We start from the raw sequence: 56671 nt of genomic DNA on the forward strand, positions 1-56671 counted from the left end.
CCCCGGAGGTGATAGGTGCCGCTCGTGGGCGTGTCGAGGCACCCGAGCATATTCATGAACGTCGACTTCCCCGAGCCGGAGGGCCCCATGACGGCCACGTAGTCGCCTTCTTCGATCGAGAGCGTGACGCCATCGAGCGCCCACACTTCCTGGCTCCCCATCATGTATCGCTTCTTCAGCCCGTTCACTTCGATGAGGGCCCGGTCCGACGCGTTGGTCGGGGCCCCGTTGGCGGCGAGTGCTTCCATGGCGGTCGCGGATGTGCTATGAGCAAAACGGGTGCGCGGACGTCGTGTGTCCAGTCTCGGTCGCCCTCGGCTGTAAGGTTGGCCCCCCGGCGGGGCCATGCACCGGCCCTCGCCGGGCTCCTCCTACTGGGTCATGGCGATGGTTTCGCCCGACGGGCCGCCCTCGTCGCCGGTTTGGATCTTCATCCCGGGCTCCAGCTCGCGGCTGACGGCACTGTACGGCCCGGTGATGACCGTCTCGCCCCCCTCCAGGCCGGCCGTAATTTCCATGTACGTGTCGTCGGCGATGCCGGTGTTCACCTCCACCATCCGGGCCGAGTCGCCCGCCGCCACGAACACGACGCGGCGCAGGTCCTCCACCGCCCCGTCGCCCTGTGCGGCCGCGCCGGACGCGTCGCCGGAACGCGTCTTGGCGAAGTCGCGCACGGTGACGGCCTGGATGGGCACGGCCACCGCCTCCTCCGCGGTCTCGGTGTAGATGTCGACCGCCCCACTCATGCCGGGGCGAATCACCGGCGAGCGTGCGCCCTCGCGTGGGACCTCGGGGCGCGCAATGGCGCCCTCATCGCCGCTCGTAAGCCCGGTGTTGGGGTTGTCGAGCACCCGGATCGTGACGGGGAAATTGGTCACCTCGTTCTGGCTTCCCTCGTTCTGGATGCGGGCCGAGTTGGCGATCTCCGTGACGGCCCCCTGGAAGGAACGGTCGGGGTGCGCGTCGAACTCGATCGTGGCGGAGTCCCGTGACGCAACGTTCACCACGTCGCCCTCGTTGACGTCCACCTCCAGCTCCATCTGCCCGAGCCGCGACACGCGCATCATTTCGGTTCCGGCCCGCTGCTGGGTCCCCACCACGCGCTCGCCCTCCTCCACTTCGAGCCGCGTGAGCGTGCCCGACATGGGGGCGTAGATGCGGGTCTTCTGGAGCTGCTCGCGGGCGTCCTGCAGGTCGGCCCGCGCGCTCTCGACCCGGAAGCGCGCCGCCCGCAGCTGCGCCACGGCCTGCTCGTACGTGGACTTGGCGTCCTCAAAGTCGCTCGCCGAGACGACCTCCTTCTCGTACAACTTCTTCTGTCGGTCGTAGGTGCGGCGGGCCTGCACCGAGTCGGCCTTGCGCTGGGCGAGGGTGGCCTTCGCCTCCGAGACGCCCGCCTCGGCCCGCTCCACGGCGGCCCGGTAATCGTCGGCCTTGAGGCGGGCGAGCAGGTCGCCCTGCTGCACCACGTCGCCCTCCTTCACGGGGAGCTCCACGATCTCCCCCGACACGTCGGGGCTGATCTCGACCTCCACCTCGGGCTGGGCGCGGCCGAAGGCCGTCACCACCTCGGTGATGGTGCGGCGCTCGGCCCGCTCCGACTCGACCTGCAGGCCGCGCTCACCGCCGCCAAACCACCCCAGTTGCCACCCGAGGCCCCCAGCAACGAGGAGGACGAGCAGCAGGCCGCCGCCCGCGTACAACATGCGATTCGAGGTGCTCTTCGAGGAGGCCATGGCTGAGAAAATCTCTGTTCTGTAGAGAGGCACGAAAAGGACGGTGGGGCTCTACGGCTCGGCCGGCGCGCCCAGGAGGGGCGCAGACGGGGAGAGCCGTCCCACATTGTAGTCGATCCGCTTCTGCTGGAAGAAGAGCTCGTATCGGGCCCGCACCTGCTGGCTGGCCGCATCGACGTAGTCGCGAATCGCATTCTGCAGCTCCACGATGTCGGCGGACCCGAGCTCGTAGCGCTCCTGGGCGGCCGTGCGGGCCCGCTCGGCGGCCCGGAGGCGCTTGTTCGCCGCCTCCAGCTGCTGCACCGCATTCCGGTAGTCGAGGTACGACTGCCGCACCTGCAGGGCAATCTCCTGGCGCTGGTCCTGGAGCGCATACTCGGCGTCCTGCGCCTGCACCTGGGCCTGCTCCACCTGGTTGCTGCGCTGGAGCCGGTCGAAGAGGGGAATGCTGATGGACAGCGAGAGGCCGCCGCCCCGGTTTACGTCGAGCTGGTTGGCGAAGTCGTCGCTCGCATTTCCCGCCACCCCCCTGCTCGACCAGTCCGTCCCGTAGCTTCCGCTCAGCGACAGGGTGGGGTAGTAGGCCGACCGCGCAGACCGGACGCCCTGTTCGGCCGCCCGCCGCTCGGCCTCCGCCACGCGCAGGTCCAGGCGCTTCCGGAACGCCTCGTCGATCAGGGCGGGCAGCTCCTGCCGGCTGGAGTCCAGGGTTGCCCCCTCCAAATCGGGCACGCGGAAGTCGTAGGCCTCCCGGGGGTTGAGCTGGAGGGTCTGGATGAGCCGGGTCTGGGTGACCTCCCGCTCCCGCTTCCCCTGCAGGAGCTGCTGCTCGGCATCGGCCAGGTCGGCCTCGGCGGTGAACAGGTCCGACTCGGGCCGGGAGCCCGCCTCCACGAACTGCTCAATCTGCCGGAGGCGCTGGCGCTGGGCCGCCACCTGCTCCCGCCGCACCCGCACGATCTCGCGGCTCTCGACCAGCGCAATGAACCGGTCCATCACGTCGAACACGACCTCCCGCCGCGTGCGCTTCAGGTTGGTCTGGTCCGCCCCCGCCTGCTCGCGGGCCCCCCGGAGGGAGGAAATGTTCTCGAACCCGTTGAAGAGCGTGATGCTCGACCGGCCGCTCAGGTTGAAAAAGTCCGTCGACTGCGTGGTGAAATCGCCCGTCACCTGACTAAAGTTGCGCCCGACGCGCCGCGTGACGTCCGAATCGATACTCAGATTGGGCGCAAAGTCCATCCACTCGGACCGCACCTGCACGTTGGACTGCCGGGCCTGGGCCTGGGCCCGCTTGATGTTGGTGTTCTGGTCGAGGGCGGTGCGCACCGCCTCGTCGAACGTGACCTGCGTGGTGTCTTGCGGCGGCTGCATCTGCGCGGTCGCCGGGGCGACCCCGAACGCGAGGAGGACGGCGAGGAGGCTCAGCCCAGCCGAGACGGGACGGAAGAGGGGAAGTCGTCGCATAGAAAATGTCGAGAATGAGGTAAGAACACGAAGGGTCGGCGCCGACCGCTACTCGTACCGGAGGGACTCGATGGGGTCGAGGCGGGCGGCCTTGTAGGCCGGGTAGCCGCCGAAGACGATGGCCAGCAGGGTGACGCCCCCCACGGCAATGGCCGCCCACATCCACGGGAAGGAGGGACTGATGTCCCAGTAGAGGGCCGCCAGGTTGCCGCCCAGCCCCCCCAGCACAATGCCGATCAGGCCCCCAATCTGGCACAGGATGATCGCCTCCAGCAGAAACTGGCCCAGGATGTTGCGCCACTTCGCCCCCACCGCCTTGCGGATGCCAATCTCTTTCGTTCGTTCGGTCACGGAGACGAGCATGATGTTCATGATGCCCACCCCGGCGGCCAGCAGGGAGATGAGCCCCACGAGCGCCCCGCCCGTCGTGAGCGTGCTCGTGAACTGGCCGAAGGTGCTGCGGAGAAAGTCGCTCGACTCGATGTTGAACGTGCTGGGGGCGCCGGGCGCCACCTGCCGAATGACCCGCAACTGGCTTCGCACCTCGTCTTCCGCGGCCGTCAGTTGGCGGGGCGAGGCGGCCCGGATGCGCGTGTCGTCCATGTTGCGGCCGCCGCTTCCGTACGCCCCCGCAAGGTGCGTGAGGGGGGCGTACACCCGCGTGTTCGGGCTCCGAAACAGCCCCGCCTTCTCGGCCAGGACCCCCACCACCTCCAGCCGCACCCGCCCGATTCGCACCTGCTGGCCGAGTGGGCTGACGGCCGGGAAGAGCACGTCGGCCACCTCCGACCCAAGAAGGGCCACCGGGCGCCCCCCCTGCACGTCCTGCTCCACGAAGGGGCGCCCCGCCCGCATCTCGTAGCCGAAGTTGGACAGGAACGCCTCGTCGGTGCCGTAGAGCGACACGTTCGGGTTCGTCTCCTGCCGGTCCGACTGGGCCTTGACCCCGCCGTCGTACCGCTCGCTCACGCTGACCGTCAGGTCGGTGCCCACCCGTTCCTTGAGGCGCAGCACCTGGTCGTGCGTGATGGGCGGATGGTAGCGCCCGGGCCCGTCGCCGCCCCCGTAGTCGTACCGCTCCACCGAGAACGTAGACGCCCCGAAGCCCTGGATCGAGCTCTTGAAGTACTGGTCGATCACGTCCACGGCCGTCACGGCGGCGATGACCGCGAAGACCCCGATGACGATGCCGAGCAGGGTGAGGGCGGAGCGCAATTTGTTGGCCCGGAGCGCCTGAAGGGCCTCCCGGATGGTCTCGAGTCCGCTCATGGAAACAGTGATCTCATTCGGAAAGTGCAGGGGCCCTGCCCAGCCGGCCCGCCCCCTGCAGCGCCGCAAGGGGGCCCGCACGGCACGGGCCGCTACTCGTATCGGAGCGCGTCGATGGGGTCGGCCGTGGCGGCCTGCCAGGCCGGCGCGATGCCGAACAGGATGCCCACCCCGACGCAGATGGCGAAGGCCAGGCCCACCGTCTGGGCCGGCAGGGAGGCGTTGAGCCCCAACGCGCTCACCCCCATCGTCCCGAGGGCGGAAAGCCCGAGCCCGAGCACGCCCCCGATCAGGCACACAATGACGGCCTCGACGAGAAACTGGAACAGAATGGTGCGCCGCTTCGCTCCCACCGCCTTGCGGATGCCGATTTCTTTCGTGCGCTCCCGCACCGACACGAACATGATGTTCATTACCCCGATGCCCCCGACCACCAGCGCGAGCCCGGTCAGGAACAGTCCCACCCCGTAGATGGCGATGCGCACGCTCGCGAAGCTGTCCATGACCTGCTGCTGGTCGTTGATCGCAAAATTGTTCTCCTCCCCCGGCCCCACCCCGCGGGCCGTCCGCACGATGCCGGTCAGTTCCTCCTCGGCCCGGCTCATCAGGGCCGAGTTCCCGACCTTCGCCATGACGGTCACTCCCTCTCGGCGACTGACCCCGAAGACCTTGTCGTAGGTGCGAAACGGCATGAGAATGCGCTCGTCCGGCGAGCCGGGCCCCCCGAACATGCTTTCTCCCTTCTTTGTCTGCACCCCCACCACCGTGCAGGGGACCCCTCCCATCTTGACGTCTTTCCCGAGCGGGGTGATGGCCGGAAAGAGCTCCTCGGCAATGGTGGCCCCGATTACGCAGACCTGCCGGCCCGCCCGTTCCTCGGCTTGGGTGTAGAACCGCCCCTGGCTGAGTTCGACGTTTCGGATGCGCCCGTACTGGGGCGGCGACCCCATAACCTCAGCCTCCACCTCTCGCCCCCGGTAGGTCGTCTGTTGATCCGTGTCGATCATCGGCGCCGCGGCCTCGGCAAAGCGCGAGCGCTCCTGGATGGTCTCGGCCAGGGCCGGCTGAATGGCGGGGCGATTGCGCAGCCGCCACCATTCGCGATCGGCGTTTTGCCCCCACGGAAACTGGTCCACGTACAGCACGTCCGTGCCGAGCTGCGAGAGGGCCTTCTCAAACTCCTGGTCGAGCCCGTTGATGACGGTCGCCATCAGCGTTACCGCCGCGATGCCGATGATGACGCCGAGCGTGGTGAGCGTCGACCGCATCTTGTTGGCCCAGATGGCCTGCCCGGCAATGCGGACCCCCTCCACGACTTCGAAGACAAAACGGCGCATGGGCTCTCGCAAGCGTTCAACAAGCACGAAACGGCATTTCCTCCTCTTTCTCGTCGGCTTTCTCCTCGGCCGCGCCCCCACCGGAAGGGGAGGAACGCCGCCTGGCGCACCGGTCGCGGGCTGCTCTCGTTATGGTGCCCCCTCTCCAACACCAACGCCCCCCGCGTGATGCCCCCCTATCGACGAATCGCCCGGTTCGCCCGACGAATCGAAGCCACCGACCGACGAGCCGCAGGCGCCCCCCGACCGGCCCGGACCGTCTGCCGGAACTGCTCGCGGCCGACCGCAAACTGCGCGTGCACGATCGGGCCGTCCCGGTCGATGGTTACGTCGTTGAGCACCCCCCGCAGGCCGTCGGTCTCCGCGTCGTCCCCGGACAGCCGGAGCGCCGCCATCACGCCCTTGGACACGTCCACGACGTTGGCGGCACTGGTCTCGTCCTGCATCGTGAGGTACGCCTCCCCCTCCATCGACTCGGCGCTCAGGGTGATCGAGACGGCCTGCTCGCGCACCTGACGCCGCAGTCGCTCGAACCGACTGTCGTCCGGGGCCTCGAAGGACGAGGGGGCGTCGATCCCCAGCGTGCGGTCGGCCCAGGCCCCAAGCATTCGCTGGAGCCCGGCCTCGTTGGGATCAGACGCCCGCTCTGTCGTGTCGCCCCGTCCCGCCGTGGAGTCGCGGAGTGCAGTCTGCAGGACGTCGCGTCCCACGAGCCACGCCGTGCTGCCGTGGCCCACCCGCTCTATGAGCGTCATATACGACTCGTTGCCCCGGAGGCCGGTCGCCGCGTTCCGGTGTCGGTCCACCATGGCCTCAACGCGCCCGGCGTCCGGGGCCGCGGCGATCACCCCGTCGCGCACAAACCCCATCGTGAGGGTGTCGGGGGCGGAGGCCTCGTCCGTCTGGGCCCCCGAGACGAGGTGGTAGACGGGGACCTCCCGGTAGGTCGTTGCGCGGCCCGCCTCCGGCACGCGGTCCAGGTACCGGTCCATCTGAGACGGCGTCAGGTCCGCAAACACCACCGCACTGAACGACTGGCCGCGGCCGCCGGCCCCGTATACTGCCTTCAGGTCCGTCTCCGGCGCCATGCCCGTCGCGTCCAGGAACGTACCTAGGCGGGTGCCTTCTGCCTGCTGGAGCTGCTCCTGCAGGTCCATCTCCGTCCACCCCCCAAGCTGCCCGGTCGCCGCTTCCAGGTCGACCATGCCGGCGAAGCGGGGCGCCTCCGGCAGGAGGGCCGTTGCCTGCCGCGTCTGCGTGGGAATGCGGTCGGTGAGGCTCATGTAGGGCTCGCAGCCGGCGAGTCCCACGGCGGCGACGAGCAGGAGAAGCCCCCAGAGCGGTGGGCGGCGGGCAGTCATGGCGGCCGGGATTATTCAGGAGACAAGAGCGGCACGCAGGGCAGCGTCGTGCCGTGCGCCTCTCCCATATGCTTTTTGCCCGTCCGTGATGCCGGTCCTGCGACGAACCGGCCGTGTGGTGCGACGAATGCCCGAGCGGCGGCGATCGGTGGGGCCGCTCCTCGCATTCCGCCTCCGCCCCCCGGCCAGCTCCCTCCTGCATTCGGGCCGCCCGTTCCTCCACGATGCGGGACGGGCGGCCCACGACGAGACTACGTCATGGTGATGTGCTTCCGGAGGCGGTCCTCCGAAATGGAAAGTTGGCCTTCGTCATTCACTTTCTCGTACAGCGTTTCGGAGCACACCCGGGTGCTCATCTCCTCGCACCAGCAGGCAAACTCGTACCCGACGGCCCCGTGGTCGTCCCCGAACGCCTCAAACTTGGCCGTCCGCAGGCTCTCCTCCGGCGACGTGCCGACGCCCCAGACGATGCCGGTCGTTCCGTCGAACGTGACCCAGTAGGCCGGCGTGGCGACGCGCTCAAACTCGTCGAGCTTCGCCCCGAAGGCCGCGCCTCCTCGTTCGACCTCTCTGAATTCCGCGTCGGAGGAATCCCAGACCAGGTCCTTGGGGGCCACTCGTCCGTCCGTCTTTTCGACGTATCCGTTGGGGAGGCGCTCGGAGTGCGTGGCGTGGGAATCGGGCATGGCGTGTGCGGTTGACCTGAGCGGAACGGTGTGCGGTGCGAGCGGGCATCACAGAATTGTACCCCGCTTAGGGCTGCACCGCCGGCCTTCGCTGGTGATTCGCCCCGAACGGCCCGTCCGCCTGCAGGCGCCCCTTTCCCACTACTTCGTTACGAGCCCACTACTTCGTTACGAGAACCGTGGCCCCTCGGGGGCCTCAGCCGCCCGCCAGGAACTCCTGCTCCAGATCCCGAAGCTCACCGAGCACCGTCTCGCGGTCGCCCGAATTGTCCAGGTCCACCGTGCGGAGGTTCGTCGAGGCCGTGTGCACGTCGAGGGCCGTTCCGTTCTCCGCCGTTACGATGAGCCCGAGCCGCAGTGCCGACGTGGCGTCGGCGGGGGCCTGCGCCTGCCGCACCCGCATCTCGCGGAGGGCGTCGTCGAGGGCCCGGAAGAGCCGCCGCGCCTCGGTTCCGTGCACCGAGGTCGGCAGGGCGGTATCCGTCAGGTCAAGTGGGGATCGGTCCGCCCCTTCCACGGGGTGGGAAGACCGGCGGCCGACCACGGCAAGATACGCGTTCATGGGGGTGTAGACGATAGGCGGGTTCTGGCGAATGGCGATGGTCGTTCTCTTCTAGCCCGTGGCGTCGAGCAGCGCGTCGATGTTGTCGCTATAGCCGCGACTCGTCTTCAGGGGCGTGCCGTTCGCCATGCGGAGTTGGTAGGTGCCGTGGTCGAGGGGACGCAGTTCGTCGATGTGCTCCACGTTTACGATGTAGGAGCGATGCACGCGCAGGAACTGATCGGGATCGAGCTGCTCCTCGAGCTTCTTCATCGTCTTCCGGACCAGGTGGGCGTCGTCCCCGTCGTGCAGGGCGACGTAATCGCCCTCGGACTCGATCCACTGCACGTCCTCGACGTCCACGAAATAGATGCGGTCCCGGCTCCGAATCGTGAAGCGCTCGATGCCGCCCGTCTCCCCCCCATCCGCATACTCCCGAAGCACCCCCCGGAGCTGCTCATTCAGCGTGTCCGCCTCCACCTGGCGGAGCTGTTGGCGCGCCCGCTCCATCGCCTCCTCGAAGCGGTCCTCCTCGATCGGCTTGAGCAGGTAGTCCAGCGCGTGGGCCTCGAAGGCGTCGAGCGCGTACTGGTCGTAGGCCGTTACGAAAATGGTGAGCGGCATCGCCTCCACCCCCACCTCGCGCACGACCTCCAGCCCGCTCATTTCGGGCATCTGCACGTCGAGAAACACGAGGTCGGGCGCCTGCGCCTCGATCTGACGCACCGCCTCGTCCCCGTCGGGCGCCTCCCCGAGGATGGTCACGTCGTCGAGGGGCTCCACAAGCTGCCGCACCCCGGTTCGGGCAAGCGGCTCGTCGTCAACGATGAGGGCACGAATGGGCATGGGGCTGTGTGTTGTGGCGTCTGAGCAGTGCGGGCGTGGAGGGGCGCGTGCACGGGCAGGATAGACAGGTAGATGTAGACAGGCAGATGCGCGTCGTCCGCTCCCGCGCGTGCTCGGTGCGGGCCCGGGGCTACGCGCTTGGGGCCGGGGCCGCAGGGGCCTTCCGCTGCTTTTCGGACGGGAACAGCGTGTCCCGCGGGCTGCACGGAATCCGGATTGTCACGCGCGCCCCGCCGTCCGGGGCGGGGCCGAGCTCGAGGGCGTGCGCTTCGCCGTAGAGCGTGTCGAGCCGGCGTTTCGTCGTGGAGAGGCCCACCCCCTCGCTCTCGTCCAGAAGGACCTCCGGGGGGTCCGAGAAGCCCGGCCCGCTGTCGGCCACCGTCAGCTCGACGCCCTTCTGGCCGTGCGTGGTGGCCGGGCGGGCCGTGACGCGCACCGTCCCCGGCTCGGCGTGGGGCGCGATGCCGTGGCGGACGGCGTTCTCCACCAGGGGCTGGAGCAACAGGTAGGGCACCGCCACCTCACTCACGGCCGGATCGACGTCAATTTCGGTCCGCAGTCGGTCCTCGAAGCGGATTTCTTCGATCTCCAGGTAGCGCTCCACCAGGTCGATCTCCTCCCGCAGCGGGACCGTCTGCACGTCCACCCCCTGGAAGGTGGCGCGCAGCATGTCGCTCAGCAGGCGAAGCGTGCGGCCCGCCTTCGCCGTCTCGCCCCCGCGCACCAGGACGGTGATCGCGTTGAGGGTATTGAACAGGAAGTGCGGGTTCACCTGCATGCGCAGCGCCTGCAGCTGTGCCTGCGCCAGCTCGGCCTGGAGCGCCTGGGTCCGGGCCTCCTGCTCCCGCGACCGTGCGAAGTGCTCGTACGCAAAGCACAGCGCCGCCACGATGAAGTAGGTAAAATAGTCGGCGATCAGGCGCCGCACGAGAAAGACGGCAAGCCGCCACCCGCCGATGCCGTAGGGGTCGATCGCCCGAAAGTCGAACGACGTCGTGAAGTTGGGGTAGATGCCCTCGCGGGTCAGCGTGGCGACGGCAAAGATGCCCCGCTCGATGGCCACGTGAACCATGGCGACCGGCGCCCCAATCACGAGCATCCAGCCCACGCCGTGCTTCAGGCCGGCCCGCACGTCGGCCCAGCGGAAGAGCGCGAGCACCCCGGGCACGAGTAGGGCCCAGAGGTGCAGGCGCGTCCAGAGCCCAACGGCGAACGTGACGAACGCAAACGGCACGCGCCCCCACAGTTGTGGGCCGGGGGTCGTCCGGAACCACTCGACGAGCCAGGGCCCGGCCCCTTCGATGAGGAGGAGGGCCCCCAGAAGCGCCACGGTGCCGTACTGCAGGTAGCGCCGCGTGAACCGGCGAAGGGCGGACAGCTCCGAGGCGGCCGGCGCGGCCATGGCGGATCCCGGCGGGTGAGCAACGTCTGGAGATGGGCCTGTGCTCCGGGAGCGACCTCGCCCGCGGTTCAGCCCTACAGATGGGAAGATGGAAGGGCCCCTGATGCATGCAGGCCAAGAAGCGGAGGGGGAGGGATTCGAACCCCCGGGGCCTCGCGGCCCGCCGGTTTTCAAGACCGGTGCATTCGACCAGGCTCTGCCACCCCTCCGGGGACACGTGTTTGCACTTGTGCTTTCACATGGGCCTCGGGGGACGGTTTCAATCGGGGCTTGAATTGGGCGTGGGGACACGGATGCCGCGTGGAGCGCGGCCGTCTGGGCCCTTCACGACAGGGCCTTGGCTACTCGAGGCGAAGGAGCCACGCCCCCGACGGCAGCATCTCCGCCCGCTCCCTGAGGACCTGCTGGGCCGCCTCCGTCTCCTCAAACGGCCCGATCACCACCCGGTGTCGCCGTACGCCCCGATCATCCTCCGTCGAGCGCACGTCCACGCGCAACGCCCCCGAAAACTGCTCGCGGTACCGACGGGCCACGAGTGCCGCCTGCCCCGCCTCGCTCATGGAGGCGACGACGATCCCCCATCGCTCCTGCGCGGACGTGTCGGCCGGGGGAGCGGTCGGCTCGGGGGGCGTCGTCGTCGAATCCGTGGGGCTCGGGCCCGCCCCCGAGGCGCTCGTGTCCGCCCCGGCGGGCCGGGCCACCCGGACCGTCACCGTTCGGGTGTCGTCTCCGTCCGGGTTGGACACCCGGAGCCGTGCGGTGTACGTGCCCGGGGTGTCGTAGGTGTGGGTGGGAGACGCCGCCTCCGCGCTTGCGCCGTCCCCAAACCGCCACTCGTACGCAATCGGATTGCCCCCCGTGGCCGCCGCACTAAACTGCACCGCCGCCCCCGCGGCCGCCGGCTCCGGTGCGGCGCGGGCCGTCGCAATGTGAGGGGGCTCCGGGGGCGGCTCGGCCACGACGGCCGTGGACGCCTCCGCCGTTCCGGCCCGGTTGCGGGCGGAGACGGAGACGACGTACCGCCCGGGCCGGTCGTAGGCATGCGTCGCCGTCCGCCCGGTCGCGGTCGCGCCGTCGCCGAAGTCCCACTGGTAGTCCAGGGGCCGGTCGGCCGCCTCCTCGTTGACAGTCGCCGCGAACGTCACCGACGTGCCAGTGTCCAGCGTATCCGGCCCCTCCAGTCGGATGATCCGCGGCGGGGTCGGGGCCGTGAGGTGTACCTTCAGCCCGAGTCCGAGAAGCTGACCGGTCATGTCGAACCGGGTCCCGGAGTCGGATCCGTCCACGGCCCCACTCGGAACGGTCAGGTTGACACGCGACTCCACGTAGAGCGAGGCCGCCCGCCCCAGCCGGATGTCCACCCCGCCGCCCACGGAGGGGCCGGCCCCGATGCGCGTTGGGGGACGGTCCCCCCCCAGCGTGGCGTGCAGCCCCAGGTCTATGTACGGGGCGACGGCCCCGCCCCCAATCGTGTAGCGCCCCAGTACGCGCGGGGTGTAGCGGTACGAGTCCGAGATGCCTTCGATCTCGGGGTATACCTCCACAGGGTAGTTGCCCCCTTGTACCCCGATCCCCAGGGCCCAGTGCGGCGAAAACTGGTACCCCACCTCCCCAACGAAGACGAACGGAGGGCCCGCCCCTCGCGTGAACTTCCCGCCCCCAAACGGATGCGTCGGGCGCCACGACGACAGGTCGCTCGTAAAATCGGAGAGCCCGCCCCCGAGCCTGCCGTAGAACACGTCGTCCGCCCGCTGGGATTGGGCGTGTGCGGACGGTAGGAGGACGCCAACCAACAGCCCCACAAGGAGCACCGCCCCCCCTGCCGACAGCACGAGTGGGCGCACAGAACGAAGAGCAACCATGAAGCCAGTTTGGAAGTCAGTAGGCTGCAAGCAGGGGCCACCGGATGTCCCTCACGATCCACATCGTCGTCCCACATCGTCGTTTGCGCGCCGCCCCGCACAGATCACCCCGAGTGGCCTGACACTGAGGCGTGAACAATCAGAGCAAAGATCTTGCCTCTCCGTTCGACAACCGCTACCGGCCGACCGTCCGCCGCTACAGGCCCTCCCGACCAGGTCCACACCTGCACTCTCGTGGGGGCGTAGCACAGGGACCGATGACATTGATCATATATCTTCCGTTTGACCAACGAATCACTCAAAACGAGCATTCCTGACTGTTACCCCAATATTATCTACGCATTGCCAAATTATAAATCACATTGAATAATAACATTATTCTTCGTCGTAATACATCAAAATAGTCCAATCGTCACAAACGCGTCCTTCGTCTCTCCTTCCTTGGGGAAGGCGTATTGCACTCACTCGACCTCGCCTTGCCCATGCTACGGTATTCTGTACTGCTTCTGGGCGTTCTGCTCGGTGCGCTTTGCTTCTCTCCCACCAGCAGCGCGCAGGACCCCGCTACCGTCCGCGGTGTCGTCACCGACTCCACCGGCGCGCCCCTTCCGGGGGCGAACGTACGCGTCCAGGGAACCCAGACCGGCGTCTCCGCCGACGCGGACGGGGCCTACGAACTTGCCGCCGTCCGGCCTGGCCGCCAGACAATCGTCTTTTCGTTCGTCGGCTTCGAGAAGGTGTCCCGCACCCTCGAACTCTCTGCCGGCGACACCCGGACGCTCGACATCACGCTGGGCGCCGGGACGGTTGACCTGGAAAACGTCGTGGTAACGGCCCTCGGGGTGGACCGCGAGGAGCGCTCGCTCGGCTATTCCGTGGAGCGGGTGTCGGGAAGCGACGTAGCCGAGGCGCCGGAGCCCAACGTCATGAACAACCTGTCCGGGAAGGTCTCGGGTCTGAACGTCACGGGCGGATCCGGCGGCCTGGCCAGCACCCCACGCGTTACCATCCGCGGGGAATCCTCCCTGGCCGGCTCCAACCGCCCCCTCATTGTTGTCGATGGCATTCCAATCGACAACACGCCCAATACGCAGGGCTCCGACGCGCAGACCACGCAGGTGGACTTCGGCAACGGCCTCAGCCAAATCAATGCCCAGAACATCTCGGAGATGAGCGTGCTGAAGGGCCCGAGCGCCGCGGCCCTGTACGGCTCGCGGGCGGCGGACGGGGTCATCCTTATCGAGACGAAGGACGGCTCGGAGACGGACGGCATTGGGGCGACGGTTCGCACCAGTGTGACGGCCAGCCGCCCCCTCCGGCTGCCGGACTACCAGAACGAGTACGGCTACGGAAATGGAGGCGAATTCGCCTACGTCGACGGCACGAACGCCCCCGGATGGAACTGGGGCGTCCGCATGGACGAAGGGGTCGAACGACCGCAGTGGCAGGGCCCCCGCAACGAGGCAGGCGAACTGGTCCCGACCGAGGTGACCTCCGCCCCCAATAAGGTCCGCAACTTCTTCAACACCGGCACCAACGTCAGCACGGACGTGGCCGTGCGGGGCGGGGGCGAGAACAGCTCGTTCCGGGCCTCCCTCTCTCGAAGCGACCGGACCGGCATCGTTCCCAACACCGATCTCGATCGCACCAGCACGTCCCTGTCGGCCAGCTACGACGTTACCGATGCCCTGACCGTCGACGCCAACGCAAACTACGCGACCACGACGAGCGACAACCTGCCCAGCTCCGGATACGGGTCGGAGTCGATCATGTACTACTTCACCTGGGGCGCCCGCCACGTGGAGAATGATCTTCTGAAAGACTACTGGCGGGAAGAGGGGACCCAGCAGGCGCACTACGACCGCAACTGGACGAACAACCCTTACTTCCAGGTCAACGAAAACACCAACGGCCTGGACCGCGATCGCCTCTACGGGGGCGTCTCCGCCCGGTACGAGTTTACCGATAACCTGAATCTCCGGGCCCGGACGGGACTCGACTACAGCAATCAGGGGACGAAACAGCGAAAGGCCTTCAGCTCGATTACCGCCCCCAACGGATGGCTGCAGGAGACGGACCGGACGTTCACGGAATGGAATTCCAACCTCCTGCTCAACTACACCCGCGAGGTGGGCGACTTCACGTTCGAGCCCTCGGTGGGGGCCAACTTCATGCGGCAGACCCGCCGCAACGTGCAGCTGACGGCCCAGGCCCTGAGCGTTCCCGACGTCTACAACATCGGAAACGCTCGTTCCAACGTGCAGGCCGACGAGCGAGACGAGGCCCAGGAGATTCTCGGGGTGTTCGCCTCCGGTACGGTGAGCTACCAGGACCTGCTCTTCCTGGACCTCACCGGCCGCAACGACTGGTCGAGCACGCTGCCGCTGGACAACAATTCGTACTTCTACCCTTCGGCCTCGCTCAGCGTAATTGTCTCGGACCTCGTAGAGGTGCCGGAATCCCTCCCGCTCTCGTTCGCCAAGGTGCGGGCCAGTTGGGCCCAGGTTGGAAACGACACCGACCCGTTTCGCCTCACCAACACGTACACCTTCGGTGAGGCATGGGGCAGCACCCAGACGGTGGTGTCGGAGACGGACCTGGCCAACGCCAACCTGCAGCCCGAAATCACGTCCTCCTACGAAGTCGGGACCAACCTTCGGTTTTACGGCGGCCGTGCTCAGCTCGACGTCACGTACTACCGGAGCACCACACGCGATCAGATCCTGAGCGTACCGCTCGCCCAGTCGACCGGGTACAACAGCCGCCTCGTCAACGCCGGGGAGATCCGCAACACCGGCGTGGAGACGCGCCTCCAGCTCAGCCCGATTCAGGACTGGAGCGGCTTTGGGTGGGACGTGTCCCTGAATTGGACGCGCAACCGGAGCACGGTCGTGGAACTGGCGGACGGCATCGATACCTTTGTGCTCGGCGAGGGGCCCTTCGGGGGCTCCGCCCAGGCCCGCGAGGGCGGCCGGATGGGCGACATATACGGCCGGGTCTTCGACCGGGTAGAGGCCCCCAACAGCCCGCACACCGGAGAAATCATCTACGAGGACGGCCTGCCCCAGCTGACCGACAATGTCGAGAAGGTGGGGAATTACAATCACGACTGGCGGGGCGGGATCGGCAGTACGTTCAGCTACGAGAACCTGCAGCTCAACGTGCTCTTCGATGTCCGAAAGGGCGGGCTCCTCTACTCCAACACCCACGCCACCGGCATTGAAGGCGGCTCGCTGGAGGGCACCACCCGCGCCCGCAACGAGACGGTGGTGGGCGACGGGGTGGTTCAAAACGACGACGGGACGTTCTCCGAAAACACCAAGGAGGCCGAATACGTCACCTGGCTCCGCACCTACTACGACCGCCCGAACGTCGAGTCCAACTCCTTCGACGCCACCTACGTGAAGCTGCGGGAGTTGTCCCTCCGCTACAACTTCACCCCCGACTGGCTCACGCGGGCCGGGGTGCAGAACGTGGGGGTGTCCGTGACGGGGCGCAATCTGTTCCTCTGGACCGACGTGCCGCACGTCGACCCCGAAACGACAATCTCCGGGGGGGACGGACAGATTCCGGGCTTCGAGGTGCAGCAGATTCCGTCCACCCGCTCCTTCGGAATGAACGTGCAGCTCGACTTCTAACCTCTGGCCACCTGCGGTCCCTCCTTACAGCCTCTCAACGTCGTACACGCTCCCATGCGGTCTCTCCACTTTCCCTCATCCCTTCGCGCTCCTTCTTTTCTGGCCCTTCTGGCGATATTCGCCGTGGCTGTGGCCAGCACGGGCTGCGACAGTCGATTCGAAGACGTAAACGACAACCCAAACGAGCCCAAAGAAGTGACGCCTAATCTTCTGCTTCCGGACGTCATCCGGGGCTCGGTCAACACCTCCGTGAATACGGCCCATACCACCGGCAACCTGGTGCTTCAGTACACCGCCAAGGTCTCGTTCGCCACCGAAATTGACCGGTACAACTGGGCCGGGGTCGGCTACTGGCAGCCCCTGTACGGCGACCTTCGAAACGTAGAAGACATGATCCAGATCGCCCAGGAACGGGGCCAGCCCCAGTACGAAGGGGTCGGGCTCGTGCTCAAGTCCTGGATTTTCTCGATGCTCACCAATGCGTACGGGGACGTGCCCTATTCCGAGTCGGTGGCGGTGCAGGAAGGCATTGAGACACCGAAATACGACCGACAGGAGGCCATTTACCGGGGCATGCTCGCCGACCTTCGGCGGGCGAACGAGCTGCTCACGCCGGGCAGCGGCTCCATCCAGGGGGATATTCTCTACAACGGCGACCTGATGAAGTGGAAGAAACTCGCCAACTCCCTGCGGCTGCGCCTCCTGATGCGGCTCTCCGAGAAGAACATTACGCTCGACCTGGAGGGGGGCGACGTGTCCGTTTCCGAGGCCTTCCAGTCCATCACGAGCGCCCCGGAGACGGCGCCCGTCTTCACGTCCAATGACGACAACGCGGCGCTGGAGTACCTCGACTCGCGCCCGAACGAGTGGCCCCGCCACACGTCACGGATCGGAACGTTCCGGACCTTCAGGCTGAGCGAGACGCTCACCGACACCCTGAAGCACTTCGACGACCCGCGTCTGTCGGTCTTCGGCGACCCGACCGCCGCCTCCGTCGAGGATGGGACTCCCAAGTTTGTGGGCGTACCGAACGGGTTAACCAACGATGCTTCCGACGGCTTTAACGGAGGGCGTGACTTCCAGTCCGGCCTCAATTTCACTCGCTACTACGAGGAGCCGGACGCCGCGAAGGGGCTCATCATGACCTACGCGGAGGTCCTGTTCCTGAAGGCCGAGGCGGCCGAGCGAGGCTGGACGTCGGCGGACGCTCAATCACACTACCGGAACGCCGTCGAGGCGTCGTTCGGGCAGTACGGCCAGTCGACGCCGTCCGGGTACTTCGGGCAACCGGGCGTGTCGTACCCGGTGGACAACCAGACGCAGGCCCTAGAGCGAATCGGGACCCAGAAATGGATTGCGCTCTTCTACACCGGCCTGGAGGGGTGGTTCAACTGGCGACGCACAGGCATTCCGGACATCGATCCGTCCGTCGAGAACGTCAACGGCGACGAAATTCCGGTTCGGTTCCGCTACCCCGAAAGCGAGCAGTCGCTGAACCCCGACAACTACCAGGCGGCACTCGACCGCCAGGGAGACGACGACATCAACACCGAGATGTGGCTTCTTGAGTAGCACGCATCGCGCAGTACCCACCTCTTCGGTGCTTTCCATTTCTGATCTGCTGGCCCTATGCCCTCGGTTCGCCCGCTCCGGCCCGATCTCGTGCTCGCGCTCCTCGCGGCCCTCGCGTTCTCCTCGCTGGGGACGACGGGGGCCTGGGCCCAGGAGACCCCCGCGCCTCAGCGCGACCGGCCGGATTCGCTGACGGTCATGACGTACAACGTGCTCTACGCCACACCCGACACCGGCACCGTTCGCGCCATCGAAGCGGTCGACCCGGACGTGGTGGCGCTGCAAGAAATCAGCGAGCCTCGGCTCCGCCACATTGCCGACGAACTGGACTACTATTTTCACCACAGCGACGAGCACGAGGCGAATGAGGAGGACACCGGCCTGCTCAGTCGGTATCCCATCTCCCGCCCCACACGATACGGGGCCCTCCTGTACCTGACGGTCGACGCCCCCATCCGCATCGCCAACGTCCACCTGAGCCCGTACCCCTACGAGCCCTACGCCCTCCGGGACAACGAGCTGACGCCGCAGGAGGCGGTGGCCCAGGCCCGGAAAACCCGATCCCCTGAAATTAAGCCGGTGCTCGACGCGCTGGCAAAGTCTGTACAGGAGGACGTGCCGACGTTCCTGATGGGGGATTTCAACGAGCCCTCGCACCTCGACTGGACCCCTGCGGCCGCCGAGGCCGGCCTCCATCTCGGCCTCGAAGTGCCGTGGCCCACCTCCCGTGCGGTCGCCGAACGCGGCTTTCGGGACGCATTCCGCGTGGCCCACCCGGATGAAGTGAAGCGGCCCGGATCCACCTGGACGACCCTCACCGGCGATCCGGACGAGGTGCACGACCGCATCGACTTCATCTACGTGGCGGGCGAGTCGGTGAGCGTCGAGACGGCCTACACGGTCGGCCTGCGCGACGCGTCCCCGACGGACCGCTCGGTTTCAGGGTATCCGTCGGACCATCGGAGCGTGGTCACGACGGTGTCCCTGGCCCCGTCGCCGTCCGACCCGTGACTTGGTGGCCTGCGTCCTATCCCAAGTCCCACCAACGGGATGGGCAAAGGCGATCCAGCGGGTCCCCTTTGCTGGAAACAACACAGTGCCGGTTAGACCACGAAAATGGCCGCGATGAGCATCGCGGAGACCGCGGCGAGCATGAAGTCGTCGAAGTTGGACGCGTCGTGGAGACGGGTTTCGCGAGCGTGGGTCATGGTGGACGTAGGCACTGAGTCAGAGCGAATGAGCAAGTGAGGCGCTCAGAACAGGGCCGTTTGGGCGGCCCCCGCCCCCTCGCGTAGGTCTGACCGGATCACACGATGCATGGATTCGGCCTCTCCGATGGACCGGTGGATCTGTGCGACGAGCGGAGTGGACCGGACGACGAATCACTGCTCCGGCCCCCAAGACTGGGAGGATCGTTTCAGGTCCTTTACGCCCAAGGGTTGACGCCCCGGGGGCGATTTTCCTATTTTAGAAAGTGTTACGTTGAGTAATACAGGCTGGCCTGCCTCCTCTTCTGCGAGGGCGGGCCTTTTCTATCTTCGTCCTCTGCTCTTCGCTCTCCCCGCAAAAACGCGAGTACACGCCCATGAGCGTCGAAGTGGGCATGGTCGGCGCCGGGGCCGGGGCGGCGGCGGCCGCGTACGCCCTTTGCACCGCCCGCCCCGATGTCGAGGTCACGGTCTTTGAGAAGTCGCGGGGGCTGTGTGGCCGCGCCGCTGCACGGCGCCGGGACGGGACGGTCTACGAGTACGGCGCGAATTACCTCAAGGACGCCGGGGGTCGCGTCAGCTCTCTGGTTGCCGACACGTTCGACACGGGGCTCGTGGAGGTGGACGGTCCCATCTGGACGTTCGACGCCGACGGCACCGTTTCAAAAGGGCGCGACGGGGACGCGCGGCGGTGGACGTACGAAGACGGAATCACGCGCCTGGCCAAGCATCTCTTCGGCGCGACCGGCGCGGCGATCAGGCGCGGGACGCGGATCGCGGCCCTCCACCCCGACGACGGCTGGCACCTCACGACGACGGCCGGCAGCACGCACGGGCCGTTCGACGCGCTTCTCTTGAATCCGCCCGCGCCGCAGACAGCAGGGCTCCTGGACGAGACCGGGATTGACGCCGTGGATCGCCTCGGCGAGGCGGCCGGCGCGGTGGAATACCGAACGGTCTGGACTGCCGTCCTCGGGTACGACTTCGAGGTCGACGTGCCCTACTACGCACTGGTCAACACCGACACGGACCACGAGGTCGGCTGGATCGGGCGCGAAGAGTGCAAGCCCGGACATGTGCCGGAGGGCAGATCGGTCCTCGTCGTGCAGGCAAGTCCCGAGTGGTCGACACAGCGGTACGACGCCCCCCCAGAGGACAACGTTGCGGACCTCGCCCAACACACCGCGGCCCTCATTGGCGACGAACGCCTCACCGCCCCCGACTGGACGGACCACCAGGGCTGGCGGTACGCACTGCCTGACGACAGCCTCCGAGAGGACCCGCGGCGAGGAGCCGCCCGCGAAGGCGTGTACGTGGCGGGCGACTGGGTGGCAGGGGCGGCGCGCCTCCACGCCGCAATCCGAAGCGGCCTGGAGACGGGCGAGCAAATGGCGTCCACTTTGGCCGACGAATGACCCGGCCCGGAACGACTGCAACGAGGGTCGCGGTTACGCTTCTACTTCTTCCCCGTCGAGCACGTCGACCGGGCGCACGTCCCACAGAAGCATCGTCTCGATGTCGACGTAGTCCTCCTCTACGGCCTCCTCCTCGTCGCCGTAGTCGTCGACGAACTTGTAGTCCCCGTAGGTGGAGCGCTGAAAGGGGGGAAGACGGTGCCACTCCGTTCCCTCCCGGTCAACGAAATGATCCGGGAACGGGCTTTCGACCTCGTAGCTGGGGTGGTAGGAATGGTACGTCTTGCGCGCCTCGTGGATGGCGGCGCGGCGGGCCCCCGCCTTCGTCCGGCTCTCCCCCTCGACGCTGAACGGAGAAATTTCGATCTTGGCCGTGATGAAGCCGTCGTCGTTCTCGTAGTAGGTCGGCCGCATCACTTCGAAATCACTCGGCTCGGGATATGCACTACTTTCGTCGGCCATGGGGAGGAGACAAATCCAAATGAAGGGTACGCGTGACGGCGATCTGTAGAGCCACCGCCGAATATCATCTACATTACGACCGGCCCCCAGAGAGGATTCCATAGGGGGCGGGACAGCCGTTGCTCTCGTCCAGAATTCGCACAGGTCCGTTGGCGCCGATCGCCTGGCTATCGTTTTGCTGTTATTGATGGCCGCTCTGGGGATCGGTCCCCCAATCACCTGTGGACGGGAATGTGGATAACTTCTTCCGAAAGTCCCCTGCCGCCTGGGACACAAACAATAACAGACTTAGAGACCGGTATGCCCCCCGAAAAACCCGTTTCTACGACGTGAAACGGACTTCCGTTATTTATAACGTAGCGACCCAGGCGTGGATAAGTTGTGGATAACGGAGGGCCTCGCTCTCAATGCTCTCCTCCGACGAGCATTCGGCACTCATCCGGAGGCCCGTTATTTCTACCGTTTGCGATCAATCTCTGTCGTCTCGCTTTCGGCCGGAAGGTCGGGGGTTCTTCTGCACCAACGAAAGGGGGTTGGGACTCGGGCACCGGACGTTATACTTACGCCGTTTCATCTGTCTATGAATTCCGCTTTCGGCCCCCGAAAGGGACGCTGAAGAGCAGGGGAGCGCCTCTTTTGACCTACGCAGATTTTGCCATGTCTGCGACCCTTCTCCTGACGGCATTTCTTCTATCCGTCACGCCCGGTCACGACCAGACCGCAGTCTCCGATTCCGTCTCCCTTTCGGCCGAGTCGGCCCGAGCCCTCCAGACGGCCCTCAGTGATGTCCAAAGGGCGCTTGGGTCGCAGGCTCAAGACACGTCGGGGACTGCATCTCCACGCACTGGGATGGACCGCACCCAGGTCATCAATGTGCTCTTTTTGGTGCTTGCCCTCTCCCTCGTATTCGAATCGGCCATGTCCGTGCTCTTCGACTGGCGCCTGTTCATTCGCTACTTCGAGGGCCGTGGCGTAAAGACCCCCCTCATCATCGCGGTCGCCTTTCTGGTGTTTCTGAACTACGACCTCGACATCGTCGCCGAGCTTCTGAGGGGCTTTCCGGAGATTCAGGCGCAGCACATCGGGCGCCCGACCCTTCCGGGCCAAGTCCTCACGGCCCTCCTTATCGCAGGGGGCAGCGGAGGGGTCTTTCGGATTTTCACCCGTCTTGGCATTCGGAGTCCCGAAGAGCGGGACCGGAAGGCCCGCACCGAGCGAGCCTCGATGAAGGAGGAGACAGAAAAGCCATCCTCCGATGCAGACTCATAGCACATCGTCTCTCCCCTTTGGCACTCATGCCACACCCCGCGTCCCGCCCGCCCAACCGTCTTCTGGCACTCGTCCCCCCCGCAGGAAGAACGGCTTTTCTGGGCCTTCTGCTACTGGCCGCCACGGCCTGTGGGCCCACCATCTCCGAATTTAACGCCCGGGCGTACGAGCAGGCCACCTCACTAAAGGTGGAGGCCCTGGCCCTGATGGATAAGGCCACCGCGCCCTATGCGGACCATGCCGACGCCGTTCAACACCTAAAAACCGAGTTGGAGAAGGCCTACGAGTTTGCGGAGGGACGCCCCGAGAACGAGATCTCAGCCCGGCAGTGGCGCATCCTTATCGATCCCGACCGGGATCTTCTAGGGGGGTTTCTGGCCGACTGGGAGGAGCAATCCGCATTCTCGGCGACGTTTGTTGAGGAAAAGAAAACCCAGATCGCTCGCGCCTTCGACACCATCATCGAGCTGGAGAGCGGCAAGAAGAAGCCCGACGAGGTCCGTAACAGCCCGTAGTGCAGCCCCGCCCCGTGCGCCCGCCCCCCTTTCATCAATCCAGTCCCTGCACTAATGCCTGACGTTGACGCGTTTCTCGACGCCCTCAGAGACGAGGTCACCGACCTGGCCCGGACGCACCTTCAGGAAATGCAAGAGGCTGCCCTCGAGGACGGGGAAGCGTTCCTGAACCAGACGCAGGACGACCTGAAACGATGGGGGCGCCTGCTGGCGCAGGGAGAGCTCTCCCGGGAAGAGTTTGAGTCGCTCGTTCGGGGTCAGAAGGACGTGGCCGAGATGGAGGCACTCAAACAAGCGGGGCTCGCCGCCGTCCGGGCCGAGCAGTTTCGGGACGCGTTGATCGACCGAGTCGTCGGCACTGCTCGCCGGATTCTTCTGTAGGCCCCACCAAGGCCCCACCAACGTCTTTCGGCGGCGGCCCGCTCATCTGAACGGCCCCGGACTCGTGTGGCGACACGAGCCCCCACTCCACCACGAGACGCCCCAACTCAGGCATCCGTTCGCGCAACGGTCCGCTCCTTTTCAACGTTGGTCGCTCGAACAATCTTCGGCACCAGGGTTTGTAGACTGTACCCACCGGGGAGCAAACGTGCGTCAGAGAGATCACGTCGCTATGTCTTTCCCCCCGTCCCGTTGTTTTCTTTAAAAAAGCCCTTCCACTCATGAGCGATCCAGTATCTGGCATCCACCATGTCACCGCCTACGCGCACGACCCGCAGGAAAACCTGGACTTCTACACGGGCGTCTTGGGGCTTCGTCTGGTTAAGCAAACGGTTCTCTTCAACAACCCCTCGGAGGCATTTCAGGGACCGACGATGTATCACTTCTACTACGCCGACGAGACGGGCACGCCGGGGACCGTTCTCACCTTCAAACCCCACCACAGCATCCAGAAGGGGCAGGTGGGACGGGGGCAGGCCACGGCCACGGCCTTTACCATTCCGGAAGGGGCCGTGGACTACTGGGTGGATCGGCTCGACGCGGCCGACGAAGCCACCCTGTATCCCGTGACGGAGCGCTTCGGGCGGACCGTGATCCAGTTTCAAGACCACGACGATCAGCCCCTGGAGCTCATTACGGGAACGTCCGACATTGAGCCGTGGGCCGGCGGCCCTGTGCCCGCCGAGCACGCGGTGCGCGGGTTTCACGGGGTCACCATTCACCCCCACAATGGTCAACTGACCACGGAGGTCCTCGAGCTGATGGGCTACGAGCAGGTGGACCACGAGCCAACCCCCCAGAACGGCGATTGGACCCGATTCCGGGTGCCCGGCCCCGACCATGCCCAGTTCATCGACCTCTACAACGAGCCCAACATGCACGAGGGGCAGTGGGGCTACGGCACGGTCCACCACGTGGCGTTCCGGGTGTCGGACGACGAGCATCAGCGGGCCATTCGCCAGCGGCTCCGCGACGCCGGCCACGACGTTACCACGATGAAGGACCGCAACTACTTTCACTCCCTCTACTTCCGCGACCCGAACGGCGTCAACTTCGAAATCGCAACGGACCCGCCCGGCTTCCTCCACGACGAGTCCGTTGACGAGCTCGGCACCACGCTGATGCTGCCCCCGTTTCTGCAGGACCGACGGGACGAGGTGGAGGCCCAGCTCGCCGATATTTCGGTGTAGCGGCGTTCCGTTCAAACGTCTCGGTCCCTATCCACCGCGCCCGCGGCCCCCAGACAACGGGGAGGCCGTGGGCGCTTTCGTTTTGGATGATTTGTGCCGGGGCGACGAGCTGGGGGTACGTGTCCCCCAAAACATCGCGACGCGTCCCTAATTCAAACGGGTCACGCGCTCGTTCTACGAGAGAGCGGTTCAGAGCGAGGCCTCGTTCAATTTGCTGCCCAACTTTTCTGCATCATCATGGAAGACATGGAAGGCCCCACTCCCGAGTTCATCGCGGCCACCTCGATTGCCCAGCTCACGCCGCTTCTGTTCGACGCGGCCGAGGATGTGGATCAGCTCGGCGAACAGCCCGAGCACGTGGCCGTGGCGGAGGAGACCGTCCGCGCGTTCTTAAAGGGCAAGGACCCTGACCTCGATCGGTCCGTCGCGACGGTGACCCGCGTGGAGGACGGCGTGGAGATTGAGTACGAGGGGCGCACCGTCACGATTACGTACGACGAGTAGGCCGCGGCGCGGCCACCGCCACGACGGCGGAGCAGCGTGGGGCGGGCCCGCTCCGCCAGGACGGCCGAACGGATCCCCCCAATGCCCTATCCTTCTCGCGTCTCCACCGTCCCGATGGTGTATCCCTCAATCTCGCTCGTACGGAACCGGAAGACCGACCCCCCCAGGTTGATGGCCTCCGCACCGGTCATGACCTCCTGAACGGACACGTGCACGAACGTCCCGTCGTCGGACGCCCCCACCTCGTCCAGCATGGCGGAGATTGAATCGCCCATGGCCTGGACGGCCTCGTCGTCCTCGGCCTGCTCTTGTGCCATTTCTACCATCCGGGTCGTGTCCGCCTCAAAGGTGTCTCGCGCCACGATGTGCCCGGTCACCATGTTTCCGCTGACCACCAGCGTCACCGGACAGGCGGCCTGCTCTTCCGTTGCCTTCTTGCTGAGTGCTTTAATGCCTGGATCGCTCATCAAACCGTCGGGGTTGCTCGAAAACATATGCGAACCCGGCACCGAGTGCCGGGGACTGTAGGCCGCAATGTATGGATGGGCCGGGGACGAGGACAACTGCGTCCGGACAATCTCGTGTTGAATATTCTCTGTCGGCGGGGCCGCCGGCCCGGGCGGGCCCGCGCCGCCTCGGTTCTTGACGTTGCCGCGGGCGATGATTATCGTTCGTACTCCCGAATTGTCTCACGACCGTTCAGCGGTCCACAGCGGCGGTGTCGCAACGTCGCTGTGCGCGTTTCCGGCGGGGCCCGTGTCGGCCCGCAGTAGGCCCGTTCCGGTGAGGGCAAAGCGAAGCGTTCCCGGTTTGGGCGGCGCGGCACAGAGTGAGCCTTGACCGTCGTCTTGGCGGCCCTCTCGGCATCCGTCTGGGGCCCCAAAACATTCGTCTCGGGGGCCGCCTCCCGGGTCGGCCTCGGAACCGGCGGCTGTTTGGGGCCGCACACGGCCCGAGGGGCCTAGCACCACCTTCTCTCGTCTTCGTCTCCGATCACCCTGGCGAGCCCCCTTGCTCGCGAGACTGAGCTTGGCCTGGAATGGATCAGTCCGCCGACCGCGCCTGGAACGAATGTCTCGACATCATCCGGGACAACGTGAGCCGCCAGAGCTTCACGACCTGGTTTGAGCCGCTGGAGGCCCACTCCTTGGAGGACGAGGACGACCTGCGCAAGCTGACGATCCAACTTCCAAGCCGGTTTTACTACGAGTGGATTGAGGAGCACTACTTCTCTCTGCTCCGAAAGACGGTCACGCGGGTGCTCGGCCCCCACGGCCGTCTGTTCTACGACGTGGTCATCGAGCAGGACGACCCGGAGGCCCCCCACCGGGGCGCCTCCATGCAGCTTCCGGCCCGGCCGGCCGACCCGGAGTCGGCTCCGCCCCCCAACGCGCCGGACGAGCCGGAGGCGCCGCCCAGTTCGTCGGGGGCCTCCGCGCCCTCCTCGGAGCCGTCCTCGCCCGCCCCGTCCGGCGATGAAGCCCGCCCCGACGACGCGCAGGCAGGCGCCGAGGGCGACGAGAAAAGCGCCCCCCCAGTCCAGAACCCGTTTGCCATACCGGGCCTGAAGAACGCCGAGGTCGACAGCCAGCTCAACGACAGCTACACGTTCGACCGCTTCATCAAGGGGGAGTGCAACCGCCTCGCCCGCAGCGCCGCCCGCTCCATCGCTGCCGATCCGGGCGAGACGAGCTTCAACCCGTTTCTCGTGTACGGCGGCGTGGGGCTCGGCAAGACCCACCTCATTCAGGCCATCGGGAATCACGTCGCGGCCCGGGACGCCTCGAAAACCGTCTTCTACGTTTCCAGTGAACGGTTCACCACGGAGTTCGTCCAGTCGATCCAGGAAAACCAGATCGGCGAGTTTTCGACGTTCTACCGGCAGGTGGACGTGCTCATCGTAGACGACGTGCAGTTTTTCGGCGGGAAGGAGAAAACCCAGGAGGAGTTCTTCCACATTTTCAACGCCCTCCGGCAGGCGGGCAACCAGATTGTGCTGTCGGCGGACCGTCCGCCGCGCGAGATCGACGGCCTTGAGGAACGGTTGCTGTCTCGCTTTCAGTGGGGGCTCTCCGCCGACCTGAAGCCCCCAGGCCTCGACACCCGCATCTCGATTCTCCGCCGCAAGGCCGAGGACGACGGAATCGACCTCGACGATGACGTGGTCGAGTTTATCGCCCAGAGCATCGAAAGCAACATCCGTGAGCTCGAGGGCGCGCTGATCCGCCTTCTGGCCCACGCCACCCTCCACCAGCTCGACATCACCCTCGACCTCGCCAAAGAGGTGCTCCACGACCTCTTTCAGGAGCGGGCCGCCACCCTCACGGTCGACGACATTCAACGCATCGTTTGCGAGCACCTCGGCATCTCGCAGGAGAAAATGCGAGGCAAGACCCGCAAGCGAGACGTCACCCGCGCCCGTCAGATCGCAATGTACTTCACCAAGAAGCACACCCAGCACTCCCTGAAAGACATCGGCCTCCACTTCGGCGGGCGGGACCACTCGACCGTCATTCACGCCAACAACGCCGTGGAGGACCGAATGGCGGACGACGAGTCGTTCCGGGACACGGTGGATGCCATCGGGCAGAAGCTCGAACGCCACGGCCAGTGAGTGGCGGCACGGCCCACTCGGGGCTGAATCTTTCGTCGCCCCCTTCCGTACAGGCCGTAGATGCGGGTTTGCATCTCTTTATTCCTACGCAGAGTTCCTCGACGCTTCCTTTCCGCAACGCGCCGACACCCATGAAATTTACTGCCTCCAGCGCCGACCTCCTCGAGGCGCTCAACACCGTTAAGGGCGCCGTTCCGTCGAAGAGCACGATGCCCATCCTGGAGTGCATCCTCTTCGAGCGGGACGGGGACACGTTGCGTCTGAGCGCCACCGATCTCGAAATCTCGATCATCCAGACCGTGCCGGTTCAGTTCGAGAAGAACGGCACGCCGGAGAGCACCCCCATCGCGGTACCGGCCCAGCGGTTGATCGATACCCTCCGGGCGCTGCCGGACCTGCCCATTGAGTTCGCGGCGGACAGTGACTTCGAGATTCGGATGGACACCGATCAGGGCCACTACAAAATGGTGGGCCACGACGGATCGGACTATCCGGAGCTGCCGGAGCTGGAGGAGCAGCACGAGATCAACGTGGAGGGGGGGCTCCTGGGCCGCTCCATCGACAAGACGGCGTTCGCCGTGAGCCAGGACGCCCTGCGCCCCGCTATGATGGGCGTGTACTTTCAGGTCAGCGAGGAGGACACCTCGGTGGTGGCGACCGACGGGCACCGGCTCGTCAAGCTGACCCTGCCGGAGCTCCGGGCCGACACGTCTGCCGACTTCATTGTGCCGGAAAAGGCCACCAAGCTGGCCGGGCGGATCGTGGAGGACGACGAGATCTGTACCGTCCGGGTGGACGACAGCCACGTGAGCTTCGAATTCGGCGAGTCTCGGGTCCTGGCCCGTCTCATCGACGAGACCTACCCCAACTACCAGTCCGTCATCCCGGACGGGAACGACCGCAATCTGGTCGTCAACCGCGAGGACATGCTCAACGCCGTTAAGCGCGTGGGCCTTTACTCCTCCAGCATGACGAATCAGATCCGGCTCGACATTACGGCCGATACCGTCACCATCTCGGCGGAGGACGTGGAGCGCTCCAGCGAGGCCGAGGAGACGATCCACTGCGACTACGACAACGAGCCGATGGAGATCGGCTTCAATTCGGAGTACCTCACGGAGGTGCTCAGCAACGTCGAGTGCGACGAGGTGGTCTTCGAGTTGAGCTCCCCGAACCGGGCCGGCATTGTGTTGCCCCGCGAGGGCGCCGACGACGAGGACATTCTCATGCTCATCATGCCGGTGATGCTCAACACCTACGCCTAGTCTCGCCCGGAGCGAGATCTCATCACGATCCGTGTTCAGACTGGGGGCCAGCGCGTTGCGCTGGTCCCCAACGCTGTTTGGTGGGCAACAGGGCCTACGACTGGGGTCCGCTGTACTCCTGCTGAAGGGCTTTCAGGATCTCGTAGGCTTCCTGGGTCTGTCGGCCCTCCCGCTGTACGACGGTCTTGAAGTGCGTCCGCGCGGCGTCAACGTTTTCCTGCGCGAGCGCAATCTTTCCGAGATAGAAGTGTGCCTCAAGCGCGAGGAACGAATTGGGCTCCGCCTCCTCAAGGACCTGCCCGAGACGCTGCTGCGCCTGATCGAGGCGGTCGGCGTTGTATCGGGGAAACAACCCCAACGTGGAGATGCGTGCGGTTTCCAAAATCGAGAGTGCCTCCAGGTACCGCTCGTCGGCCGACGACGACGCCTCCGGCGCCGCGCTGCGCATCCTCGCACTGGCGTAGTTGTCGACGACCTGATCGCTGACCTCCATGGCAGCAAGCCGATCAAGGGTCGATTGCGTCGTGAGGCTGATGCCGTACAGGCCGCCGTATAGCGCCACGAGGACCACTGCGACGGCTACGCCTCGGGGCACGCCCCGCGGAAGCTCCCCAATCACGTCCCACCAAGAGGAAGAAGCAGCCGATGAGGACCCCGGCTCCGCACCGGCCGCGTCGGGGGCGTCCGCTTCCTCTTCAACCTCTAGGTCGTGCTCCGTGAGCGCCTCGAAGTGCGACACCGGATCGACCGCCGCTTCTGTTTCCCTCAGCCGGCGCTCCGCCGCCTCCACCTCGCGTCGGAGCGCACCGTCCTCCGCAATGCGCGCCTCGAATCGGGCGAACGCCTCCCGCAACCGGGCCGACCTCGCCTCCCCGCGGTCCAGGTGGCGCACCATTACGTAGGTGGCAAGGAGGGGGTCGGAGGGAGGCCCTGTGCTCTCGTGCGACGCGAGGCTCTCGACCGACCGGATGTCGTTAAGCAGGGGGGCCCACTCCGGGTTTTGCTCCACGTACGCCTCGATGTCCCGCTGTTTCTCCCGAGAAAGATGGGGGTACGAAAGGATCTGTTCTTCAACGTCATTCATGAGCGACACGCTACACGACTACATGCGAAAAGAAGTCCACCGACGCTCCGGAAGGGCCCCAGGATGGGCGGAGTCTGCTTCCGAGAAGACGAGAGGGGTTCATCCCGACATGCTACAACTCAACACGAGGGAAGCCTCTCTTTCGGGAAATCACGTAAAGAATAGGCGGACCTATCGGGACTTGAGAAGACATTCCGAGGTTGCACGTATAACCAGCTAAACGATAATTTTATACTTTCTGCCTACACGTCGGTCTGGGTCACGTACTCACGGAGGCGTTCATCGGTGCGGAGCTCCTTCATGGCCTTGTGCTTGTATGTTCGAACCGTCGCTACGGGCTTCCCGACGGCTTCGCTGATTTCTTCAAATTCTCGGTTTTCCAAAAAGTAGAGGCGGGCCGGCTCCTGCAAATAATTCGGGAGTCCCTCAATCGCCTCCACGAGCGCTTCCTGCACAAAGCCGACCTCCGCGACCGCATTTGTGGTTTCGGCGGTGAGGGTGAACCGGTTTTCCCCGTCTATCGACTCGGAAAACTGGTTGCGCCGGGTGTAGTTGAGAAGTGTATTTTTACACACCACGCTTACCCAGTTGGCGTATCGGGCCGCATTCCGCACCCCGTCGCGGTTCTCCTGCACCTTGCGGTAGGCCCTCGTGATCAGCTCGTCGGCGTCGGACGGATTGTCGAAGGTACCCCGGGCCGACTTTCCGAGGAAGTACCGACAGACGTAGCAGTACGTCCAGAGGTCCGCGTGGCGTTTGGCCTTCGGGTCTTCTTCGTCCCGCCACCGCCGAAAGGATTCGTTCGCGGCGTCGGTATCGTCTACCGAAAACGGCAGCCGATCGATCACGGTCCGGAGCTCGGAGGAAGGAACGGACATGGGGCCCCGTGCGCAGAAAAAAGCAGCGAGCCTGGACGAGATTTTTTTGTTATTCTCCTAACAGACTTCATTATAAGGCACAACGCCACGGACATCAACGGCATCGCTCCTTCTCCCGAATCGCCGCTACAGAAGAAGCACCTCGTAGGACGAAGGGGCCCTTCTCCGGCCCGACGGGCCCGTTCCCCGACACGATCGACTCGGGAACTGCGTGTCCGGGGCAATGCGTGTGCGGGAGAAGTGACGGCCTCGCGTGTGCGGAAGAAGTGACGGCCTCGAAGAAGCCCTGCAAACTTTTGGCGCCGCACCGAATTCAACCAAGCGAGAACTTTCCAAACCTCTTTTCACCCCTTATGCCCGACACACGTCCTGCGAAGGCGGGCGGGCCGCCCCGCCCCTTCTTTCGGCTCGGAGTCGTTCGGTTCGGATTGGCAACGGCCCTCGTGCTGTTCTGGGTCGGGGCCTTGGCCTCAACCGCCACCGGCCAGCGAACCAGCCGCACCCCGGACCAGCTCGAGAACGTGGGGGTGGACCAGAAGCTCGGCGCGACGATTCCGAAGGACCTCTCGTTTCAAAACGAGCAGGGAGAGCCGGTCCGTCTCAGTCAGTACTTCGACGGGTCGACGCCGGTCATGCTGACCCTCAACTACCACCGGTGCCCCCAGTTGTGTCGCATTCAGCTGCAGAAGTTCACCAAATCCCTGAGCGGCATGTCGTGGACGGCCGGCGACAAATTCAAAGTGCTCACCGTCGACATCAGCCCCTACGAAGGCCCCAAGATGGCCCGAACGGCCCAGGAGCGCTACGCCACGTTTCTGGACCGTCCCGAAGAGACGGTTGACGGCTGGCACTTTCTGACCGGCAACCGGGCAGCGATCGAAACGCTTACCGACTCGGTGGGCTTCCGCTACCAGCCCCTTCCGGAGAAGGAGAAGCAGTTTGCCCACCCCGCGACGATCATCTTCCTGAGTGGCGACGGCACCATTACCCGCTACTTTACCACCCTCGACCCGGCCCCCGGCGATCTGCGGACGGCGCTCGTCGAGGCCTCCGACGGCACGGTCGGCAGTATCGTCGACAAGGCCTTCCTGGCCTGTGCGCGGTTCAACCCGGACTCAAATTCCTACTCCGCGAGCGCATTCAAGCTCATGCAGTACGGCAGTGTCCTCACGGTGATCGTAATGGGGGCCGCACTGTTTGTCTTCTGGCGCCGCGAAAACGAGCAGCTCGAGACGGCACACGAGGAAGGGCTCCACACAATGGTCGACGAACAGGCATGATGGGCGTTGGGACGTCCTCAGGGACGCCCCCGCGAAAAGAGACACAACGCCCGCACGCTCCGGTCTATTCGGGGGCCCCGTCCTCGTCCACCTCGGCGAGCCCCGTCATCTCCCGGCTGATCCGCCAGAGACGCGCCTCGGCCTTCTCGTCGTAGGCTTCGGGGGATGGGTTCACCACCTCGGTCCCTTTGAAGTACTGGCCCGTGACGCCCTCCACATCGGGCGACGCCGCAAGGTAGACGACGCTGCGCGCGCCCTCCGCCGGGCGCTTGTACAGCCAGGAGAAAAGACGGGCAATTCGGGAAATCCAGCCGGAACCGCGCCAGATGTTGGTGTTGACGATCCCGGGATGCACCGCGTTCGCGACCACGCCCTCCTCCTGCAGGCGACGGGACAGCTCGTGGGTAAAAAGAATGTTGGCGAGTTTCGACTGGGCGTAGGCCTGCAGCGGGTTGTAGCCGGTCTCCGCATTGAGGTCGTCGAAGTCCATACTGACGCCCCGGTGGGCCTCCGAGCTGAGGGTGACGACCCGGGCCTCGCCGGCCCGTCCGGCCGTCTCGCGGAGGCGGGGCAGGACAAGATGGGTGAGCAAAAACGGGGCGAGGTGATTGACCGCGAAGGTGGCCTCCACGCCATCGACCGTCTCGTCCCTCGACTCGAGGAAGACGCCCGCGTTGTTCACGAGCACGTCGAGCCGGTCGTAGTCGGCCCGGAGCGTCTCACCGAGGTGATAGACCTCCTCCTGCACGCCGAGGTCCGCAATGCGGAGGTCGATCGTGTCCGCACGGCTGGGGTGGGCCGTCCGGGCCTCGGCCCGAAGTTCGGCCTGGGCCTCTCGCCCACGCCCTTCGTCCCGGCACACCATCACCACCCGCGCCCCGAGGCGGGCGAGCTCGGCGGCCGTGGCCTTCCCGATGCCCGAATTGGCCCCGGTCACCACGCACACCGTGCCGCTCATGTCCTTTAGGTCGGAACGCGGGTTCTCCATGGGCCCTATTGCGTTCGGTGAGTGGGTTCCCCGCCGGCAATCACGGGTCCGCTACGGCCGCGCGGATCGGCGAGCTGCGTGCCGCAAAGGCTTGTGTGTGCGGGCCTCAGGGGAGCCCGTCACACCGTGAGGGTGAGCGCGTTCCGGAGGGCCTCGACGTTTTGCGGGACGGACTGCTCCCCGCCGAACACGGCGCTTCCGGACACCAGGACGTCCGCCCCGGCCCGCACCAGTTCCATCGCGTTGTTTGGGGTGACCCCCCCATCCACCTCCACGTACGCACTGGACCCGAGCGCATTGAGCTGGCGACGCACCCGCTGCACCTTCGCCATCGATTCCGGAATGAAGCTCTGGCCACTGAAGCCCGGATTCACCGACATGACGAGCACCAGGTCGACGAAGGGCAGAATGCCTTCAAGGTGGCCGAGGGGGGTGGCCGGGTTGAGCGCAACCCCGACCTCACATCCCGCAGCCCGGATCGTCTGGGCGACCCGGTGCAGGTGGGGACAGGCCTCCACGTGCACGGTAAGCATGTCCGCCCCGGCCTCGGCGAACGTGTCGACGTACTGCTGAGGCTCCTCAATCATGAGATGCACGTCAAGCTGCGCGTCGTGCTCGTCGGCCACGGGCCGGAGGGTCCGCACCACGTCGGGGCCGATGGTGATGTTCGGGACGAAGTGCCCGTCCATTACGTCGACGTGAAGCCAGTCGGGCCCGGCCCCGAGGACCTCGTCGGCACAGGCGGCAAACCGTCCCGCGTCGGACGCAATAATTGAGGGCGCGAGTGTGGGCATCGTAGGGGAGGCAGGCATGAAGAAAAAAACGCGATCAGGAGCAGAGGGCAAGCGACACACTTAGAATAAAAGGCGCACCCGGATGAACAAAAAGGAGAACCGCAATCTTTCGGTGAAAGGCTCGATGGAGCCGTCCCTTTTCACCCCGGCAGTCACCCCGCCGCACGTCTCGTCCGGTCCCCCCGTCGGAGAAACATCCTTTTCCACGGGGAAGTAGGGGGGGCAGGATGCTCCCGAACACAGACACAGTGCCCGGGCCTCAGCTCACTCATTCATCCGCCCCTACTCCCATGCCGGTTCGCGACGCCGACCGTGACGACATTACCGATCGCCTCAGCCGTATCGAGGGCCAGATTCGAGGCCTGAAGCGAATGGTCGAGGATGACCGCTACTGCGGCGACATTCTCGACCAGATTCATTCCGTGCAGCAGGCCCTTAAGTCGGTGGGGCGTGCCATCACCCGAAATCACCTGGAGACGTGCGTGACCGATGCAATCCGGTCGGGCGACGAGCAGGCCGCCCAGGAGAGCTACGACGAGATCATCGGGCTGCTCGAAAAGGAGTTGTAGCCAGTCGCCACCACGCCCGACGGCCTCGCACGTCCACCTGAGACACTTGGAACATGGAGGACCTCCTCGCCAACCGCTCATCCCCGGACGACGGGTCGCCCTCCAGTGACGGACGTAGAGGGGGACGAACGGTCCACGTCAAGTTTAAGCTCAGCAAGGACGCCATGGAGGCGAAAGAGGCCTTGGCCGTTCACTGGGACATCTCGGAAAAGGAAGGAGCCGAAATGGCGGCTCAACTCACCGTGTCCTTCCTGAAGGACGAGGACGAAGACACCCGACACCGGTTTGTGGAAAAGGCCCGCGAACAGCCTCGTCCACGCACGCGGACGACACACACGGTGCGTCGTGCCACAAAGTCACTTCTAGAAACGACAGCAAGCACTCTCGACCTGACCCGGGATCAGTGCCTCGACGCGTGCCTCCGCCTCGCCCATACGATCATTCAGTTTCTCCGCAGGGCCCAACTCGAACGCCATGAGGCACACCTCTCCGCGCTGCGCACCCTCCTTGACCAGGCCCAAACGATTGAGGCGGGCCTTCAGGGAGAAGCGACCGCCATCGATCCGCTGAAGCCGGCCATCACCACCGTTCGGCGTCGCATCGAGGCGATCGTGGAAGACGTCGAGGACGAATTGGCGCGCGGCCGCCCCCTCGATCGCACCCACGAGTTTACGTAGGTGGGGCTGCGGGTGTGTTCTGTTTGCGACCGGGCTGCCCGGCGAAGCATCACGGATCCCGGCCCGATTTTTCTCTTCCCGTACTTCCGAGGAGGGGCGTGAGCCGCGGGTACACGACGCTGCCCCCGACTCGACGTCGCGAGAATGCCTCCGTTCGCGTGGCAACGAAGAAGAGCAGTCGCCGCTCGGCGTTAGTGCCCGCTCGTGCCTCGCCTTCCTCGAGCGCATCGCGGATTCGTCGGTTGATCGTGACCGCCCGCTCCCGTAGCGCCCGGAGGGTCCCCTTGTTGGCCTCGGGGGTCCACGTGCCGTCCACATGGTCGGCCACTGGCGAGTCCCAACCGGCGTCGGCCCGCCAGAACACAGGCTTCAGGAAAATGCGCGGGTCAGGATGGTGCCGAATGCGCCTCAGATGGTGATAGGGCGTCTTTCCCCGCCCCCGCAGGAGGAATGCGCCGGCCCGTCGGGCACGGGGCCCAGATAGGCCGTGGATGCCGATGGCAGCCGTACGGCCCTCCGAACGACCGGTGATCCAGAGGAACGACGACGCCGGGCGGGCAGGAGCCGCAACGGATCGGGGCGATTCCTCGCTCGAGCCCGTCTGGGAGGGCCTCCGGCGCCGTACTCGCCTCGCGTAGAAGGCCCGACGGAACGCCAGCGCGAGGTCGTCGGGGGCATCGGCCCCCTCATCGGACTGGCGCGTTTCCTCCCCCACTGCTCCGCCAGACACGGACTTTCCCGCAGTCTCCCTCTCCGACTCCGCCGAGGCGGGGGAAGGCCCCGTCGCCCCGACGGGACGTTCTTCGGGAACCGGGTCCGCAGCGTCCAGTCCCTGCGCCTGGTCGTCGGCGGCCCCGGGCGGGATCTCGCCGCCTGCCGCCCGAAATGCGTCGACCGTTTCCTCCATCCACGCCTTCGTCGCCTCCGCGTCCCCCTTCTGGAGGGGCCCCGGCTTCTCGTCGTCGCCGAGGCCCGACGCCCCCCCGTCGTTCTGCGTCGTTCTTCGTGATGGGGTTGGTCGGGGCTCCTGCTCCCGCCCGGCCCCGATCGCCGTCCGGAGGGCAGCAACGATGCGTTCCGGCGAGGGCGGCGATTCTGACATGGGGCCTGGGTTGTTGTCGAGGGACGCGTTGGTCTCAGCCTCGGCTTCGGCGGCATCACATCCGGAAACGAAAACAGTCGGTTCGCAGAACAGCGCCGTCCTTCGGAGGTTCGCTCATGCTGTTCGCGTTCTGATCCTCCCTGCAGAGTTGCGCGGGGCCGATGTGCCCTCCATCAGGCACCCGAGACGAACGCACCCACGGGCTTGATGGCATTTTCAGCGGAACGGCCTCGGCCTGGGGAACCGTTCGGTAGACGCGTTGTCTTACTTAGCACAACATATCGCGGGGATTCCCCGCACCGACAAAGGGCAAGTCCCGCACGGCCAGCTCCCTCTGAACCCCGTCAGGGCCGGAAGGCAGCAGCGGTAGGAGGTCGCAGCGGCGCGCTGCGGGTCGCTTGCCCTTTTTTCTTTTGTCGTGGCCGTCTACGGCCGCATTCCGGTTCGGGCGAACCGGCCGTTTCCCGCCCCGTTTACCGGGCGATGCGCAGTGTTCTCACTCCCTGTCGTGGAGACACTGCGTCCCCTCCCAAATTCTGACTTTCGAACACACCCACCATGCTTTCTCCTCTTCTCTCGGCTCTGGATCCGATCCTCCTCGTCGGCCAATCCGGCAGTGGCAGCGGCGGCATTGTCGGCCTCTTGTTCCCGCTGGTTCTCATTATCGGCGTCTTCTACTTCTTCATCTACCGCCCCCAGCAAAAACGCGAAGAGGAGCACCAGGAGATGGTCGAAAACCTGGAACAGGGCGATAAAATCGTGACCGTGGGCGGCGTCCACGGCACCATTCAGAAGATTGACGAAGACAGCGTTCTGGCGCAGGTCAACAGCAAGGGCACGCGGCTGCGCTTCAACAAGGACTCCATCGCGAGCCTCGCCAACGACGAGGAGTAGATCTGCCTCCTTCGTATCCTCCTGGGACCGAACCAAACGGGTCTGCCCCCACCACCATGAGTTCTTCCCCCAGCAGTTCCTCCCCGTCTTCGGAAAAGCCCTTCGACACCATCGAAGACGCCCTCGCTACCATCCGGGACGGGGGGCTCGCGATTGTCGTAGACGACGAAGATCGAGAAAACGAAGGCGACTTCATCGGAGCGGCCGAGGCGGTGACGCCCGACCTCGTCAACTTCATGACGAAGGAAGGACGCGGCCTCCTCTGCACGGCCATCCCGCCTGAGCGGGCCGAGGAGCTGGACCTCGACCTGATGGTCGACGCCAACTCGTCGCTCTACAGCACCCCCTTCACCGTCTCGGTCGACTACCGCCAGGGCACGAGCACCGGCATCTCGGCGGCGGACCGCGCAAAGACGATCCGTGCCCTGGCCGACCCGGACGCCTCTCCGTACGACTTTGCCCGCCCCGGGCACGTCTTTCCGCTTCGGGCCCGCACGGGAGGGGTGCTACGGCGGGCGGGACACACCGAGGCGGCCGTGGACCTTGCCCGCCTCGCCGGCCGGGAACCGGCCGGGGCCCTCGTCGAGATTATGAACGAAGACGGGAGCATGGCCCGCGTTCCTCAACTCCGCGAGCGGGCCCGGGCCCTGGACATGCCCCTCATCACGATCCAGGACCTGATTGCCTACCGCATGCAGAACGAGCGGCTCATTGAGCGGGCGGCAGAAGTGGACCTGGACACCGCGTTCGGCGCCTTCCAGGTCGTCGCCTACGAGGAGACACTCACCGGCGACGTACACCTGGCCCTGCTCAAGGGCGACTGGGCCGAGGACGAACCCGTCCTCGTTCGCGTGCACTCCCAGAACGTGCTGGGGGACGTGCTCGCCGCACGGCGCGAATCGTACAGCGAACAGTTGGCCGAGGCCCTGCTCCAAGTGGAGCACGAAGGCACGGGCGCCATTCTCTACATGATGCAGAGCAATCACGGCCAGGGCCTCCTCTCGAAACTCAAGGATCTGGAGCGCCATCAGAACCAGGACGACGGGGCGCCCACGGACGTGTCGCTCGAGATGGACCATCGCGACTACGGCATCGGGTGCCAGATTCTTCGGGACCTCGGCATTCGCAAGCTCCGACTTCTCACCAACAATCCCCGAAAGCGAATCGGGCTGGCCGGGTACGGCCTCGAGCTCGTCGAACAGACGCCGATCGAGTTGCCCACGGAGGCCCAAGACCACCTGTCGACCGTCGCGGCGGACCGACTCACGCCCCTTCTCATGGAGCTCATTGACGCCGGCACATAGCCTCGAAGCCCTCCCCCCTCGTTCGCGTCCGTGGTCCCGTTCCCTCCTCCGCATGTCTAGCACCCAGATCTTTCAGGTCATCTACGCGCTCATTGCTATTTTCGGCGCGTCTCTCACGGTGATTCGTCTGCAGGCCGGCGACTGGCTGTCCGCACTGTGGCCGGCCCTAATCGCCGGCTTCTGCGTCTACCGCCTCTTTACGGTCACGGAGGAGTAGAGTAGCCCCCGCCCCCGTTCTTCCCGGGAGAGCGTTCGGGGCACGCCGCCTTGCCCCCTCCGTGTATCCGCGGAATCCCCTTTATCCACAAGATTGTGGATAACTCGTGGATAAGTAGGGGATAACGTCTGGATAATCCGTGCACGAGAATGGAGGACCCGTCGGCCGTGCATAACTCGTGGGGATATCCACACTCGTCCCCGCCTCGTACACACTGTGGACGAGTGTGCATAACCACGTCCACAAACTTCCGTCTTTTCTTGTGGATTGCCGTGGAAACGTGGAAAACCAGCCCTGTATCGGCCTTCAACGCTGTGTGCCGGCTTTCAGAAGGTCCCCATTTGTGGATAACCCTGTGAACGACTCGGGCAGCTGTCCACATCCTAACGGCTCAGTTGTGGGCAACCCAGTTATCCACATTTCCACACGACCAATAATAACAACCACATCTTTTAAAAAATCCCCAGTGCCTCGTCCATACTAGGGGATGTGGATAACTTGACTCACGGCCAGTGCCAACCCGGAAGAACGACGATGAGGACGGATCTTCTTCAGAAGACTGATATGCGATCATGTACCAGTCCGAAGTAGAGGATATTCCTACGAAGGAATACTGTAAGCACAGGACCGCTCAAACGCCTGCGTACCGTGCGTTGGTGGAAGGCTTCCTTACTGCCACTGCAGACGCCATACCTCTTCACCATCGGTCCTCATCCATACCGCCCCCCTGTCGGCCGTGCTGTGGACTTGGGTTGCTTCTCGCCGCCACCTACGGATTATGCTAGCGTCCGGCATTCCGTACCGGGAGCTGCGCCCCACACTGACCACCGCGTGCGTCTGCGTGGAATCGGACGCGGAGCGCACGAACGAAGGACGGCTGCTGGTCTCCGATCCGTGATGAGGAACCTTCACCACGTGTCCGAGGAGCTCCTCCCCGTACGTACGGGCCAGATTTTGTTCAATGGCCTTCTCGATGTCTCCCGGCAACAGGATGTTTACGTCCCCGTACTCCACTCGGAGCACAACGGAGGCGTTGTTTTCTGTCGCCAGCCTGCTTCGCCCAGGGGGACTGAGAACCTCTGCCCGAATCGACGAATCCGCCTGGAGGGCATCCCCCCGATGAACGGCCCGTCGGGGAACCTCATTCTGACGAAGGAGACGACGGGTCCGACCATACAGATCCGTGTCCACAGGACGGCCGTTGTGAACCACTCGGTCCACCCGTACTGCCTGTAGGAGTGTCGGTAGGCCCCCCAGGTGATCCTCATCAGAATGAGAGATCACGACGAGATCCAGCCGACGAATCCCCCATCGTCGTAGAAACGGAAGAACCGCGAACTCCGCAGTCGCCCCACTCGGGGATCGAGGACCGGTATCGATGAGCACATGGTGGTCCGAGGGCGTCTTGAGGAGGGCAGCGTCCCCCTGCCCCACATCGAAGAATATGATGTCGAGCGTCGGTGCCGTCCCGCCTCCGGCCACGGGGCCCCAGACGGATGCCGTCATGAGAAGCCCCCCAATGACGATCCAACGCCATCGGAGACGAGGCCGCGGCCACTGTGCTACGGCAATCAGCCCCGCCCCAAGAGCGGTCAGTTCCCATAGGTGCGGCGTCGCCATTCGGATGCCCGCCCACGAGAACCACGCGGCTCCGTACCTGGACGTGGCAAGAAGCCCCTGCAGGAACACGTCCGCCGCGCTGCCAAACGAGGCGGCCGCCGTGGGCCACAGTCCCCCCACTGCCACGGTGGCGATTGCCGACGTAAGGGCGAGTCCGGTGCACGGAATCCCGACCACGTTTAGGAGCAGCCCGGCGACCGACACCCATCCAAAGTGATAGAGCAGGACCGGGGCCGTTCCCAGAATGGCGGCCGCCGATGTCGTACCGGTAGACAGCACCCAGTCCAGGGCCTCGGAAGTCCGGTACCGGTCCGGCAGCATTTCGAGGAATCGGGGATTGAGCGTCACAATTCCCGACACAGCCGCCATCGACAGCTGAAACCCGACGTCAAACAACATTGGGGGCCGGACCGCAAGCAGCACGAGGGCCGCAACACCGAGGGTGTTGAGTGAATGGGCCGACCGCTGGAAAAAGATGCCCCCAATGAACAACGTCGCCATGATCACGGCCCGCACGACCGACGGCCGCCCTCCTGTGAGCAACATGTAGAAGACCAACACCGTGATCGTGAGTACGGCCCGCACAACTTCCGCCGTGCGCCACCGCAGCCGCAGGCGCAGCAGAAACGGGCGAAGCAATGCGTACAGCACCATCCCGACGAGGAAAACATGCAGGCCCGACACTGCGAGAAGATGCATAAGGCCCGTCTTTGCAAAACGAGCTCGCTGGGCATCGGTGATGCGACTCCGATCCCCCAGCAACAGGGCCCGCACCACCGCCCGTCCCCCGGTGCTCGGTACGTACCGGTCCACCTGACGGCGGACGTGCGCCCGTAGGGAGACGAGTGCATTCTGCACCCTCCCCCGCCGGTTCCCGAGTACGGCGACGCGGTCGGGGGCGTCGACGTACAGGGTGCAGCAGATGCCTCGCCGGGATAGGTACGCGGCATAATCGAACCCTCCAGGGTTCCGGAGGCCCGGGGGCCGCCGCAAGGACCCACGGAGCCGAATGACGTCGCCCTGACGGAGCCTGGGAAACGAAGGGACGGTGTTGGCCCACGGAGACGGCTTCAGCGTAACGCGCACTCGTCCCTCCACCGCGGCCGTATCCCGGGCCCCAAAAAGAGCGTTCACCGCCAACACGAATCGGGTCGCCCCGTCGGTCCGCTCCGGCGCATCTTCGACGATGCCCTGCACGGCCACGGCATCGTCGCTCGCCTCCGCCGCCGGGGCGAGCCCTCGGGGCGACGGCCCCTGGTGGACGCTATGGCGGGCCCCGCCGGCACACCCCACCACCACGACAGCGGCCAGCACCCGCCCAAGGGGCGCAAGGGTAACGAGCCGAGCCCGATCCCACCACTGCATCCCTGCAAACAGCGCAAGTCCAGCCCCGGCGCCGCCCAGCCAAAGGGAAAACGGGACGCCCGCGAACACCGAATTTCCGAAGACCCCGAGCGCGAAGGCGACCGCCACGTAAAGGGCCGGATAGGCGCCCCAGTGAACCGATGAGTCAGGATCCATGGCCCGACACGCCTCCATGCAGGGAATACGGACTGGACAGACACACCGTTTGGGGACAGTGTAACGTTCGTGCGGGGCACGGAAGGCCCGCCCCAAATCCAAATTTGGGGGAATCCACGCCCGGCACCGAACTTGACTCCGTCCCAAAAAATAAGACACGTCTCCGCGCACTTGCGGGTCGTCTATTTCCCACTCCCCCCAAACGGTTCGTCATGAGCTCCCGACGCGACGCCCGCGAGCAGGTCATGAAGACGCTCTACGCGAACGAGCAGACCGACGGGGACGCCGAGCAGGCCCTGCACGCCCTCGTCCGGGTTCCGCTTGACGAGGACCCCTCGACGCGCGATTTTGCGGAGCACCTCTTCAGAGAGACACTGAAGACGATGGAAGAGGCCGACGAGATTATCGAAAAGCACGCGGACAACTGGGAGATCCACCGCATCGCGGCCATCGACCGGTCCCTCCTCCGAATGGCAACCACGGAGCTGCTGAAATTCGAGGAGGTTCCGCCGAAGGTATCGGTCGACGAGGCAATTGAGATCGCCAAGCGGTACAGCACCCCTCGAAGCGGCACGTTCGTCAACGGCGTGATCGACGCCATTCTGCTCGATCTCCACGACCAGGGGCGGCTCAACAAAACCGGCCGCGGCCTCATCGGAATGGACACAATTCAGGAGCGGGCCGGCTCGTCGTGAGTCACAAGCCCCGGGTTGCCTTTTCTTTCGCCCACACTGCAGGACACACGCGATGGGACTCATAGCCGTCGGCGACATCCACGGATGCCTCGAGTCGCTCAACGCCCTTCTGGATCGGCTGAACCCCTCGTCGGACGATCATCTCCTGTTCGTGGGCGACTACATCGACCGCGGCCCCGACTCGAGGGGGGTCATCGACCGGCTCTTGGACCTGCGCGAGAGCATCTCCTGTACGTTTTTGCGGGGCAACCACGAGGCGATGATGATCGACTACCTCGACTCGGGGGCCTTCAGCCTCTGGCGCATGAACGGAGGGGTCTCGACGCTCCAGAGCTACCTCAAGGGCGAGGGCTCGGAAGTCCACATTCCGGCCGCCCACGCCGAGTTTGTTCGGGAGACGAAGCTGTACCACGAGACGGATGATTTCCTGTTCGTGCACGCCGGGCTGCGGCCCGATCTCACGGTCGAAGAGAATCTGGATCGGCCCGACGAGGAAGTGCTCTTGTGGGAGCGTGGGCACCTGGAGGCCTCGGGGCTGGCCTGGGAAAAACCCGTGGTCTGCGGCCATACCCCCCAGCCCGACCCCATCAGTCACGAGAAGCTGATTCTCATCGACACCGGCTGCGTCTACCACATGAAGCCGGGCATGGGGCGCCTCACGGCGGTGCGCCTCCCGCAACGCGAATTTATCGACGTGCCGTACGCCGACGGATGACGCTGCGTCCACGTTGGGGTGCGTCCACGTTGGGGCAGGACCGCATCCGTTGGCCGAGCCATGCCCCCCCGGTCGTCTTCCCGTTCAGGTCTCAACCCTCCAATGTCTCTTCAGTGTGGCCTCGTCGGTCTTCCCAATGTCGGCAAGTCGACCATCTTCAATGCGCTGAGCAGTGCCGGGGCCGAGGCCGACAACTACCCGTTCTGTACGGTCGACCCGAACGTGGGGGTCGTGCCGGTTCCCGACGACCGGCTCCCCCGCGTGGCCGAACTGGCCGGGTCGCCGGAGACGATCCCCACCAGCATCGAGTTCGTCGACATCGCCGGACTCGTGGAGGGGGCGGCCGAGGGCGAAGGGCTGGGCAACCAGTTTCTCGCCCAAATCCGAGAGGTCGACGCCATTATTCACGTCGTGCGCTGCTTCGAGGACGAGGAGGTGGCCCACGTGGCCGGCTCCGTGGATCCGGCGCGGGACGTGGAGGTCATCAACACAGAGCTCCTGCTGAAGGACCTGGAGACGGTCGAGAAGCGGCTGGACAAGGTGCGGACGGCTGCGACGAAGGGGGACCAGGAGGCCGCCGAGGAGCTGGAGGTGTTCGAGCGGCTCCACGACCACCTGAGTCAGGGCGCGTGGGCCCGCTCGTTCGAGGCGAGAGCGGCCGAGCGGCCCCTCGTTGACGAATTGTTTTTGGTGACCGACAAGCCGGTCCTGTACGTTGCGAACGTGGGCGAGAACGATCTGCCCGACGGGAACGCGTACGTCGATCAGCTCCGGCCCATCGCCCAGAGTGAAGGGACCCGCGTCGTCGTCACGTCGGCGGAGCTGGAGGCCCAACTGACCGAGCTTGATCCTGAGGAGCGTCAGCTGTTCCTGGACGACTCGGGACTGCAGCGTGCCGGCCTCGAACGGCTTATCCACGCCGCGTACGATGTGTTGGATCTCATCACCTTCTTTACGGCCGACGAGAAGGGGGCGTACGCCTGGGCCATCGAGGAGGGGACCCGTGCCCCGCAGGCCGCCGGGGAGGTCCACAGCGACTTCGAACAGGGGTTCATCAGGGCCGAGACGATTCACTTCTCGGACTTCGACGAGGCTGGCTCCGAGGCTGCCGCCCGGGAGGCGGGGCTCCTTCGGACCGAGGGGAAGGACTACGTGGTGGAGGACGGAGACGTGATGGAGTTCCGGTTCAACGTGTAGGCGACCAAGGCAAGCACGAAGGAATACGTCTATTCGAGCGTCCTTCTGAGCGACCGACGATCGAAGGGAGGCGGGAGCCGAAGGGGCCCGCAGGGTCATCCTCTGGGAATCGTTCTGGCTCAGTGAGGATTCTGATTGCGAGACCCCCTGATTTCGAGACTCATTGGTCTGACGGGTGCTTTTGCTGCCCGTCGAAGAGATTGATTTCATCGGTCGCTTCACTCGTGTCTCGGCTCCGGTTCGCTACGCTCGGAATGGCTCATCAGTACGGTTCGTTTGCGGGTCTACCTGGGGGGGAGACGAGGCCCGAAGGGCGGGCACGCATTCCCCGTCCAGCCTCCCGAGGTGCAAGACGTCCGGTCTGCACCTCTGCGGTCCGCCCCCTATATTGACGTACGTCCTGTCCTTCCAAGCGACATTTCTCTCGTTATGACCTGCGTTCGTTCGTCGCTGCTCGCGACGCTCCTGGTGGGCGGCCTGCTCGGGGCGGGCTGCGCGTCGGACTCGGCCTCCAATTCCGAGCCCACCGTCTCCCCCACCGATACGATTGCGCCCGAGACGCGGGCCGACTCGGTCGCCTACCGGCTCCTCCAGGCCCACGGGATCGACGCGTGGGCGTCGTCCCCGTATCTTCGGTTTAACTTTGGCATCGAGACCCCGGGCGGGGCCCAGACGATCGCGCGGCACCTCTGGAACCGAGACACGGGCGCGTACCGGATGGAGTGGTCGGCCGGCCCGGATTCCTCCTACGTGGCCCTCGTCAACGTTCGGGATCCGCAGGAGGGCCGCCTGGACGGGACGGTCTACCTGAACGGGAATGAGTTAACGGGAGCGGCGGCGGAAACCGCCCGCGAAGAGGCCTACGGCCGGTTCGTGAACGACACGTACTGGCTGCTGGCCCCGCTAAAAGCCTTCGACCCGGGCGTCAACCGCACCTACGTGCCGGACTCGTCCACGGCCGAGCACGACGTGATCCGGCTCACCTTCGACGACGTGGGGCGCACCCCGGGCGACCGGTACTGGCTCTACGTGTCGACCGAGACGGGCCGGCTCGACCGGTGGGCCTACCACCTCCAGGGAATGCCGGAGGACGCGCCGCCGCAGTTCTACGACTGGACGCAGTACCGGAAGCTGCCGCCACCGGACGGAACGGTGCGCCTTGCGTCGCGCAAAGAGGCCGTCGGGGCGGAGCAGGCGCTTCTCACCAATCAGTTGGCGCTGCCCAAATCGCCCCCGGAGGGGGCTTTTTCGACCCCCAACCCGATGCTGGGCGGCGAGTAGTCCTGCGTCTTCCGACGGGCCCTGGCGTGCCCAGGGGCCGTTCTGTGCTGACCGACCGATGACCGACGAACCACCGTGGACTACCGGTTCCAAATCGCGCGGCGCTACCTGGCCAGCCGGCGCGAGGTGTCGCTCATCTCAATCATCACCGGCATCTCGACGGTGGGGGTGACCCTCGGGGTCGCGTCGCTTATCGTGGTGCTTTCCGTGATGAACGGGTTCTACGACGTGGTGCGGGACGTTCTCGTGTCGCTCGATCCGCACGTCCGGGTTGTGAGTGCGCAGGGGCAGGGCGTCGCCAACGTGGACTCGCTCCTCCGTATCGCCCGCGAGACCCGGCACGTGGCGGCCGCGGCGCCCTACGTGGAGGGCAAGGCCCTGCTGATGAGCGACAACACGGACGACGCCAATCGGGTGGTGCGCGTCCGGGGGGTCGAGGCGTCCATGATGGAGGGGGCGGCCCCGACGATGGCCATGGGGCGCTTCGACCTGGGCCGGAATGCGGACGGGGTGCCGGGGGTCGTGCTGAATCAACGACTTGGGCAGCGCGCCGGGCTCGTGCCGGCGGGCCGGGCCCAGTCGAGTCCCGCGGTGGGGTTGCTGTCGGCGCCGGCCGTGGAGCGCACCCTCACGAACATCTTTGGAAGCCCGCCGGTGCGGCGCTTCGAGGTGCGGGGGCTCTTCCAGTCGCAGGGGACCTCGCAGGGCCAGCGCGTCTTCGTGTCGCTGGCGGAGGCGCAGCAGCTGTTTCGGACCGAGGGCCGGGTGACCGGGGTGGAGCTCCGCCTCGACAACCTGGAACGGGCCGCGGGCGTGAAGGCCGCCCTGCAGCAGAAGCTCGGGACCGACCGGTACACCGTGCAGACGTGGTACGACCTGCAGCGGTCGCTCTACGACGTGATGCAGCTGGAGAAGTGGGGCGCCTCGGCCATCCTCGGGCTCATCGTGATCGTGGCGGCCTTTAACATCATCGGCTCCCTGACGATGGTGGTGATCGAAAAGCGGGCCGACGTGGGGGCGCTCCAGGCCATGGGCGTTTCTCGGGGAGACGTACGTCGCATCTTCCTGCTCGAAGGGGCGCTCATCGGCGCGCTCGGAACGGGATTGGGGCTCGTCCTGGGGCTTGGCCTTGCCTTCTTGCAGCAGCACTACGGACTTGTGCCGATGGCCCAGGCCGAGTCGTTTCTCATCGACGCCTACCCGGTGTCGGTACAGGCCCTCGACGTGGTGCTCATCGCGGTCGTTTCGTTTGGGCTTTGTGTGCTGGCCGCCCTGTACCCGGCCGTCCGGGCGGCCGCCATCGAGCCGGCCCGGGCCGTGCACCTGGACGGCTGAGTCGACGGGCATGGGGCAGGGCGTTGGGCAGGGAGGGGACCCGGTACCCGTTCAGTCCCATTAGAACGCCCGGTCCGGTCGTCCGACCGGGCGTCGTCCTTTTTCCGTCTTGTGCCTCACTCTCATGACCAACGACGCGTTCGATCTGATCGGCCTTCCGGACCGTCCCGAAAAGCCGCGGGAGCGGGGGCTGACTCACATGCTGGACAAGGGCCTGTCGGCCCGGGAGGTCGAAAATGTGCTCAATGGGGCCGCCCACATCATCGACGTCGCCAAGCTCGGATGGGGGACGGCGGCCGTCACGAAGAACTTGGAAACAAAGCTGGACGTCTACCGGGAAGCCGGCATTCCCTTCTTCTTCGGCGGCACGCTCTTCGAAGCGTACTTCCTCCGGGATCAGATCGACGACTATCGCCGCCTCCTCGACGACCTGGACGTGCATCACGTCGAGATTTCCGCCGGGGCCGTTGCGATGGCGCACGAGGACAAGCTGGACTTCATCGAGCTCTTCGCGAAGGACTTCACCGTCGTGAGCGAGGTCGGCTCCAAGGACTCCAGCGACGTGATGGCCCCGTACCGGTGGGTCGAGTTTATGCAGGCGGAGCTGGCGGCCGGTAGCTGGAAGGTGACCGCCGAGTCGCGGGAGGCCGGAACTGCCGGTCTCTTCCGCCCGAATGGCGAGGTGCGGACGGGCCTCGTCGACGAGATTCTGTCCCGGGTCGACCCCCACGACATCATCTTCGAGGCCCCGAACAAGAGACAGCAGGCCTGGCTCATCAAACACCAGGGGGCCAACGTCAACCTCGGCAACATTCATCCCGAGGAGGTCGTCCCGCTCGAAACGCTGCGCCTGGGCCTGCGCGGGGATACGCTCTTTGAATTTCTCACCCCGGGGATCACGCCCCATCTTCCCGGCGGCTCCCCCTCGGGGGACGGGCATTCCTGAGCGGGCGCCCGGCCACGCCCCGAGACGAACGGAAGACGAGAACTCGTATCGAAGAACTCGTATCGAAATTGCGGTGTCTTCACGAACAAAGCCCCGCAGTGCCGCCTTCAACCTTGTCGATCTGATGCGCGCAAGCCGCACGCCCGGCCCGCGCCGTTTCGGAACGACGACACGTCAACAGACACGAACCGTCCCACGAGGTGCGTTATGGCTCGCAAAGATGACGTCACGGGCGAGGGGCCGGTGACGGGAAACAGCGTCTCCGACTCCAACCAGAAAACCAACCGCCGCTTTAAGCGCAACCTGCACGAAAAGCGGTTTTACATTCCCTCCGAGGACCGTCACGTAAAGCTGAAGGTGTCCTCGAAAACCCTGAAGACCATCAACAAAAGGGGCATCCAGGCGGTTTTGGAGGAGGCCCGCAAGCAGGGCTACGACGTGTAGGGCGCTTCGTTGCTGGATGCGCCCCCGTGGCGTTTCGAAGCCGCAACTGACCCAACCAACCAACCCACAGTCCGATGGCCACAGGTGATCGCGTTCAGGTCATACTCGAGTGCACGGAGGAGCCGGGAACGTCGCGCTACCACACGACGAAGAACCGGAAGAACACCTCCGACCGGCTCGAGCTCATGAAGTACAACCCCGTCCTCCAGAAGCATACCCTTCACCGAGAGAAGAAATAAGCCATGGCAGACCAGAGCACATCCGCCTCGCGCAAGATGGCGAAGCTCATCGTTGCCGAGGAAAAAGAAGACGGCAACTACGGCTTCCGCGAGAAAATCATCCCCCTCGACGACGTTGAGGAGGAGCTTGAAGAGGCCAAGGAGTTAACCTAGACGGGCGCCCACCGCCACTCGGGGCGTGGCGCAGTCTGGCAGCGCACCTGCTTTGGGGGCAGGTGGTCGCCGGTTCGAATCCGGCCGCCCCGACACCCACCCCCTAGAGCCGCTCCGTGTGATCGATAGCGCTCCATGTTTCGCTCTGCGCCCGTAGCTCAGTTGGATAGAGCAGCGGACTTCAACAGGAGCGTCCACGTGGCGACGCGTGGACTGCACGGTGCCGTAACGGGGAATCCTGTGAAATGGCAACCCCGTGGAAACTCAAGGGGACGACCTTGAGGCTCCGTAGAGACTGTACGCATCGCGCCCCGGGCGTCTCCGGGACGAAGAGACAGTCCAGGCCACAAATCCCGAGTGTCATCGGGAGCAGCGAAAGCTGCAGTGGTAGGCTAATCCGCAGGCCGCAGGTTCGAATCCTGCCGGGCGTACACTTCGGGCCGTCGTTCTCGCCCTGAGGAGAGGAACTCAGTCCGGAATCTCCTCATTACAATATTGAGACACACCTTGGTGACGTGGCCGAGTGGTCAGGCAGAGGCCTGCAAAGCCTCCTACGGCGGTTCGAATCCGCCCGTCACCTCCTGCAGGCGCCCCTGGGCTCGGCCCGGCGGGCGCTTTTCGTCGTTCACGCCCCTCTGCCGATATTTGTGCCGGGAACCGGACAGCCGATGCCCTTCCGTTCCACGGCCACAGAGAATCCACGGCCACGGAGAAAGCCTCGAACTGCTTGAAGGGTGAGCCCCGACGGCGCGCCGCAGTGTGCGCTAGAAGGGCGCGTCGTCCTCGAAGGAGCCGCCCCCGCCCGCGTTCCCGTCGGGGGGCATGGGGGCAGAGCCGTCGCCCTGGGGCGGGCCGCCCCCGGGATTGTCGTACTGGGTGGTGAGGGGCTCGAAGCGGGCGTACTGGTCGACGAACGCCAGCTCGACGGAGCCGATGGGGCCGTTGCGCTGCTTCCCCACAATGATCTCGGCGATCCCTTCGGTGGAGTTGCCCTGCTCGTCGACCGTGATGCCGTAGCGCTCGGCCCGGTAGATAAACGAGACCACGTCGGCGTCCTGCTCGATCGAGCCCGACTCGCGGAGGTCCGAAAGCTGGGGGCGCTTGTCGCCGCCCCGATTCTCGACGGCGCGGTTGAGCTGAGAGAGGGCGATGACGGGAATGTCGAGCTCCTTGGCCAGGCCCTTGAGCGAGCGGGAGATGTGGGCGATTTCCTGCTCGCGGTTGGCCCCGCTGCGCAGGTTGGCGCCGGAGGCCTGCATGAGCTGCAGGTAGTCGACCACGACCAGCCCGAGTTCGTGTTCGGCCTTCAGGCGGCGGCACTTGGCGCGGAGCTCCAGCACGCTGAGGCCCGGGGTGTCGTCGATGTAGATGTCCGCGTCGCTGAGGGCCCCAGCCGCCCGGGCCAGGCGTTGCCAGTCGTCGTCCTTCATCCGGCCCGTGCGGGCCCGGTGCGCGTCCACACGGGCCTCGGAGGTGAGCATGCGCTGGGCGAGCTGCTGCGCGCCCATCTCCAGCGAAAAGATCGCCACGCCCGTCGACCGCTCCGGGTGCGTGGCGGCGTTCTGGGCCGACGCGAGCGCGAAAGCAGTGTTGTGTGTGACCGTCCCGTCCCCCAGCAGAAATCGGCCGTTCCCGTCGAGCGTGAAGCCGTAGTAGTTCCCCACCCCGTCGGGTTCAACCTTGATCCCCGTCACCCGCCAGTCGCGGAAGTCGGTCCAGGGGGCAGCTTGCTTGCGCTCAACACGGACTGGAATCTCGTCGACGTTTCCGTTGAATCGGACACGATGACCCTCGGACGCATGGCCCGTTTCTGCAATCCCGGCCGTTTTTTGCGTGAGTGAGGTTCGGTAGCCGAGCGTGTCGCAAAGAAACTTGATGTCCTGAGCGAGCTTTTCGCTCGACTGCGTAATCTCGTAGGTCCCTCCGTGCCCGTCGTTGAGGTGGCCGTCGCTGTCGATGAGGCCGGCCAGAAGACGAAGCCGCTTCCCACGAGAATTGCCGAGGTAAAGTTGGGGAATGTGCTTGTCGCCCAGAACGCCCAGTGCACGCAGGGCGCCCTGTACAGATTCGCGGGTGGCCATCGCTCCGCCTCGATCTCCACTCTTCACGAGGTAGGCGGGGCAGCGGCGGTGCTCGTCCGAGGCGCTGACCGTATCCCCGCGCTTTTCGGCAATCTCTTGGAGTCCCGTGCTGACCTCGTCGTCAGTGGTGTAGATGCGGGCGTTGTCCGACTTCCCGTCTCCGAGCCAGAGACCCAGAAAATAAGGATCGAGTGGAACGGGCTGATCGGGAAACTCCGCGGCGACCTTGAACCCCTTGTTGTCATCCTTCCACTTCTCGGACTGGTCGAGGTAGTCGCGGACTGAGATATCGGCAATTGCCCCCCGGTCGCGCGCCCCCTCTTGACGGCTCTTCTTGAGAGAAAGGATGTGGCTCTCGTTCACGCGGTAGTCCATTCCCTGCTTCTGACGAACCCAGTACATCTCTTCCCGGCCGCGAGCGAGAGACCGCACGGTCCGCGGCGTCCCGTCGTCTCCCATGAGCCGATCGCCGACCTCCACCTTCTCCACGGGCTTCGTGCGTCCGTCGTACATCATCACCGGTGTGCCTTTCCCCAGGCACTTTCCCATGGAGGGGCGGGCCGCAATGATGATAAGGTCGGAGTCCTGCCAGCCGCTCGTCAGGTCGTCGAGCTTGGGGAAGCCGCTGGGCACGCCCGTGATGCCGCCGTCCTGGCCGTGGATGGTCTCGAGGCGCTCCAGGGTGTCCTTCACCACCTCGTTCATCGGGGCGGCGGCCTTGCGGAGCTGGTTGTCCGAGATCTGAAAGATCTTGCTCTCCGCCTCGTCGAGCAGCTCGAAGGCATCGGCCCCCGGGTCGTAGGCCTTCTGCACGACCGTCGTCATCGTCTCGATCATGCGGCGGAGCAGCGACTTCTCCGCGATGATGCGGGCGTGGTACTCCACGTTCGCCGCGGAGGCGACCTGTGTGGTGAGCTCGGTCAGGTAGTAGGCGCCCCCAATCTCCTCCAGCTTGTCGCGGCGCCGCAGCTCCTCGGTGAGGGTGACGAGGTCTACGGGGTTGCCCCGCTCGAAGAGGTCCTGGATGCAGCCGTAGATGCTCTGGTGCTTGCTCTCGTAGAAGGCATCCGACGGAAGGATCTCGATGGCCTGCGGAATGGCCTCCCGCTCGATGAGCATGGCGCCGAGGACGGACTTCTCCACGTCAACGGCCTGCGGCGGGACGCGCCCCGACTGCTCGTGGACCGCCTGGGCCTGTTCGCGCTGCTGCTCGCCCGTGCCGCCTCGCATCTTTTCGAGGGGGTAGGACGACCGGGACGACTCGTCAATATTGAACCGCTGGGAGTCGTCGTTTTCAGCCATGAACGGAGGGAAAAAGACTTGGGGAGAAAAAAAGACGCATCCGCTCGCAGGGTCCAGAGGCCGGGAACACTCCTCGGACAAGGAGACCGGCGCGGGGGCGATCAGGTTTCGTCCGTCAACCTTCGTCCGTCAACCTTCGTCCGTCAACTGGTCGTAGCGGGTACGGAGCAGCTTGACGTCCTCCCACGTCGGCCGCTTCCACTGCGAGTTACGCAGGAGGGCGGCCGGGTGGTAGGTCGCCATCAGGGGGATGCCGTAGAAGTCGTGCTCCTGATCCCGCAGGTTGGAGAGGGAGGAGCTCCGATCCAGAAGCGTGTTGCCGGCCACCTTGCCCACGGTGAGAATGATCTTCGGACGGAGCAGCGCGATCTGCTTGTAGAGCACCGGCAGGTGCGCGTCGATTTCTTCCGACTTCGGGTTGCGGTTGCGAGGGGGGCGGCTTTTCAGGATGTTGGTGATGTAGACGTCCTCCCGCTCGAAGTTGATCGCGTCGAGAATCTTATCGAGGAGCTGCCCGGCCCGGCCGACGAACGGTTCGCCCTCTTCGTCCTCGTTGCGTCCGGGCGCCTCCCCGATGATAACGAGGTCGGCCTCCGGGTCCCCCACGCCAAAGACGGGGTTTTCCCGATCCTCGTCGATGGGCACGAGCACGTTGTCGGCGAAGTACTGCTCCACCTCCTCCAGCGTGTCGGCGTCCTTGTACGGGGCGTCGTCGGGGATGAGGGCCTCGATGCGCTCCGGGGGAGGCAGGGAGGGGTCCTCGGCGGGGTCTACCTGGTTGCCAAACAGATCGTAGTTGGGCATATCGGGATCGGGTCCAGCGTCGTCGGGGGCAGTGTGTGAGGGCGTGTCGGTTTCGGGAGGGGGCGCGTCGGGCGACGGAGACGGTGTGGCCTCCGTCGCATCCTCCGCAGGGGGCACGGGAAGCAGGTCTCCGTGGAGCGCACGTTCGTGCTCAACGATGGCCCGCAGCTCGCGGAGGAGGTCGTGCATCGGATGGGAGAGCGGTCGTAAAAGCTACGTGGTTTGCTCGTGGCGGGCGGCCAGTACGCGGTCGAGCAGGGCCTCGGCCACCTCGGCCTTCGGCATCCGGGGGAGGTTCTCGGTCGCGCCGTCGGGCCGAAGGAGCGTCACCCGGTTCGTGGAGGCCCCGAAGCCGGCCCCGTCCTCCGTCGGGTCGTTAACCACAACCCAGTCGAGGTTCTTCTCGTCCCGCTTGCGCCGGGCGTTGTCGAGGAGGTCGTCGGTTTCCAGCGCGAATCCCACGAGGACCTGACCGGGCTGCTTGTGCTCCCCGAGGGTTTGTAGGATATCGGGGGTGCGGCGGAGGTGCAAGACCCGGTCGTCGTCCGTCTTCTTCCGTTTGGAGGTCGACGGGTCGGCCGGGGCGTAGTCGGCCACCGCGGCGGCCATAAACACGTAGTCGGCGTCCGTGCGCCGGGCCTGCACGGCCTCGTTCATCTCCTCGGCCGTTTCTACGGGCACGACCTCCACGTCCGGCGGGGGGGAGAGGGCGGTGGGCCCCGTCACGAGCGTCACCGACGCGCCGCGCGCCGCCGCGGCTTCGGCCAGGGCGTAGCCCATCGTTCCCGTCGAGGGGTTCGTGAGGACGCGGGCCGGGTCGATGGGCTCGCGGGTGGGGCCGGCGGTCACGAGCACGTCGTGCCCGACCAGGGACGCGTCTTCGTGCGTCTCGGTCTCCGTAAGCATCTCGGCCACACGTTCCAGAATGGCCTCGGGCTCGGGCATTCGACCCTGCCCCACGAGCCCGCTCGCGAGCTCGCCGTGGGCGGCGGGCATCACCTCGTACCCGATCTCTTGAAGCCGCTCCAGGTTGTCCTGCGTCGCGGCGTGTCGGTACATGTCCCGATCCATGGCCGGACACACCAGAAGCGGGCAGCGGGCCGAAAGGGCCGTGGCCGTGAGCATCGAGTCGCAGAAGCCGTGGGCGAGCTTGGCGACCGTCTGGGCCGTGGCGGGGGCCACGACGAAGAGGTCCCCCCACTGGCCCAACGTGACGTGCTTCGTCCACGCCCCCTCCTCATTTTCCGGAAAGATGTCCGTCAACACCTCTTTCTCGGAGAGCGTCCCGAGTGTGAGCGGCGTTACGAAGCGCTCGGCGTCCGGGGTCATGAGCACCTGCACCTCGGCCCCGGCCTTCTTCAGGTGCCGCACGAGCGGCGCGGCCTTGTACGCCGCGATGCTGCCCGTGACCCCCAGCACCACACATCGTCCGGACAGGTCGAGGGGGGTGGGCATTGGGGGGAGCGGAGCAACGAAGAAGCAACAGGCCGGTCGGTGGGTCCCTTGCCCGCGAGCCCGCAGGGGGGAGGATCACCCGCCGGATTCGGGGACGGGGCGACGGCGGATCGTTCGTCTGGGAGCACGGCCCGCACGCGCAGTCCGTCCCCCCGCACGGACGCACGACTGGACGAGACGAACGGGCGGACTACTCGTCGTCGGGCTTGCGGTAGTAGATCTTGTCCTCGAGAAACTCGTCGATGGCGACCTCCGTCGGCTCGGGCTGTTTCTCGTACTCGAGGGAGACCTTCTCCTGCTCCTCCTGCATGCGGGCGTCCTCCATTTCCGGCCCGAAGCCCTCAAAGTAGGACAGCTTGTCGTCCAGCTCCGAGCGCGTATCGGAGGCCACCTGCCGCGACCGCTTTGACAGAATGGCGACGGTCTCGTAGAGGTTGCCGGTCTTTTCGGCCAGCTTGTCCAGGTCTAACGTTTCGATTGCCATGGGTAGAACGGGGCTACTTCGAAAGAAGGTGAGGGCCCGAGCGGTGGGCGCCGGTGGCGTGTGCGGCCTTGTGGGCACGTGTTCGAAGGGACGACCGTCCGGTCTCGCCCACGGGTGTACCCTGTGCCTGCCGTCACGAACTCAGAAACTGACGAATTCGGGTGAGGGTTTCCTCGACCGCGGTGTCCAGGTCATCATTCACGACCACCGCATCGCAGTCGTCGGCCCGATCCATTTCCTGCTCGACCCGGTCGAGGCGGTCCTGAAGCGACTCACGGTCCTCGGTGCCGCGTCCTTCGAGCCGGCGCCGCAGCTCGTCGAGGGACGGGGGGGCCACGAACAGTATGAGGGCGTCGTCCCCGAAAATGCGCTTGACGTTGAGGGCCCCTTTCACGTCAATGTCGAGCAGCACAGGCCCGTCGTTGGCCTGGTCTTCGACCTCCGAGCGGAGCGTCCCGTAGAACTGATCGGGGTACACCTCTTCGTACTCGAGCAGATCGCCGGCATCGATCCGGGCGCGAAATTCCTCCGGGGAGAGAAAGTGGTAGTCCACCCCGTCCGTCTCGTCGGGGCGCGGGGCCCGCGTCGTGGCCGATACGGAAAACTGCATGTCCGGCATCGCCTCCAGTACCCGATGGGCAATGGTGGTCTTGCCGGCGCCGCTCGGGGCCGTCAGTACGACGATGTTGCGGTCGGGCATCGTGCGTTGAGGGTTCAGTGTTCGGGGTCGAGGATTGGGGGCAAACCGTCTTCCGGAACGCTCAACGCCCAACCCTCAACGAATTATTCCACGTTTCGAATCTGCTCTTTAATCTTTTCGATCTCCTCCTTCATCTCCACCGCCTCCCGGGAGATGGTTTCGTCGTCGGCCTTGGCCCCGATCGTGTTCGCCTCCCGGTGGATTTCCTGGGTGATGAACTTCAGTTTGCGGCCGGACGGCTCGTCGGCGTCGAGGGCCTCCCGAAACATCTTGAGGTGGGAGTGGAGGCGGACGCACTCCTCGGTCACGTCGAGCTTATCGGCGAGGAGGGCCATTTCGGTTTCGAGGCGGTCGGCGTCGAGGTGCTCGTCGTCGAGCAGCTCCCCGAGGCGATCGCGGAGCTGGGCCTGCCGCTCCTCCACGCGGGCCGGGGCCCGTGCCTCGATCGCGTCGAGGTGCTCGTCGATGGCGCGGGTGCGCCGTTCCAGGTCGTCGCGCAGCGCGTCGCCCTCCTCGCGGCGCATCGCCTGCAGGTCGTCGATGGCGGCGTCGAGGGCCTGCGTCACGGCCGGCCATGCGCGCTGAATTTTGGCCGCCTCCCGCTCCTCCTCCCCCGCAAAGATGTCCTCAAACTCCAGCAGGTGATCGATCCGAATCGGCGCCTCGATCTGTGCGGCCGCGGCGAGCTGTTCCAGGCGCCGCTTGTGGTGCATCGCCGCGTCGGCGTCCACGTCGACCGGCAGGGGGTCCGCACCCTTGAGCTCGGCGGAAACGTTGACGTCGAATTGGCCCCGCTCGAAGGCCTCCTTCATCTGCATCCGCACGTCCGACTCCGCCTCGGGGAGCGGGTCCGGGAGGTGGACGAAGACGTTGAGGTGGCGCTTGTTCGTCGACTGGATTTCTACGGTCGCCGAGGCGTCCTCGGTGCTGGCGTGGCCGCGCCCGAAGCCCGTCATGCTACGAATCATAAGGGGGAGGCGGAAGAACGAGGGGGAGCGCGAATAAGGGGCCCATTTTCGAAATCCCGCCTTCCGGGCGGAAGACGGGGACTGGGCGTGCGGGACGGAACGGGCCGCGGGACAGACGGCGGAGGGGGAGGGATTCGAACCCTCGGTACCGTAAAACGGCACACTCGCTTTCCAGGCGAGCACCTTCGACCACTCGGTCACCCCTCCAAAAATATTGGGACGGGAGCGAGGAGGGCGACGATGTCGCCCCTCAGTCCTCCCGCGCGTCGCGTCAGACGTCCATAATCTGTTCGGTTTTCTGCTCCAAGAGCCCCTCCACCGTTTCGGTGTGGGCGTCGGTGATGTCC

The 56671-nt window shown here is 65.6% G+C and carries 52 protein-coding genes, 4 tRNA genes and 1 other RNA gene (2 of these 57 cut by a window edge); 29 read left to right on the forward strand and 28 right to left on the reverse strand.

Translation table 11 applies throughout. The features are described 5' to 3' along the window. From OJA40_RS07835 to OJA40_RS07890, 12 genes are all read right to left on the reverse strand, one after another. On the reverse strand, positions 1–248 hold the 5' end (the start) of the coding sequence (locus tag OJA40_RS07835; RefSeq protein ID WP_263810280.1) for an ABC transporter ATP-binding protein. Its footprint begins 517 nt before the window's first position; the window shows 248 of its 765 coding nt (coding positions 1–248); its start codon is at positions 246–248; its stop codon lies off the left edge, out of view. A 123-nt stretch (positions 249–371) separates the two neighbouring features. After that, entirely contained in the window at positions 372–1736 is a 1365-nt protein-coding gene (locus tag OJA40_RS07840) for an efflux RND transporter periplasmic adaptor subunit (protein WP_263810282.1), read from the reverse strand. A 51-nt stretch (positions 1737–1787) separates the two neighbouring features. Beyond that, positions 1788–3200, reverse strand: coding sequence for a TolC family protein (locus tag OJA40_RS07845; protein ID WP_208425588.1), 1413 nt, complete (start codon positions 3198–3200; stop codon positions 1788–1790). A gap of 48 nt (positions 3201–3248) precedes the next feature. Further along, on the reverse strand, positions 3249–4469 hold the full coding sequence (locus tag OJA40_RS07850) for an ABC transporter permease (protein ID WP_263810283.1): 1221 nt from the start codon (positions 4467–4469) through the stop codon (positions 3249–3251). 92 nt (positions 4470–4561) lie between these two features. Then, entirely contained in the window at positions 4562–5806 is a 1245-nt protein-coding gene (locus tag OJA40_RS07855; protein ID WP_208425590.1) for an ABC transporter permease, read from the reverse strand. Positions 5807–5982: 176 nt separating this feature from the next. Beyond that, entirely contained in the window at positions 5983–7167 is a 1185-nt protein-coding gene (locus OJA40_RS07860) for a hypothetical protein (RefSeq protein WP_208425591.1), read from the reverse strand. Positions 7168–7418: 251 nt separating this feature from the next. Beyond that, positions 7419–7853 carry a hypothetical protein gene (locus tag OJA40_RS07865; protein ID WP_208425592.1) on the reverse strand — a complete coding sequence of 145 codons (435 nt, stop codon included), beginning with the start codon at positions 7851–7853 and terminating at the stop codon, positions 7419–7421. Between the two features lie 196 nt (positions 7854–8049). Then, a complete protein-coding gene (locus tag OJA40_RS07870; protein ID WP_208425593.1) occupies positions 8050–8415 on the reverse strand; it encodes a hypothetical protein in 366 nt (121 codons plus the stop codon). Between the two features lie 51 nt (positions 8416–8466). Next, a complete protein-coding gene (locus OJA40_RS07875) occupies positions 8467–9240 on the reverse strand; it encodes a LytR/AlgR family response regulator transcription factor (RefSeq protein WP_208425594.1) in 774 nt (257 codons plus the stop codon). A gap of 130 nt (positions 9241–9370) precedes the next feature. Next, on the reverse strand, positions 9371–10642 hold the full coding sequence (locus OJA40_RS07880; protein WP_208425595.1) for a sensor histidine kinase: 1272 nt from the start codon (positions 10640–10642) through the stop codon (positions 9371–9373). A 122-nt stretch (positions 10643–10764) separates the two neighbouring features. After that, a tRNA-Ser gene (locus OJA40_RS07885) sits at positions 10765–10851 on the reverse strand. Positions 10852–10983: 132 nt separating this feature from the next. Further along, positions 10984–12504 carry a PKD domain-containing protein gene (locus OJA40_RS07890; protein ID WP_208425596.1) on the reverse strand — a complete coding sequence of 507 codons (1521 nt, stop codon included), beginning with the start codon at positions 12502–12504 and terminating at the stop codon, positions 10984–10986. 482 nt (positions 12505–12986) lie between these two features. Here OJA40_RS07890 and OJA40_RS07895 point away from each other — a divergent pair, with 482 nt between their 5' ends. From OJA40_RS07895 to OJA40_RS07910, 4 genes are all read left to right on the forward strand, one after another. Beyond that, on the forward strand, positions 12987–16142 hold the full coding sequence (locus tag OJA40_RS07895) for a SusC/RagA family TonB-linked outer membrane protein (RefSeq protein WP_208425597.1): 3156 nt from the start codon (positions 12987–12989) through the stop codon (positions 16140–16142). Between the two features lie 54 nt (positions 16143–16196). Beyond that, a complete protein-coding gene (locus OJA40_RS07900; RefSeq protein ID WP_208425598.1) occupies positions 16197–17714 on the forward strand; it encodes a SusD/RagB family nutrient-binding outer membrane lipoprotein in 1518 nt (505 codons plus the stop codon). A gap of 57 nt (positions 17715–17771) precedes the next feature. After that, a complete protein-coding gene (locus OJA40_RS07905; RefSeq protein ID WP_208425599.1) occupies positions 17772–18725 on the forward strand; it encodes an endonuclease/exonuclease/phosphatase family protein in 954 nt (317 codons plus the stop codon). 574 nt (positions 18726–19299) lie between these two features. After that, on the forward strand, positions 19300–20337 hold the full coding sequence (locus OJA40_RS07910) for an NAD(P)/FAD-dependent oxidoreductase (protein ID WP_208425600.1): 1038 nt from the start codon (positions 19300–19302) through the stop codon (positions 20335–20337). Between the two features lie 33 nt (positions 20338–20370). On the opposite strand, the gene OJA40_RS07915 is transcribed toward OJA40_RS07910, so the two are convergent. Continuing rightward, on the reverse strand, positions 20371–20799 hold the full coding sequence (locus OJA40_RS07915; RefSeq protein ID WP_013062984.1) for a hypothetical protein: 429 nt from the start codon (positions 20797–20799) through the stop codon (positions 20371–20373). Positions 20800–21648: 849 nt separating this feature from the next. On the opposite strand from OJA40_RS07915, the gene OJA40_RS07920 reads away from it, so the two are divergent. From OJA40_RS07920 to OJA40_RS07940, 5 genes are all read left to right on the forward strand, one after another. Beyond that, positions 21649–22068 (forward strand): hypothetical protein, encoded by a 420-nt coding sequence (locus OJA40_RS07920; RefSeq protein WP_263810284.1) that lies wholly within the window; start codon positions 21649–21651, stop codon positions 22066–22068. A 26-nt stretch (positions 22069–22094) separates the two neighbouring features. Then, positions 22095–22583 (forward strand): hypothetical protein, encoded by a 489-nt coding sequence (locus OJA40_RS07925; RefSeq protein ID WP_263808412.1) that lies wholly within the window; start codon positions 22095–22097, stop codon positions 22581–22583. Positions 22584–22637: 54 nt separating this feature from the next. After that, positions 22638–22964 carry a hypothetical protein gene (locus OJA40_RS07930; protein WP_208425259.1) on the forward strand — a complete coding sequence of 109 codons (327 nt, stop codon included), beginning with the start codon at positions 22638–22640 and terminating at the stop codon, positions 22962–22964. A gap of 281 nt (positions 22965–23245) precedes the next feature. Next, complete coding sequence (locus OJA40_RS07935; protein ID WP_208425258.1) at positions 23246–24214, forward strand: ring-cleaving dioxygenase; 969 nt, start codon at positions 23246–23248, stop codon at positions 24212–24214. A gap of 237 nt (positions 24215–24451) precedes the next feature. Beyond that, the gene (locus OJA40_RS07940; RefSeq protein WP_208425257.1) at positions 24452–24718 is read left to right on the forward strand and encodes a hypothetical protein; all 267 of its coding nucleotides are present in this window, start codon (positions 24452–24454) and stop codon (positions 24716–24718) included. Between the two features lie 86 nt (positions 24719–24804). Here OJA40_RS07940 and OJA40_RS07945 read toward each other — a convergent pair whose 3' ends face one another. Beyond that, entirely contained in the window at positions 24805–25185 is a 381-nt protein-coding gene (locus OJA40_RS07945; RefSeq protein ID WP_231847230.1) for a hypothetical protein, read from the reverse strand. A 572-nt stretch (positions 25186–25757) separates the two neighbouring features. On the opposite strand from OJA40_RS07945, the gene dnaA reads away from it, so the two are divergent. Next, the gene (gene dnaA / locus OJA40_RS07950; RefSeq protein WP_208425255.1) at positions 25758–27332 is read left to right on the forward strand and encodes a chromosomal replication initiator protein DnaA; all 1575 of its coding nucleotides are present in this window, start codon (positions 25758–25760) and stop codon (positions 27330–27332) included. 131 nt (positions 27333–27463) lie between these two features. Further along, positions 27464–28597, forward strand: a complete 1134-nt coding sequence (gene dnaN, locus OJA40_RS07955; RefSeq protein ID WP_208425254.1) for a DNA polymerase III subunit beta — start codon at positions 27464–27466, stop codon at positions 28595–28597. Between the two features lie 94 nt (positions 28598–28691). Here dnaN and OJA40_RS07960 read toward each other — a convergent pair whose 3' ends face one another. After that, on the reverse strand, positions 28692–29681 hold the full coding sequence (locus OJA40_RS07960) for a tol-pal system YbgF family protein (protein ID WP_263808414.1): 990 nt from the start codon (positions 29679–29681) through the stop codon (positions 28692–28694). Between the two features lie 242 nt (positions 29682–29923). Then, complete coding sequence (locus OJA40_RS07965; protein ID WP_208425252.1) at positions 29924–30559, reverse strand: RNA polymerase sigma factor; 636 nt, start codon at positions 30557–30559, stop codon at positions 29924–29926. 353 nt (positions 30560–30912) lie between these two features. On the opposite strand from OJA40_RS07965, the gene OJA40_RS07970 reads away from it, so the two are divergent. Continuing rightward, entirely contained in the window at positions 30913–31839 is a 927-nt protein-coding gene (locus OJA40_RS07970; protein WP_208425251.1) for an SCO family protein, read from the forward strand. Between the two features lie 64 nt (positions 31840–31903). Here OJA40_RS07970 and OJA40_RS07975 read toward each other — a convergent pair whose 3' ends face one another. Next, positions 31904–32827, reverse strand: a complete 924-nt coding sequence (locus tag OJA40_RS07975; RefSeq protein ID WP_263808415.1) for an SDR family oxidoreductase — start codon at positions 32825–32827, stop codon at positions 31904–31906. Between the two features lie 119 nt (positions 32828–32946). Continuing rightward, positions 32947–33639: a ribulose-phosphate 3-epimerase gene (gene rpe / locus OJA40_RS07980; RefSeq protein WP_263810285.1), complete on the reverse strand. Its 693-nt coding sequence runs from the start codon at positions 33637–33639 to the stop codon at positions 32947–32949. A gap of 272 nt (positions 33640–33911) precedes the next feature. Between rpe and OJA40_RS07985 the strand changes: the two genes are divergently transcribed. Both OJA40_RS07985 and OJA40_RS07990 read left to right on the forward strand, forming a co-directional pair. Further along, complete coding sequence (locus OJA40_RS07985; protein ID WP_208425249.1) at positions 33912–34190, forward strand: metal-sensitive transcriptional regulator; 279 nt, start codon at positions 33912–33914, stop codon at positions 34188–34190. Positions 34191–34243: 53 nt separating this feature from the next. Then, positions 34244–34867: a hypothetical protein gene (locus OJA40_RS07990; RefSeq protein ID WP_208425248.1), complete on the forward strand. Its 624-nt coding sequence runs from the start codon at positions 34244–34246 to the stop codon at positions 34865–34867. A gap of 49 nt (positions 34868–34916) precedes the next feature. Here the strand turns inward: OJA40_RS07990 and OJA40_RS07995 are convergent, their stop codons facing one another. Next, positions 34917–35969, reverse strand: coding sequence for a hypothetical protein (locus OJA40_RS07995; protein ID WP_208425247.1), 1053 nt, complete (start codon positions 35967–35969; stop codon positions 34917–34919). 307 nt (positions 35970–36276) lie between these two features. On the opposite strand from OJA40_RS07995, the gene ffs reads away from it, so the two are divergent. The 4 genes from ffs (at position 36277) to OJA40_RS08015 (ending at position 38384) form a co-directional block, all read left to right on the forward strand. Further along, an RNA gene (gene ffs, locus OJA40_RS08000) (signal recognition particle sRNA small type) lies at positions 36277–36376 on the forward strand. A gap of 151 nt (positions 36377–36527) precedes the next feature. Further along, positions 36528–36863, forward strand: a complete 336-nt coding sequence (yajC, locus tag OJA40_RS08005; protein ID WP_011402802.1) for a preprotein translocase subunit YajC — start codon at positions 36528–36530, stop codon at positions 36861–36863. Positions 36864–36919: 56 nt separating this feature from the next. Next, positions 36920–38167 (forward strand): 3,4-dihydroxy-2-butanone-4-phosphate synthase, encoded by a 1248-nt coding sequence (ribB, locus tag OJA40_RS08010; RefSeq protein ID WP_208425246.1) that lies wholly within the window; start codon positions 36920–36922, stop codon positions 38165–38167. Between the two features lie 52 nt (positions 38168–38219). Further along, positions 38220–38384, forward strand: coding sequence for a hypothetical protein (locus OJA40_RS08015; protein WP_208425245.1), 165 nt, complete (start codon positions 38220–38222; stop codon positions 38382–38384). Between the two features lie 669 nt (positions 38385–39053). Here OJA40_RS08015 and OJA40_RS08020 read toward each other — a convergent pair. Continuing rightward, the gene (locus tag OJA40_RS08020) at positions 39054–41525 is read right to left on the reverse strand and encodes a DNA internalization-related competence protein ComEC/Rec2 (protein WP_263808418.1); all 2472 of its coding nucleotides are present in this window, start codon (positions 41523–41525) and stop codon (positions 39054–39056) included. A 212-nt stretch (positions 41526–41737) separates the two neighbouring features. Between OJA40_RS08020 and nusB the strand changes: the two genes are divergently transcribed. From nusB to OJA40_RS08075, 11 genes are all read left to right on the forward strand, one after another. Then, positions 41738–42220 carry a transcription antitermination factor NusB gene (nusB, locus tag OJA40_RS08025; RefSeq protein WP_011402806.1) on the forward strand — a complete coding sequence of 161 codons (483 nt, stop codon included), beginning with the start codon at positions 41738–41740 and terminating at the stop codon, positions 42218–42220. 52 nt (positions 42221–42272) lie between these two features. Then, complete coding sequence (locus OJA40_RS08030; protein ID WP_208425243.1) at positions 42273–42935, forward strand: metallophosphoesterase family protein; 663 nt, start codon at positions 42273–42275, stop codon at positions 42933–42935. Positions 42936–43037: 102 nt separating this feature from the next. Continuing rightward, positions 43038–44132 (forward strand): redox-regulated ATPase YchF, encoded by a 1095-nt coding sequence (gene ychF, locus OJA40_RS08035; RefSeq protein ID WP_208425242.1) that lies wholly within the window; start codon positions 43038–43040, stop codon positions 44130–44132. Positions 44133–44561: 429 nt separating this feature from the next. Then, positions 44562–45413: a hypothetical protein gene (locus OJA40_RS08040; RefSeq protein ID WP_263808419.1), complete on the forward strand. Its 852-nt coding sequence runs from the start codon at positions 44562–44564 to the stop codon at positions 45411–45413. 75 nt (positions 45414–45488) lie between these two features. Next, positions 45489–46748, forward strand: a complete 1260-nt coding sequence (locus OJA40_RS08045) for an ABC transporter permease (protein WP_208425240.1) — start codon at positions 45489–45491, stop codon at positions 46746–46748. A 124-nt stretch (positions 46749–46872) separates the two neighbouring features. Further along, entirely contained in the window at positions 46873–47694 is an 822-nt protein-coding gene (locus OJA40_RS08050; protein ID WP_208425239.1) for a phosphosulfolactate synthase, read from the forward strand. 207 nt (positions 47695–47901) lie between these two features. Beyond that, a complete protein-coding gene (rpmB, locus tag OJA40_RS08055) occupies positions 47902–48138 on the forward strand; it encodes a 50S ribosomal protein L28 (protein ID WP_208425238.1) in 237 nt (78 codons plus the stop codon). A gap of 74 nt (positions 48139–48212) precedes the next feature. Then, the gene (gene rpmG, locus OJA40_RS08060; protein ID WP_011402813.1) at positions 48213–48377 is read left to right on the forward strand and encodes a 50S ribosomal protein L33; all 165 of its coding nucleotides are present in this window, start codon (positions 48213–48215) and stop codon (positions 48375–48377) included. A 3-nt stretch (positions 48378–48380) separates the two neighbouring features. Then, positions 48381–48530, forward strand: a complete 150-nt coding sequence (locus tag OJA40_RS08065) for a hypothetical protein (protein ID WP_199234222.1) — start codon at positions 48381–48383, stop codon at positions 48528–48530. 19 nt (positions 48531–48549) lie between these two features. Continuing rightward, positions 48550–48623: transfer RNA gene (locus OJA40_RS08070), tRNA-Pro, on the forward strand. A gap of 416 nt (positions 48624–49039) precedes the next feature. After that, positions 49040–49110: transfer RNA gene (locus OJA40_RS08075), tRNA-Cys, on the forward strand. A gap of 184 nt (positions 49111–49294) precedes the next feature. Here OJA40_RS08075 and dnaB read toward each other — a convergent pair. From dnaB to frr, 8 genes are all read right to left on the reverse strand, one after another. Next, positions 49295–51913 carry a replicative DNA helicase gene (dnaB, locus tag OJA40_RS08080; protein WP_208425237.1) on the reverse strand — a complete coding sequence of 873 codons (2619 nt, stop codon included), beginning with the start codon at positions 51911–51913 and terminating at the stop codon, positions 49295–49297. Between the two features lie 129 nt (positions 51914–52042). Next, positions 52043–52906 carry a uracil-DNA glycosylase gene (locus tag OJA40_RS08085; protein WP_208425236.1) on the reverse strand — a complete coding sequence of 288 codons (864 nt, stop codon included), beginning with the start codon at positions 52904–52906 and terminating at the stop codon, positions 52043–52045. Positions 52907–52930: 24 nt separating this feature from the next. Continuing rightward, on the reverse strand, positions 52931–54172 hold the full coding sequence (gene coaBC / locus OJA40_RS08090; protein WP_208425235.1) for a bifunctional phosphopantothenoylcysteine decarboxylase/phosphopantothenate--cysteine ligase CoaBC: 1242 nt from the start codon (positions 54170–54172) through the stop codon (positions 52931–52933). 190 nt (positions 54173–54362) lie between these two features. Then, positions 54363–54656: a DNA-directed RNA polymerase subunit omega gene (locus OJA40_RS08095; RefSeq protein WP_043551655.1), complete on the reverse strand. Its 294-nt coding sequence runs from the start codon at positions 54654–54656 to the stop codon at positions 54363–54365. 133 nt (positions 54657–54789) lie between these two features. Further along, positions 54790–55356 (reverse strand): guanylate kinase, encoded by a 567-nt coding sequence (gene gmk / locus OJA40_RS08100; protein WP_208425233.1) that lies wholly within the window; start codon positions 55354–55356, stop codon positions 54790–54792. 83 nt (positions 55357–55439) lie between these two features. After that, entirely contained in the window at positions 55440–56324 is an 885-nt protein-coding gene (locus tag OJA40_RS08105; RefSeq protein WP_208425232.1) for a YicC/YloC family endoribonuclease, read from the reverse strand. A 119-nt stretch (positions 56325–56443) separates the two neighbouring features. Continuing rightward, positions 56444–56531 (reverse strand) — tRNA-Ser (locus OJA40_RS08110). A gap of 64 nt (positions 56532–56595) precedes the next feature. Next, on the reverse strand, positions 56596–56671 hold the end of the coding sequence (gene frr, locus OJA40_RS08115; RefSeq protein WP_208425231.1) for a ribosome recycling factor. Its footprint extends 494 nt past the window's final position; only the last 76 of its 570 coding nucleotides appear in the window; its start codon lies beyond the right edge, outside the window; its stop codon occupies positions 56596–56598.

Origin of the sequence: Salinibacter pepae (genome assembly GCF_947077775.1) — a bacterium.
GTDB lineage: Bacteria > Bacteroidota > Rhodothermia > Rhodothermales > Salinibacteraceae > Salinibacter > Salinibacter pepae.

What these genes read in the sequence shown, in the direction of transcription:
- dnaB (WP_208425237.1), bottom strand. Translation starts at nt 51,913, where the DNA reads ATGGCTGAAAACGACGACTCCCAGCGGTTCAATATTGACGAGTCGTCC.
- OJA40_RS07935 (WP_208425258.1), top strand. Translation starts at nt 23,246, where the DNA reads ATGAGCGATCCAGTATCTGGCATCCACCATGTCACCGCCTACGCGCAC.
- OJA40_RS08050 (WP_208425239.1), top strand. Translation starts at nt 46,873, where the DNA reads ATGACCAACGACGCGTTCGATCTGATCGGCCTTCCGGACCGTCCCGAA.
- OJA40_RS07940 (WP_208425257.1), top strand. Translation starts at nt 24,452, where the DNA reads ATGGAAGACATGGAAGGCCCCACTCCCGAGTTCATCGCGGCCACCTCG.
- OJA40_RS07845 (WP_208425588.1), bottom strand. Translation starts at nt 3,200, where the DNA reads ATGCGACGACTTCCCCTCTTCCGTCCCGTCTCGGCTGGGCTGAGCCTC.
- OJA40_RS07870 (WP_208425593.1), bottom strand. Translation starts at nt 8,415, where the DNA reads ATGAACGCGTATCTTGCCGTGGTCGGCCGCCGGTCTTCCCACCCCGTG.
- nusB (WP_011402806.1), top strand. Translation starts at nt 41,738, where the DNA reads ATGAGCTCCCGACGCGACGCCCGCGAGCAGGTCATGAAGACGCTCTAC.
- OJA40_RS08020 (WP_263808418.1), bottom strand. Translation starts at nt 41,525, where the DNA reads ATGGATCCTGACTCATCGGTTCACTGGGGCGCCTATCCGGCCCTTTAC.
- coaBC (WP_208425235.1), bottom strand. Translation starts at nt 54,172, where the DNA reads ATGCCCACCCCCCTCGACCTGTCCGGACGATGTGTGGTGCTGGGGGTC.
- OJA40_RS07915 (WP_013062984.1), bottom strand. Translation starts at nt 20,799, where the DNA reads ATGGCCGACGAAAGTAGTGCATATCCCGAGCCGAGTGATTTCGAAGTG.
- OJA40_RS07965 (WP_208425252.1), bottom strand. Translation starts at nt 30,559, where the DNA reads ATGTCCGTTCCTTCCTCCGAGCTCCGGACCGTGATCGATCGGCTGCCG.
- OJA40_RS07960 (WP_263808414.1), bottom strand. Translation starts at nt 29,681, where the DNA reads ATGAATGACGTTGAAGAACAGATCCTTTCGTACCCCCATCTTTCTCGG.
- OJA40_RS07990 (WP_208425248.1), top strand. Translation starts at nt 34,244, where the DNA reads ATGGAGGACCTCCTCGCCAACCGCTCATCCCCGGACGACGGGTCGCCC.
- dnaN (WP_208425254.1), top strand. Translation starts at nt 27,464, where the DNA reads ATGAAATTTACTGCCTCCAGCGCCGACCTCCTCGAGGCGCTCAACACC.
- rpmG (WP_011402813.1), top strand. Translation starts at nt 48,213, where the DNA reads ATGGCCACAGGTGATCGCGTTCAGGTCATACTCGAGTGCACGGAGGAG.
- OJA40_RS07970 (WP_208425251.1), top strand. Translation starts at nt 30,913, where the DNA reads ATGCCCGACACACGTCCTGCGAAGGCGGGCGGGCCGCCCCGCCCCTTC.
- OJA40_RS08095 (WP_043551655.1), bottom strand. Translation starts at nt 54,656, where the DNA reads ATGGCAATCGAAACGTTAGACCTGGACAAGCTGGCCGAAAAGACCGGC.
- OJA40_RS07920 (WP_263810284.1), top strand. Translation starts at nt 21,649, where the DNA reads ATGGACCGCACCCAGGTCATCAATGTGCTCTTTTTGGTGCTTGCCCTC.
- OJA40_RS07875 (WP_208425594.1), bottom strand. Translation starts at nt 9,240, where the DNA reads ATGCCCATTCGTGCCCTCATCGTTGACGACGAGCCGCTTGCCCGAACC.
- ribB (WP_208425246.1), top strand. Translation starts at nt 36,920, where the DNA reads ATGAGTTCTTCCCCCAGCAGTTCCTCCCCGTCTTCGGAAAAGCCCTTC.
- OJA40_RS07945 (WP_231847230.1), bottom strand. Translation starts at nt 25,185, where the DNA reads ATGAGCGATCCAGGCATTAAAGCACTCAGCAAGAAGGCAACGGAAGAG.
- OJA40_RS08015 (WP_208425245.1), top strand. Translation starts at nt 38,220, where the DNA reads ATGTCTAGCACCCAGATCTTTCAGGTCATCTACGCGCTCATTGCTATT.
- OJA40_RS07865 (WP_208425592.1), bottom strand. Translation starts at nt 7,853, where the DNA reads ATGCCCGATTCCCACGCCACGCACTCCGAGCGCCTCCCCAACGGATAC.
- OJA40_RS07975 (WP_263808415.1), bottom strand. Translation starts at nt 32,827, where the DNA reads ATGGAGAACCCGCGTTCCGACCTAAAGGACATGAGCGGCACGGTGTGC.
- ychF (WP_208425242.1), top strand. Translation starts at nt 43,038, where the DNA reads ATGTCTCTTCAGTGTGGCCTCGTCGGTCTTCCCAATGTCGGCAAGTCG.
- OJA40_RS08040 (WP_263808419.1), top strand. Translation starts at nt 44,562, where the DNA reads ATGACCTGCGTTCGTTCGTCGCTGCTCGCGACGCTCCTGGTGGGCGGC.
- OJA40_RS07910 (WP_208425600.1), top strand. Translation starts at nt 19,300, where the DNA reads ATGAGCGTCGAAGTGGGCATGGTCGGCGCCGGGGCCGGGGCGGCGGCG.
- rpmB (WP_208425238.1), top strand. Translation starts at nt 47,902, where the DNA reads ATGGCTCGCAAAGATGACGTCACGGGCGAGGGGCCGGTGACGGGAAAC.
- OJA40_RS07995 (WP_208425247.1), bottom strand. Translation starts at nt 35,969, where the DNA reads ATGTCAGAATCGCCGCCCTCGCCGGAACGCATCGTTGCTGCCCTCCGG.
- OJA40_RS07855 (WP_208425590.1), bottom strand. Translation starts at nt 5,806, where the DNA reads ATGCGCCGTTTTGTCTTCGAAGTCGTGGAGGGGGTCCGCATTGCCGGG.
- OJA40_RS07900 (WP_208425598.1), top strand. Translation starts at nt 16,197, where the DNA reads ATGCGGTCTCTCCACTTTCCCTCATCCCTTCGCGCTCCTTCTTTTCTG.
- dnaA (WP_208425255.1), top strand. Translation starts at nt 25,758, where the DNA reads ATGGATCAGTCCGCCGACCGCGCCTGGAACGAATGTCTCGACATCATC.
- yajC (WP_011402802.1), top strand. Translation starts at nt 36,528, where the DNA reads ATGCTTTCTCCTCTTCTCTCGGCTCTGGATCCGATCCTCCTCGTCGGC.
- OJA40_RS07925 (WP_263808412.1), top strand. Translation starts at nt 22,095, where the DNA reads ATGCCACACCCCGCGTCCCGCCCGCCCAACCGTCTTCTGGCACTCGTC.
- OJA40_RS07860 (WP_208425591.1), bottom strand. Translation starts at nt 7,167, where the DNA reads ATGACTGCCCGCCGCCCACCGCTCTGGGGGCTTCTCCTGCTCGTCGCC.
- OJA40_RS07840 (WP_263810282.1), bottom strand. Translation starts at nt 1,736, where the DNA reads ATGGCCTCCTCGAAGAGCACCTCGAATCGCATGTTGTACGCGGGCGGC.
- OJA40_RS08105 (WP_208425232.1), bottom strand. Translation starts at nt 56,324, where the DNA reads ATGATTCGTAGCATGACGGGCTTCGGGCGCGGCCACGCCAGCACCGAG.
- OJA40_RS07890 (WP_208425596.1), bottom strand. Translation starts at nt 12,504, where the DNA reads ATGGTTGCTCTTCGTTCTGTGCGCCCACTCGTGCTGTCGGCAGGGGGG.
- OJA40_RS08065 (WP_199234222.1), top strand. Translation starts at nt 48,381, where the DNA reads ATGGCAGACCAGAGCACATCCGCCTCGCGCAAGATGGCGAAGCTCATC.
- OJA40_RS07905 (WP_208425599.1), top strand. Translation starts at nt 17,772, where the DNA reads ATGCCCTCGGTTCGCCCGCTCCGGCCCGATCTCGTGCTCGCGCTCCTC.
- OJA40_RS08085 (WP_208425236.1), bottom strand. Translation starts at nt 52,906, where the DNA reads ATGCACGACCTCCTCCGCGAGCTGCGGGCCATCGTTGAGCACGAACGT.
- OJA40_RS08030 (WP_208425243.1), top strand. Translation starts at nt 42,273, where the DNA reads ATGGGACTCATAGCCGTCGGCGACATCCACGGATGCCTCGAGTCGCTC.
- gmk (WP_208425233.1), bottom strand. Translation starts at nt 55,356, where the DNA reads ATGCCCGACCGCAACATCGTCGTACTGACGGCCCCGAGCGGCGCCGGC.
- OJA40_RS07985 (WP_208425249.1), top strand. Translation starts at nt 33,912, where the DNA reads ATGCCGGTTCGCGACGCCGACCGTGACGACATTACCGATCGCCTCAGC.
- OJA40_RS07895 (WP_208425597.1), top strand. Translation starts at nt 12,987, where the DNA reads ATGCTACGGTATTCTGTACTGCTTCTGGGCGTTCTGCTCGGTGCGCTT.
- rpe (WP_263810285.1), bottom strand. Translation starts at nt 33,639, where the DNA reads ATGCCTGCCTCCCCTACGATGCCCACACTCGCGCCCTCAATTATTGCG.
- OJA40_RS07850 (WP_263810283.1), bottom strand. Translation starts at nt 4,469, where the DNA reads ATGAGCGGACTCGAGACCATCCGGGAGGCCCTTCAGGCGCTCCGGGCC.
- OJA40_RS07880 (WP_208425595.1), bottom strand. Translation starts at nt 10,642, where the DNA reads ATGGCCGCGCCGGCCGCCTCGGAGCTGTCCGCCCTTCGCCGGTTCACG.
- OJA40_RS07930 (WP_208425259.1), top strand. Translation starts at nt 22,638, where the DNA reads ATGCCTGACGTTGACGCGTTTCTCGACGCCCTCAGAGACGAGGTCACC.